Origin of the sequence: Malaciobacter marinus, assembly GCF_003544855.1 — a bacterium.
GTDB lineage: Bacteria > Campylobacterota > Campylobacteria > Campylobacterales > Arcobacteraceae > Malaciobacter > Malaciobacter marinus.
Genome location: NZ_CP032101.1, coordinates 1211102 through 1268772, shown reverse-complemented (window position 1 = coordinate 1268772; position 57671 = coordinate 1211102). Strand labels below are relative to the sequence as shown.

Here is a 57671-nt window from a genome sequence, read left to right as displayed (position 1 = left end):
GAAAATATAAATCTGAATTTTTAGCAAATATGTCACATGAGCTTAGAACTCCACTTAATTCTATTATTCTTCTTTCATCACTACTTCAAAAGAATAGTAAACAAACTTTATCAAATGATGATATAAAAAAAGCAAATACTATTTTTGATTCTGGAAATGAGCTTTTAAGACTTATAAATGATATATTAGATCTTTCAAAAGTTGAATCTGGAAAAATGGAGGTAATTGTAGATAGTTTTAAAAGTATAGATTTATTAGAACAACTAAAAGAAGTCTTTGGTTATACAGCAAAAGAAAAAGGACTTGAGTTTAAGATTGTAGATGAATATAAGGGACTAATTTGTAATGACAAAGATAGAATTTCTCAAATAATTAGAAATCTAGTTTCAAATGCTTTTAAATTTACAAAAGAAGGTTCTATTACTTTAAGTATAACTGCATCAAAAGATTTAACTAAAGATTTTTGTATTAGTGTAATAGATACAGGAATTGGTATTGCAAAAGAGAAACAAAATCTAATTTTTAAAGCATTTACACAAGCTGATGGTGGTACAAGTAGAGAGTATGGAGGAACTGGACTTGGATTATCTATTTCTAAAGAGTTAGCAAAACTTCTTGGAGGTTATATTTCATTGCAATCTAATGAAAATAAAGGAAGTATTTTTAGTGTTAATTTACCAAATTTTTCAAATAATGAGCATTTAGACGATAATCTTTCAAAAATAAATACACAAACACTTATATCTAAACCAGCTTTTATAGAAGAAAAAAAAGATAAAAAGATAAAAAAAGTTGAAGATGATAGAGATATTTTAGATTTAAATAAAGAGGCATTCTTAATAATTGATGATGATGAAATATTTTCACAAGTAGTATATGAAGAGATAAAAAGAGGTGGTAACTTTGGACTTGTAGCATTAAATGCTACAGAAGGATTAAAGTTAATTGAAAAATATAAGATAAAAGGTATTTTATTAGATTTAACACTTCCTGATATGGATGGGGTAGAAGTACTTAAAAAATTAAAAGCAAATCATGAAACAAAAAATATTCCAGTGCATATAATATCTTCAAAAGACAAAAATAGTGAAACTTTGAAACTTGGAGCAATTGGATACTTACAAAAACCAGTAGTTGATGGAGATATAAATGGAATTATTAATTCTTTTGAAAATATAAATAAAAAAGAGATTAAAGACTTACTAATTGTTGAAGATGATGATATTCATAAAGAAGCATTAATTGAACTTATTGGAACAGAAGATATAAATATAAAAGGTGTTAAAACAGCACAAGAAGCAATCAATGAAGTAAAAACTGAACATTATGATACTGTTGTAGTTGATTTAGCTCTTATGGATGGAAGTGGATATGAAGTTTGTGAATATATAAAAAATAGATATCCAAAACTTCCTATTATTATTTATACAGGTAAAGAATTAAATAAACAAGAAAAGATAAAACTTCAAGAATATAGTAATAGCATTATTATTAAAACAGCTAATTCAAATGAAAGAATCTTAAATGAAATAAATCTTTTTTTACATAGAGAAGAAGAAAAAGAAGAGAAAAAAGAGATATTTAAAGATGTAGATTTAAGTCAAAAAAACATACTGATTGTTGATGATGATATTAAAAATATTTTTGTATTAGATGCTGCTTTAAAAGAGTTTAATGCAAATACTTTTACAGCTTTTAATGGTCAAGAAGCTTTAGACTTTTTAAAAGATGAAAAAAATAAAATAGATTTAATCTTAATGGATATAATGATGCCTGTTATGAATGGATATGAAGCAATGGAAAAAATTAGAGAAGATAAAAAAATCAAACATATTCCAATAATTGCAGTTACAGCAAAAGCAATGAAAGATGATAGAGAAAAATGTATTAGTTTAGGAGCAGATGATTATTTGTCAAAACCTATTGAGATTAATATATTAGCAAGTTTAATTGAAAGTTGGAGTACTAAAAAACACAAATGAACAATATAGTTTCACAAGAAGTCAATAATACTTTAAAAATAATTATTCAAAATATCGAAAAAAAAGAAGATATAAAAAAGTTTTTATCATTGTTAGATTATGAGAAAAAAAGCATTGAAATTAATTTTTTAAATATTCAAACTATTGCAAGTGAAATTATATTAGCATTAAATAAAATAAAATCACATTTAAGTATATATTCAAACGAGATTACTTTAAAAAGTTATTTAAACCAATTAGGCTTTGAAGTAAAACTCATCAAAGACTACAATAAAACAAAAAGAAAAAATCTTAATTTAGAATATTTAGCTATTGGAGGAAGTGCTGGAAGTTTAAAAAAATTTATAGATATAATAGAAAAACTTCCCTACTCACAAATGTCTATTTTTATTATTATGCATCATAGATCAGATGAAAAAAGTAGTCTTAGTCAAATCTTACAAACAAAAACAGCTCATTATAAAGTAGTAGAAGCAAAATCTGATATGAAAATTGAAAACTCTACTATTTATACAGCACCACCTGGAAAACATATGATAATTATTGGTGGATTTATTTTTTTAACAAATGAAGAAAAAAGAAATTTTTCAAAGCCATCAATTAGTACAAGCTTTGAAACTCTTTCAAATGAGTATAAAAATAATCTTTTAGCAATACTTGTTTGTGGATATGGTTCAGATGGGAGTGACAGTCTTAGATTATTACAAGAGAATGAAAGTACAGTTATAATAGAAGAACCAAAGGAATGTGAAGCGAAGCCAATGCTTGAAAATGCTATAAAGACAGACTGTTATGACGAAGTTTTATCACTTGAATCCATAAGTGAATATATAAACACTTGCTTAAATGATGAACCATTTAATAATATCCAATTAGAAAGTTTTTTAAATAAAATTTATGAAGAGTATGGATATGATTATAGAGGTTACAATCTTGAACATATAAAAAGAAGAGTTAAACTTTTTTATAGTAATTTAAAACCAAATAATTTTTTAGAGTTTCAAAATAAAATATTAAATAATGAAAATATTTTTAAAGATTTATTTTTAAATATTTCTGTTAATGTTACTACATTTTATAGAAATCCAGAGGTTTTTAAAAAATTAAAAGATGCTCTTTTGCCAAAGCTTGATAGTTTTTTTGATATTAAGGTTTGGTGTGCAGGCTGTAGTACTGGTGAAGAACCTTATTCTATTGCAATTTTTTTAGATGAAATAGGCTTACTAAATAGAAGTTTAATATATGCAACAGACTTAAATGAGATGGTTTTAAAAAATGCAAAAAATGGCTTATATTCAAAACAAAATTATAAACAATTTTTAAAAAATTATTATCAAGCAGGAGGTAGTGAAAGTTTTAGTAAATACTTCTATGACCATGGTGATTTTGTTGAAATAAGTGAAGAGATAAAACAAAAAATTCTATTTTTTAGACATAACTTGGTTGAAGATAAAAAAATCAATGATTTTCAACTTATATTTTGTAGAAATGTACTTATTTATTTTGATAAAGAATTAAAAACAAATATATTTGAACTTTTTAAGCAATCTTTAGACTCTTATGGCTTTTTGGTTTTAGGAGAGAGTGAATCTTTAGACAATCACGAAAAGTTTTTGACAATAGATAAAAAAAATAGAATTTACAAGAGGAAAATATGAAAGATATAAAAATTTTAGCAGTTGATGATATAGAAGCAAATAGAGTATCTTTACAATATCTAATTCAAGAATATTTAGAAAATGTAGAGCTAGTTTTAGCTTCAAGTGGAGAAGAGGCTTTAAAAATCACTTATAAAGAAGAGATTGATATTATTATACTAGATGTACAAATGCCAGGACTTGATGGTTTTGATACGGCAAAATATCTAAAAAGTAATCCAAGAACACAAAATATTCCTATTATATTTTTAACTGCTGCTTTTAAAAAAGAAGAGTTTCAACAAAAAGGTTTTCAAATTGGTGCAATTGATTATCTTACTAAACCTATTGAAAATCACCAATTTATTAATAAATTAAATCTTTATATTGAAGTTATTATAAAAAATAAACAACTTGAAGCTGTAAATGATAATCTATATAAAGCATTACAAAAAGAGATTGAATTAAAAGAACAAGTACAAAAACAACAACTAGAATTAATAGAACAAAGTAAAATGGCTGCATTAGGGGAGATGATTGGAAATATCGCACATCAGTGGAGACAACCTTTATCTTTAATTACTACTTGTGCCTCTGGTGTAAAACTTAATCTTCAACTTGGAATTGATGACAAAAATGAAACTTTAGCATCAATGCAAAAAATAATGAATACATCTCAAGACTTATCTGAAACTATTGATAACTTTAGAGATTTATCATATAAAGAAAAACTTGCAAAATTTAATCTTTCAGAAATTATTAATAAATCTATTAAAGCTAAAGAACATTTAATTAGTGAAAATAATATAAAAGTAGTAACAAACCTAGATGATACAATTGAACTTACAAATTTGCCAAATAGTTTAGTTCAAGCCTTAGTTAACTTAATACATAACTCAAAAGATGCTTTAGAAAAGAGTGATTTACAAAAATATATATTTATTGATTCTTATATAAATAAAGATAATCTTATTGAGATTATTGTTAGAGATAATGCAGGTGGAATAAAAACAGAATATATTAATAAAGTTTTTGAGCCATACTTTACTACAAAACATCAAGCTCATGGAATTGGACTTGGATTAAATATTACATATAAAGTAATAAATGATTCAATGTACGGAAAAATAAAAATAAACAATACTAAATTCACCTATCAAGACAATGAATATGAAGGTGCCCAAGTAAAAATCACCTTACCTTTTAAAATATAATAATTTTTCTAAATTTCATTATATATTAAGATATATAACGATAATATTTTATCGTTATATACTTAAATACATAAGGAATTTGATGCAATTTGATTCATCACTAACACTTTTAAATCTTGATACTCCTTTTTTATTGGAAAAAAGAATTAAACTTTTACAAGCAATTGAAAAAGAGGGTTCTATTAGTAAAGCCGCAAAAACTATACCTATGAGTTATAAAACAGCATGGGAAGCAATTGATAGTATAAATAACCTTTGTCCTAGTATTGTTGTTGAAAAAGAGACTGGTGGAAAAGGTGGTGGTGGAGCTAAACTAACAGATTATGGTAAAAATCTTATTGAAACTTATTCCATATTACAAAAAGAGCATGAAAAGTTTTTAAAAAAGCTTACAAGTCTTACTGACTTTAACACGGGAAGTCTAAAATCACTAAAAAGGGTATCAATGCAAATTAGTGCAAGGAATCAATTAGCTGTTAAAATAGAAAAAATTGTTGAAGACAATGTTAATGCAAGTATTACTTTAAAAACTAAAAGTTCACAAAAGATGGTTTCTAATATTTCAACAAATAGTGTAACGGCACTTGGTTTAAAAGTAGAAGATGAGATTATCGCTATTTTTAAATCAAACAATGTAATGATTGCAACGAGCCAACTTCTAGGATTTAGTGCTAGAAATAAGCTTGAAGGAGTAATAAAGACTTTAAACTTTAGTGAAGTAAGTTGTGAAGTTTCACTTGAAATTTCAACTCATGAAACAATCACTTCTGTTATAACTAAAGAAGCAGCCTTACAACTTGATTTAAAAGTTGGGCAAAAAGTATTTGCCGTGATAAAATCATCAGATATTATGTTAGGAAATTAAGGAGAAAAAATGTTAAAGAAAGTAGTTTTAAGTAGTGCACTTTTAGTAAGTAGCCTATTTTCAGGGGATATAAATATAGCAGTTGCAGCAAATGTATCTTATGCAATTGATGATTTGAAAAAAGAGTTTAATAAGCTTTATCCAAATACAAATGTAAAAGTTACTTTAGGTAGTAGTGGAAAGTTAACTGCACAAATAAAAAATGGAGCGCCATATGATTTGTTTATGGCTGCAAATATGAAGTATCCACAAGCACTTTATAAAGATGACTTGGCAGTAACAAGACCTTTAGTTTATGCACAAGGTTCACTAGCTTACTTAAGCAAAAAAGCTCTTGATTTTTCAAAAGGTATAGAGTTAGTAAAAGATAAAAGTTTTAGAAAAATTGCAATTGCAAATCCAAAAACTGCGCCATATGGAACTGCAAGTGTAGAGGCTATGAAAAATGCAAAAGTTTATAAAGATATAGAAAAAAAACTAATTTATGCAGAATCAATTTCACAAACAGTTACATATGCTTTAACTGCTGCAGATGTTGGTTTTATTGCTAAATCATCTTTATTTTCAGATAAGATGAGTAAATATAAACAAGGTGTTAATTGGTATAGCGTTGATACAAAACTTTATACACCTATTAATCAAGGTATTGTACTTCTTAAAAAAGCACAAAGTAATAATGAAGCAAGTGCATTTTATAGTTTTATTTTAAGTAAAAAAGCAAAAAAAATATTTGAAGAGTTTGGATATTTAGTACCATGAATGAGTTTAAAGCAGTAGTTTCTAAAATTGATAATCTTGATAATTTAAATATTGTTGAGTTTAGTTTTTTTGATATAACCTTATCTATGATGAGTTTAGATTTACATAATATTGAAGTTGGAACAAAAGTTTTACTTACAGTTAAAGCTTCAAATGTAGCTATTGCAAAAGAGTTGCAAGGTCAAATAAGCCTTGCAAACTCTATAAAGTCAGATATCATCAAACTTGATATGGGGAAATTATTAACAAGTATAAAACTACAACATAATGATAGTAGTATTACAAGCATTATTACTACAAAATCAGCAAAGAGGTTAAACCTTAAAGAAAAAGATTGTGTAAATGCAATATTTAAATCAAGTGACTTATCAATAAAAGAGGTAATAAATGATTGAGTTGTTATCAAGTATTGAGTATGGTCCTTTTATTTTATCATTTAAATTAGCTTTTATAACAACACTTATTTTGTTTATTTTAGCAATGCCTCTTAGTTGGTATCTTTCTCAAACAAAATCAAAAATTAAACCAGTTTTAGAAGCAATAACTGCCCTACCTTTAGTTCTTCCACCATCGGTTTTAGGTTTTTACTTACTTTATACACTTTCATATAATTCAAGTTTAGGAAGCTTTTTTGATGAGTATTTAGGAATACAACTTGTATTTAATTTTACGGGATTAGTTATTGCTAGTTGTTTTTACTCTCTACCTTTTATGGTTCAACCTTTACAAAGTGGTTTTGAAAGTATAAATAAGAATATGCTTGAAGCTAGTTATATTAGTGGCAAAAGTAAATTTTATACTATATTTAAAGTAGCACTTCCAAATATAAAACCCTCACTATTAACTGCTCTTATTGTTACTTTTGCTCATACAGTTGGTGAATTTGGAGTTGTATTAATGGTTGGTGGAAGTATTCCTGATGAAACAAAAGTAGCCTCTGTTGCTATATATGAGTTTGTTGAAATTATGGATTATAAAAGTGCACATATTTATAGTGCTATTATGCTAGTAATAAGTTTTTTAGTGCTTTTAAGTGTTTATATTTTTAATCAAAAACAAAAAAAGAGTTTTTTATGATAGATATTGAAGTAAATAAAGAGTTAATTGGTTCAAATGGAAAAATGAATCTAGATATTAAACTTAATATAAATGATGGTGACTTTATTGCTCTTACAGGACTTAGTGGAAGTGGAAAAACTACCCTACTTCGAATACTTGCAGGATTAGAGCAATCAGAAAGTAAAATTAAAGTTGATAATAAAATTTGGCAAGATAATAAAAAGTTTTTGCCACCTCAACAAAGAGAGATTGGTTTTGTATTTCAAGATTATGCACTTTTTACTAATATGAGTGTAAAACAGAATCTTTTATATGTAAATAAAGATGAGAAACTTGCAAATCATCTTTTAGAGTTAACTGAATTATCACAACTTAAAAATAGAAATGTTACATCTTTAAGTGGAGGACAAAAACAAAGAGTTAGTTTATGTAGAGCTTTGATGAACCGTCCTAAACTTCTATTAATGGATGAACCATTATCTGCACTTGATCCATCTATGAGAACTAAGCTTCAAGATGAGATACTCACACTTCATCGTGAGTTTAAAACTACAACAATCATGGTAAGTCATGACCCAAGTGAGATTTATAGATTAAGTAATAGAGTAATAGTTTTAGAAGACGCAAAAATTATAAAAGATGGTAATGCAAAAGATGTATTATTAAAAACAAGTGGTAGTGCAAAGTTTTCTTTTGAGGGAGAGCTTTTAGATATTGTAAAAGTTGATGTTATATATATAGCTATTATATCTATTGGTCAACAACTTGTTGAAGTTGTATTAAGTGAAGATGAAACTATAAATCTTCAAATTGGCTCAAAAGTTAGAGTAAGTACAAAAGCCTTCTCTCCAAATATTTCAAATTAAGGACTATTATGAAAAAAGTATTATTAGCATTGGTTTTATCTATTGTAGTAACTAATGCAAGTGATTTTAAAATTGCAGCAGGGGCAGGATATAAAAAACCTATACAAAAAATTCTGAAACTATATAATAAAAAAATTGATGCTTTCTATGGCAATATGAGACAAGTTAGTACTCAAGCAAAACATACTGATTTAGCTTTAATTATAGGAGATAAAAACTTCTTACAAAATAAAAGTAATATCGATTTTATTCATTATACTTCAATAGGAGAAGGCAAAGCTGTACTTGCTTACTCTAAAAAAACAAAATTAAATACTCTTAATGAAATATTATCAGATAAAATAAAAAGAGTATCAATGCCTCATCCTAAAAAGGCTATTTATGGAATTGCAGCAATGCAAATACTTCATAATTCTAAATTATCTTCTAATATAGATGAAAAACTTTTTATCACTGCTACTGTTCCACAAGTTACAACATACTTAATAACAAATGAAATTGATGCAGGTTTTATAAATTTAACTTCTGCATTAGCAAATAAATCAAAACTTGGTGGTTATATTGAAATTGATAAAAAGCTCTACTCAAAAATTGATATAGTTGCAGCTTCTACTAAAGCATGTAAAAAAGAGTGTAAAGAGTTATTAAAGTTTTTACAAACAGAAGAAGCAAAAGAAATTTTTACTCAATACGGTCTATAAAACATGGATTATTCTACGATTTTCAACCCTTTGTTTTTAAGTGCTAAAACTGTTGGGGTTAATCTAGTTTTATTTCTTACTATAGGTGTATTTTTAGCTTTTTTACTTTCAAAAGAGAATTTTAGATTTAAATGGCTTCTTAATACAATAGTAACTCTTCCTTTAATCTTTCCTCCAATTGCAATAGGTTTTTTCTTGCTTTTACTACTTGGAAGAGATGGTATAATTGGTGGTATCTTTTATAAATTTGATATATCTTTTATATTCTCTTTTTCTAGTTTAGTTATTGCAGGTTTTATAGCGGGTCTACCTCTAATGGTAAAACCTTTGCAATCTGCAATTGAGCAATTTCCAAAAAATATTGTAGAAGCTTCATATTTAAGTGGTAAAAGTAAATTAAGAACATTTTTGTTTATTATCTTACCTTCTATAAAAAAGAGTTTATTAGCATGTTTATTAATAGCTTGTGCAAGGGCGCTAGGAGAAGTAGGAATTACTCTTATGTTAGGAGGAAATATTATAGGTAAAACAGATACTATTTCACTTGCTATATATAATGCAGTATTTGATGGGGATTATAATTTAGCACTTATTTTAAGTGGTATATTAATAGTTATATCACTAATATTTTTTATAATCCTAAATTTTTTACAAACAAAACAAAACCACATTTAAAAGGAAAAAGATGTTTAATTTAACAAATGAAGAACTATACAAATATATAAATGAAGATTTACCTTATTTAGATTTAACTACTTATATTCAAACAAACAAAGATAAAAAAGCCACATTAGAGATATATACAAGAGAAGATATTATAGTTGCTTGTAGTGAAGAAGCAGCAAGTATTGCAAAACTTTTAGGATGTAAAGTAAAAGAGTTTAAACCCTCAAAAACAAAGCTTAAAAAAGGTGAAGTAATTCTAAAAATAAAAGGAACTTACGAAAATATTCAACAAACATTGAAGCTTTCTCAAGTACTTTTAGAATATAGTTGTAAAATTGCTACACAAACAAATAATATGCTAAAAATCATCAAACAACATAATAGTACTTGTGAACTATTAACTACAAGAAAAACTATTCCATTTAGTAAAAAAATGTGCATTAAAGCTATACTTTGTGGAGGTGCATTGCCTCATAGATTAGGTCTTAGTGAATCAATACTATTTTTTGATTACCATAGAAAACTATATAGTTCAAATGAAGAGTTTTATAATCAAATAACTAACTTTAAAAAACAACTTCCAGAAAAGAAAGTAATCATAGAATCAGAAACATTAAAAGATGCAAAAAATCTTATGAAATATAAAGCTGATGTTATACAACTTGACAAAATGCCTTTAGATGAGATAGAAAAACTTGTAAATTATAAAAATAGTAATTATCCCCATATTAAATTACTTGTTGCAGGAGGAATTAATCTATCAAATGTAGAAAACTACGCAAAACTTCAAATTGATGGAATAGTAACAAGTAGTATTTACTCTTGTGGTATGGCAAATATAGGTTGTAATTTAAAAATTAAACACTAAAAACGACCTACAAACTAATTAATAATTACTATAAACTTTCAATATAAAGGATATTTATGTTAAATGGTTTATATGTAATTACTGATGATATACTAACACCAAAAGAGAGTGTATTAGCAAGTATAAAAAATGCACTTGATGGTGGAGCAAAAATCGTTCAACTAAGAGATAAAATAAGTACTGATGAACAAATTGAATCACTAATACTTGATATGCAAAACATTTGTAGAAGTTATAAAGCAAAATTTATATTAAATGATAGAGTAAAACTTGCTATAAAACTTCAATGTGATGGTTTACATGTTGGTAAAAGTGATTATGAGAATATAGAGTTTATAAGAAAAAACTTCAAAGGCATTCTTGGAGTATCTTGTTATGATAATATAGCTCAAGCAAAAAAGATGCAACAACAAGGAGTAGATTATGTAGCCTTTGGTTCTATGTTTAACTCACCTACTAAACCAAAATCAAAAACCATTCCCCTAAAAACATTATCACAAGCCAAAAAAGAGTTAAGTATTCCAATATGTGCTATTGGAGGAATAAATAATAAAAACATTGACACTGTTATGTTACAAAATCCTGATATGATAGGAGTTATTAGTGATATTTGGAAAAGTAATAATATAAAAGAACAATCAAATTTTTATTCAAACTACTTTAAAAGGACTTCAAATGAAATGTAAATGTAAACAAACATTTAAAATATGTCAACAAAAAAGTAATCTTCACTTTATTTCACTTGTACCTGAACTTAGTAGAAAGTTTTCACAATTTTTACAAAAGCTATCATTGGATTTTAAAGTTGAAGAGAATATAGTATCACTTAAAATAGATAACCCAAAAGTATTTTTTGAAGAAAATTTTGATGCATTAAAAACATATTTTAATTCACTTGAGTTAAAAGAGATAAAAGTATATGTAGAAAATGAACAACACAAACTATCTTTTAGTACTATTTTATCTGCAAAACCTTTAGAAAAATTTTTAAATTTTATTGAAGATAAGACATTCTTTGATATATTAGAAAATAAAAGTATTACTTCTCATTTTCAACCTATAATTGACATGAATAATAACTCTATCTTTGGATATGAAGCACTTGTTAGAGGTGTGATGCCAAATGGTGATTTAGTATATCCTGATGTGTTATTTGAAAAATCTGCTAGAAATGATATGGATTTTAACTTTGATAGATTATGTAGAGAAAATGCTTTAAAAACAACAGCTGTTAAAAAAGTTGATGCAAAAGTATTTATTAACTTTATTCCTACAACTATTTATGACCCAAAATTTTGTCTTGCTTCTACTGTAAAATGGGCAAATCAATTAGAGTTTGATCCTAAGAATATTGTTTTTGAAGTAGTTGAAACACAAAAAGTAAAAGATACAGAACATTTAAAAACAATTTTAAACTACTATAGAGAACAAGGCTTTTTAATTGCCCTTGATGATGTAGGAGAGGGATACTCTTCTTTAAATATGATAATTGACTTGAAACCTGATATTATAAAAGTTGATAGAAATATCATAAATAATATTGACAAAGATGAGATGAAGCGTTCAGTTTACAAAGCTTTAAGAAACCTTGCTATGGAAAATGATATTAAGATATTAGCAGAAGGAGTTGAGACACCTTATGAATTAGCTACACTTAAAAACATTGGACTTGATTATGCACAAGGATACTACTTTGCAAAACCAGCAGCGGAGATTATTAGACAAATATGAAACTTTTTTTAATTTATCCTCATCAATTATTTGAAAACATTGAAAACTTAAAAGACAAGAAAGTTATCTTAGTAGAAGAGCCTTTATTTTTTACTCAATATAACTTTCATATTCAAAAATTAGTTTTGCATAGAGCTAGTATGAAGTTTTATGAAAATTACTTACAAAATAACAGTATTGATGTTGAGTATTTTGAAGAAGATAGTTATTTACAAAAGTATAAAAATGAAAAAGTTTATATATATGAACTTTTTGATAATTATTTAGAAAAGAAAATATATGGAAATTTTCAAAATATAAAAACTTTAAAAAACCCTAACTTTTTAAATGTTGATGATAAAAGTAAATTTTTACATAACTTTTATGCAAATAGACGAAAAGAGTTAAATATATTTATGAATGAGGGAAAGCCTTTATATGGGAAATATAGTTTTGATAGTGAAAATAGAAAAAAACTACCAAAAGATATATTTATTCCTGCAACTTTATCTTATGATAATAAATATATAAAAGAGGCTAAACAATATTGTGAAAAATTTGATTCAATTGGACAAATAGATAGCTTTAACTATCCTGTGACTTTCCAAGAAGCTAAGATTCAACTTGAATACTTTTTTAAAGAAAAATTTGACAATTTTGGAAACTACCAAGATGCTATTACTAAAAAAGATGGTTTAGAGTATCTTTTTCATTCAAATATTTCAAGCAGTTTAAATATTGGACTTTTAAATTTAGATGATGTAATACAAGGTGCATTAAAAGCAAAAGCACCTTATAATGCAAAAGAAGGCTTTATTAGACAAATAATTGGCTGGAGAGAGTTTATGTTAAGAATTTATCAAGATGATGGAATAAAGCTTAGAAACTCTAACTTTTTTAACTTTAAAAACTCTATGCCAAAAGCTATAATTGAAGCAAATAGTGGAATAACAATACTTGATGATGTAGTAAAAAAACTAAAACAAACCTCATATGCACATCATATAGAAAGACTTATGGTTTTAGGAAATATTTTTGTTTTATTAGAGATACACCCAGATGAGATATATAAATACTTTATGGAAAATTTTATTGATGCATATGATTGGGTAATGGTAGGAAATGTATATGCTATGAGTGGTTATAGTGATGGGGGAAGTATTACGACAAAACCTTATATTTGTAGTTCTAATTACTTAATTAAAATGAGTGATTACAGTAAAAAAGAGAGTTGGTGTGTCATTTTAGATGCACTTTATTGGAGATTTTTATATAAATATGGACATTTATTTAAAACAAATCCTAGAATGAAAATGCAACTTTCACTTCTTGAAAAAATGTCAAAAGAAAAACTTCAAAATCATTTAAACATTGCACAAGACTATTTACTTAAATTACATTGCAAATTGTAATATTTTTTAACAATTTTTTTTTAATCATATAAAATACTATTATGAGAAAAGATATATATGAAAAGATGCAAATATTAGCCAATAGTGCTAAATATGATGTTAGTTGTAGCTCTAGTGGAAGTGAAAATAATCATAAAACAGGAGAACTTGGAGCAACCCATAATAGCAGTATTTGCCATACTTTTACAGCAGATGGAAGATGTGTATCATTACTTAAAGTACTTCTTACAAACTTTTGTATTTATGATTGTGCTTATTGCATAAATAGAAAAAGCAATGACATAAAAAGAGCTGCATTTTCTCCTAGAGAACTTGCTGATATTACAATCAACTTCTATAAAAGAAATTATATTGAGGGTCTTTTTCTAAGTTCAGGAATAATTGACAATGAAGACCATACAATGGTTTTGATATTAAGAACACTCAAAATATTAAGATATGAGTATCATTTCAATGGTTATATCCATGTGAAATTAATACCTGGAACTGATGATAGACTTATTGATGAAGTAGTAGCATTGGCAAATAGAGTAAGTTCAAATATAGAGCTTCCAAGTGACAAATCACTAAAACTACTTGCACCAAATAAAACCAAAGAAAAAATACTACAACCTCTTAAACATGCAAGAGATAAAAGTTTAGAAAATGATACAAAACCAATAGGTATGAGTACTCAACTAATTATTGGTGCAACACCTGAAAATGACAAAGATATTTTAAAACTAAGCTCAGTTTTATATGATAAGGCTTTATTAAAAAGAGTTTATTATAGTGCTTATATTCCTGTAAATGATGATAGAAATCTTCCAGCAATCGTAAATAAACCTCCTTTACTTAGAGAACATAGATTGTATCAAGCAGATTGGCTTTTAAGATTTTATGATTTTTCTTATGATGAAATAGTAAGTGAAGAGTTCCCAAATCTTGATGAAGAACTTGACCCTAAAACTTCTTGGGCACTGCATAACTTAAGTTATTTTCCAATGGAAATAAATAAAGTAAGTAAAGATGAACTTCTTAGAATTCCAGGTATTGGTGTTCGAGGTGTATTTAAAATACTAAAAGCTAGGAAATTTAAAAGTTTAGATTTTGAAGATTTGAAAAAACTGAAAATATCAATTAAAAGAGCTCAATATTTTATAACTTGTAAGGGTAAATATTGTGCTAAAGTATCCTTTTGTAGTGACACCATAAAACAAGCAATTATAGAACCACCTAAAAAAAGAGTTATTCAACCCTCACTGTTTGACATAGATTATAGTGCAATTACGGGGGAATTATGATTTTAATTTATGATAAAACTTTTGAGGGATTTTTAACTTTAGTTTATGATGTTTATTATGAAAAACTAAAACCAAACTCAATATTTAAACAAAAACCAAATAAGTTGATACTTGAAGAAATAAAGCAAATACAAACCAATGAAATAAAAGCTACAAAAGTTCTTGAAGCTATAAAAAATAAGTTTTCAAAAAAAGCTTTTCAAACTATTTTAAATATTTTCATGTGTGATAATGATGATTTTGAAGTAGACTTATTAAACTTTATAATCATAGGTTTTAAAGATAAAAATGAACTTTTTAATATTAACAATAGTTCAATCTTTTATATACAAAATCTTGAAAAACAACTATTTAGAGCAAATCATAAGATGAGCGGTTTTTTAAGATTTGAAGAACTTGAAGATAATACTTTATATGCAAAACTTGAAAGTAGATTTAACCTTTGTTATTTTTTAGGAAAACACTTTTATAAAAGATTAAACAATCAAAACTATATAATCCATGATATAAATAGAAAACTTGCATTTATTAAAGATGGAACTTCTATAAAAGTAGAAAATATTGCTTCATTTGAAGAACCAAACTTATCAGAAGATGAAGAAAAGTTCAAAAGATTATGGAATAGCTTCTTTGAAGCTGTAAGTATAGAATCAAGAAAAAATGAGAAGCTACAAAGAGATCTTGTTCCTTTACTTTATAGAACTTATATGACAGAATTTGAAAACTAAAGTTTGACTTTAAAATTATATTGATAATCATTATTAACTATATATAAAGTTTATCTTTTATATTATTTTATAGTTTAATAAAATATTTACTAAATTAACTTATTAAGTTACATAAAATGTATACTAATAATTTCAATGTTTTATTAAAATTATAAACAATTAAAAAAAAGGATTAAAAATGCAAAATATGCCACAAATTTTAATGATTATTGGTTCACTTTCAGTAGTGAGTTTAGTTTCTTCACTGTTTTTTTTAAAAAAATAAATAAAGGATAAGCAATGGAAAATTTAATTCAACTTTCAATTTTATCAGTAACTTGGATTGCGGCGCATTTTAATATTTTATTGATTTTACAATAAAGTGTTTACATGATTAGAAATATTTTATTTATTATTGTAGTATTTATTTTTACTGGATGTTTTACAAAGCATCCAGATTTAAAAACTGTAAATAGTGTAAATCTAAACAAGTACTTAGGAACATGGTATGAGATTGCAAGATATGAGCATTTTTTTGAAAAAGGGTGTAAAAATGTTACTGCAAATTATAGTTTAAATGATGATAATACTTTAAAAGTAGTAAATAAGTGTACTAAAATAGATACAAATAAAAAAAGCAGTGCAACTGGCATAGCTTATGCTACAAATGAATCTAATAGTAAATTAAAAGTGAGTTTTTTTAGACCCTTTTATGGTGATTATTGGATTTTGATGCTTGATGATTCTTATAAATATGCAGTCGTAGGAACTCCTTCAAGAGAGTATTTATGGATTTTATCAAGAACATCAAAACTAGACAAAAATACTTTAAATAGAATTTTAGAAAAACTTCCAAAATTAGGTTTTGCTACAAATAAATTAATTTGGACTATACAAGAGTAATTATGAAAAAAAGAAAAATTGACAAAATATTTCTAAGAAAAAAAACTCTTGATAAAAATATGCAAGAGCATGATTTAAATAGACTTGTTGAAATGGCATGGCAAGATAGAACAACCTTTGATGCTATTTATTTACAATATGGATTAACAGAAAACCAAGTAAAAAATAAGATGAGAAAATTAATTAGTAAAAAAGCTTATAATAGATGGAGAAAAAGAGTACAAAATAAAACTACCAAACACAAAAAAAAGCTTTATCATAAGCCAGATAGGTTTCAAGGTCCTTGGTGATTATTTGACAAAATTTTCATACTAATAATTCAAATAAGCTGATATAATAAAATAAAAAGGAAGAAAGATGTTAAAAGAGTTAATTTATACAGGAATTGGAGCTACTGCACTTTTAAAAGATAAAGTTGAAGATGAATTGAAAAAATTAGAGGAAAAAGGTAAGATAGATAAAGGTGATATAAAAGGTTTTATTGAGTCTTTGGAAAAAAAAGGTAAAGAGCATGATGAAGAGTTCAAAGAACAACTTAAAAAGAGTATCAAAGAAGCTATCAGTGAATTAGGCCTTGTTACAAAAGATGATTTAGAACAACTCAAAAAGGAATTAAAATAATAGCTTTTTTTAAAAACATTAATCTTTACTCTCATAAAAGAGTTTATAAAGTCTTTAGATTTTTACTCACAACTTATCTTGTGATTAAGAAAAAAGATAGCTTTTTAGGACTAAAACCTCTTGCTCCTAAAGAGTTTAAACATACTATTATTGACTTGGAAGCAAGTTTTATTAAACTTGCACAAGTTTTAGCTACAAGAGCTGATTTTTTTAGTCAAGAATACCTTCATGAATTAAAAGAGTTACATGATAAACTTCCTTCAATGCCCAAAAAAGATTTTGAAGTAGTTTTTAAAAGAGCCTTTGTAAATGATGATTTTACAGAGTTTAATAATGAGCCTATTGCTTCTGCTTCTATTGGTCAAGTTCATATAGCTTATTTAAAAAGTGGAGAGAAAGTTGCAGTAAAATTAAGAAGAGAAGGAATAAAACAAAGAGTTCTTGCTGATATTAAAATAATTAATTTTTTTAACTTTATATTTAAACCTTTATTTTCACACTATACAAAAAACTCAATTGAATCTGTTATAAAAGAGTTTTCTTCAATGATTGTTCAAGAAGTAAGTCTAAATAATGAACTTCAAAATTTAAAAAAATTTTCAAATACTTATAAAGATAGTAAAATAAAATTTCCAAAACCTTATGAAGAGTTTTCAAGCGATGATGCTTTGGTTATGAGTTTTGAAGAAGGTTTTAGATTTGATGATAAAGAAACTATTTTAAAAAATGATATAAATTTTAATGAAATCATTGCTAATTTAGTTAGTTTTTATACTGAACAGATGCTTATTAAAGGTTATTTTCATGCTGATCCTCACCCTGGAAATTTACTAATAACAAAGGATAGTGAAATAATTCTTTTAGATTTTGGAATGGTAAAAACAGTACCAAATGATACAAGAATTGCTATAATTGAGCTTATAAAAGCTGCAAATGAACAAGATTATGAATTATATATAAGTGCTAGTAAAAGACTTGGAACAATAGCATATGAAGCCCCTACTTCTGAACTTGCAGTATTTACAAGTAAAATGTTTGAAATTTTTTCAAACAATAATTTAGATAGTGAATCTATGCAAAAGTTAGCATTTGAAGTACTTGAGGGTACAAGAGATTTACCTTTTAAACTTCCAAGTGATGCAATTTATATCTTAAGAGTTAGTGCAATTATTGAAGGTTTAGGAACTACATATATTGAAAATTTTAATGGAATAAAAGATATATTGCCAATTTTACAAGAAAATTTACCAAAAGCACTAGGAGCTAAGGATTCCATTGTCGAAACATTAATAGATGAAATTAAAGACATTCCTTTTACTATAAAAGACTTCAAATCTACTTTAAAACAAGCAAGTGAAGGTGAGTTAAAAGTTGAAGTATCAAAAAATCAGCTAGACTTTTTAAAAAAGGAATTACACTCTTACTTTAAGCCTTATATAATATCAATTTCTTTTATGATTACTTCCATTTTCATGCTATTAGTTGACAAAGATTTAAAAGAGATTGCAATAATATTATTTACTCTTTCTTTAATAAGAATTTTATATAAATAGTTAATTTTTTTATGAGTTAAGGATAATTTTATGGTAAGATAATAAAAGTAATTAATTTATTAAGATAATTATTCTAGTTAAATTAATAAAATATCTTTATATTAGTGAAAAGGGTATTATATGAATTCAAACAACAATGAATTAGAAATTGAACTTAATATCAAATCTTTTTTAGTTTCTGAAACTAATGAAGAAGGTGTAATAAAGTTTGCAAATGATGAGTTTTGTAAGTTTTCGGAATACTCCTTGGATGAATTAATAGGACAACATCACAATATTGTACGACATCCAGATATGCCTGAAAAAGCCTTTGATGAGCTTTGGAGCACTGTAAAATCAGGTAAAAGATGGAAAGGTTTTGTAAAAAACAAATCAAAAACTGGTAAATACTATTGGGTATATGCAACAGTATACCCCTTTACTTCATGTGATGGCTCAACTGGTTACATTTCTTGTAGAAGAAAAGCCTCAAAAGATGAAATTGAAAAATACTCAAAAATTTACAAAACTATGAAGTAAAGGATTTTTATGAAATTTAAAGACTTATCTATAAAAACAAAATTAAGTATTCTTGTTTTGATTCCAATGTTTTTTATTATAGTTTTAGGAGCTTCTTTTATTTATCAAGAATATGAATATAAGCAAGAGTACAGCACTTTAAAACAAATAGTCAAAATTGATTCAGATATTTCACTTGTTATTCATGAATTACAAAAAGAAAGAGGCATGTTTGTCTCTTATTTAAGTAGTAAGGGTAAGAATTTCAAAAATGAAATAACAAATCAAATACAAAATAGTGATGAAAAAATAGATATTTTAAAAAATAGTTATCAAACATTAAATAAAGATTCTGTTGACAATAAAAACCTTAATCTATTTGAAGAATTTTTCAATAAACTAACTAATATAAAAAACAAAAGAAATCTTGCAAAAAACATGCAAATATCAACAAAAGAAGTACTTGACTATTATTCAAAGTTAAACTCTATTTTACTTGATTTTATTGCTAGAAGTTCTGCAATATCAAAAAATTCACAAATGACAAGACAAATACTTGCTTATTACAATTTTCTCATGGCTAAAGAAAAAGCAGGAATTGAAAGAGCAGTTGGTTCAAAAACTTTATTAGAAGGTACTTTTAACGAAAGAATGTTTAGTAAATTTACAAGTTTAATCTCTACACAAAATAGTTACATGAATGAATTTGAAATTTACTCAAAAAAAGAAAATCTCTCTTATGTCAAGCAAGCTTTAAATGATTCATCAATAAACAAAGTACAAGATATTAGAGATATTTTAATACATTCACAAGATAAATTAAAATATATTATTTCTATTGAAGAAATAATAGGTTTTGAAGGAATAATTCACAATATTAAAAATTATGAGTTAACTAAAAATATATCTTATAAAAACAAAATAGAAAGTGGGATAAATGATCTTGAAGCTTTAATTAAAGAGTATAAAAATGATTTTGAAATATCAAAAAGAGAGACTAATCTTTTAAATACTATACAAAATAGGTTTTCAAATTACTCTATTTTGTCACAAAACTCTAAAGATAGTAGTTTAGATAATCAAAAAGTTGTTAATGCAATAAAAGAGTTAAAAACAAAACAGTTTGATATTGAAACTACATATTGGTTTGATACAATAACTAAAAAAATAGAAATACTTAAAAATATCGATGACTATTTATCAAATGATTTATTTTTATTTGTAAATAAAAAATATGAAGAAGTATCTTTTGGATTTTATAAAAATCTAATTTTGCTTATTATCGTTATATTATTTATTTCAATTTTAGCTATTTATATTTTCTCAAATATTTCAAAATCATCAAAAAGTATTTATGAAGGTATTGAGCGATTTATGAAATTTATAAATAGAGAAATAAATGAAATAGAAGATATAAAAGTTTATGGAAATGATGAATTTGGGAAAATAGCAATAATGGCAAATAAAAATATGAAACGAATAAATAATGATTTAGAAGAAGATATGCTTTGTGTTGCTGAGGCTGTACTTGTATTAAATAAAATGAGACAAGGATATTTTAACTATAGAATAAAATCAACTGCTGCAAATCCTCAAATTCAAACATTTGTATATTCTGTTAATAAAAGTTTAGATATACAATCTTCAATTTTTGAAGATATATTGCAAACATTAGAAAAATATACACATTATGATTACACTCAAAACTTAAAAGACGTAGATGTAAAAGGCGACTTAGATAAACTTCTAAAAGGAATAAATAGTTTAAAAAATTCTATTACACAAATGCTAGTTAATAATCAAGATATAGGGTGGACTTTAAAAGATAGCTCAGATACACTTTTAATTAATGTAGACAATTTAAACAAGTCATCAAATGATGCAGCTGTAAAACTTGAAGAGACTGTAGCAGCAGTTGATGAAATAAGTGGAAATATCTCTGCTACTAACTCTTATGTGAAAGAGATGTCACAAAATGCCAAAGTTTTATCTAATTCTTCAAATGAAGGAAAAGAACTTGCAAATAAAACAACAAAATCTATGGAAGAGATAAATACTCAAGTTGAAGGTATTAAAGAAGCTATTACTTTAATTGATCAAATATCATTTCAAACAAATATTCTAAGCTTAAACGCAGCAGTAGAAGCTGCAACTGCTGGAGAAGCAGGTAAAGGCTTTGCCATTGTTGCACAAGAAGTTAGAAGCTTAGCAAGTAGAAGTGCTGAGGCTGCAAATAAAATTAAACAAATCGTAGAAACTGCAACTGAAAAATCAATGGAAGGTAAAAAAATAGCCTTTTCTATGATTGAGGGATATAATAGCCTTAATGAAAATGTACAAAAAACTGTATCAATTATAGAAAATATTCAAACTGCATCAGCAGAACAAACTGAAGGAATAAGTCAAATAAATGATGGCTTAAATAGTCTTGATAAGCAAACACAAGAGAATGCTAGTGTTGCAAGTCAAACTCATGATATTGCAATAGAAGCATCTTCTATTGCAAAAGATGTTGTTAAAAACGTAAAAAAGAATAACTTCATTGGTAAAAAATAATAGAACTAAGTTCATTTTAAAACACACAAATTATATACAAAAAACCTTTTTTAAGTGATAAACTTAAATAAAAAGGTTTTTTATGAATATTGCAATAATAGGTGCAGGATTTAGTGGATGTTTGTTATACAATAAACTCATAAAAGAAAATCACAAAATTACTATTTTTGAAAAATCAAGAGGAACAGGTGGAAGGTTAAGTACAAAATATATAAATGATAAATTTTGTGACCATGGAACACCATACTTTGAAGCAAAAAATCAAATTTTTATTGATTTTTGTAATAAATTAGTTAAACAAAAAATATTAAAAAAATATAAAACTGTTTATATACCAACAAATGGAATAAATAAAGTTTGCTCTTCTTTAATAGATAAAAAAGATTTAAAAACAAAAGTAAAAATAACAACTTGTAAATATGAAAATGAAAAATGGACTTTGATTGATAATCAAAATAATGTTTATAAAGATTTTGATATTTTACTTATTACAATTCCTGCTGTTCAAATTTTGGAGTTAAATATAAATTTAAATGAAAAAATAAAACAAGAGTTATCATCTATAAAATATGATAGTATTTTTACTTTGATTTTACATAAGCAAAAAAATTTACCACTTCATAAGGGATTAAAAAATATCAATTTATTTAAAAAAATTATTGATAATTCAAAGAAATATAACTATGATAATTTTAGTAGTTTTGTATTACATACAAATGAATATTTCTCTACAAAACACAATGAAAAAACAAAAGAAGAATTAGAAAAAAAAGTAATTAAAAAACTCAAAAAACTTAATATTGAAATTGATAAAGATTTTATAATTTTGCCTCACTTATGGAAATATGCATTTGCAAAAAATCATCTCAAAAAAGATTTTATTTTTGATAAAAAACAATTCCTTGGTATATGTGGAGATTACTTTTATAGTAAAAATATTGAAGCATCTTTTTTAAGTTCTACAAAATTAGCAGGTAATATATAATATACATTTCTTAAATACAGTTTGTATAATAAGTTTATTTTTATTACACTTTGTAGTTTTCTTAATAGTAATAAAACTATACAAAAGTATAATAAACTTATTATCACGTAAAGTTAGTTATAATATTTTAGTTTTTAAATAAGGTGTGAAATGCTAGAAAAAAGTATTAGGATTCTTGGGGCTTATGGAGGCAAAGGTGTTGATATAAATAACACCAGTATTCAAATAGATAAACACACTACAATTGATGCAGGAAATATATTAAAAGGGATAGGAAAAGATGCTAAATATATTAATAAAATATTTCTAACACACTCCCATCTTGACCATATTGTTGATATTCCTTTTTTAATAGATTCGTTTTTTGAAAATAGAGAAATACCTATTAAAATTTATGCTTTAAAAGAAACAATAATCCATCTAAAAAAACATCTTTTTAATTGGGATATTTGGCCAGACTTTTCACAAATAAATCTTATAAATAAAAAACTTAAAGCAATAGAATTCATTGAAATAAAAGTAAATAAAACAATGAAATTTGATGACTTTTCCATTAAAGCAATTAAGACAAATCATACAATTTCTAGTTGTGGATATGTAATAAAAAAGAAAAATAATGCAATATTCTTTACAGCAGATACGTATAAATGTAATACTATTTGGGAAGAATTAAATCTTAATAAATCTATAAAAACCTTAATAATTGATGTTTCATTTCCCTCACGTCTTTCAAATATTGCTAAAAAAAGTAACCATTTAACATTAAAAGATTTACTAAAAGAATTAGAAAAATTAAAAAGAGATGATGTTTGCATATATATAAATCATCTTAAGCCATCTTATGTAAAAGAGATAAAAAAAGAAGTTGAAGAGTTAAATAGTAAATACAATATTCAATTGTTAAATGATGGTGATATTTTGAATTTGGAAACTACAAAAAAAGAACAAAGTTTAATCTATGAAAATAGTACAAAATATCATTTGAAAAAAATATTTGAAAATATTACTAGTAAAGAAGATTTTGATAAAATAATACAAAAAGTTCAAAAAGAGAAAGAAAAAATAAAATAAAAGAGAAATTCTCTTTTATTTTACGAATTCAACTACTTCATCAAAGCTTAGTCTTAACTGATCAGATTGTTCATTTAATCTATATCCAAAAGGTAAAACCATAGCCACTTGATATTTTGTAGTATCAAGTTCTAATATTTGTTCTAATTTATCTTTTTCGAACCCTTCAATAGGACAAGAATCAATTCCAATAGCAGCAGCTGCTGTCATCATATTTCCCACAGCAATATAAGTCTGTCTTGAAGTCCATTCATAAATATTTTTATCACTACTTAAAGTATCTTTTAGATGATTTGCATAAAGATTTATATAAAAATCTTTTTTCTCTTGTGGCATTGGTCTTCTTCCAAATCTTTTTTCAGGTACACCACTTTCAACTTTAACATCTTCAATTTTTGCTAAGACAATTACTAAATCACTGCATGATGTAATTTGAACTTGATTCCAACAAGTAGGTCTAATTTTTTCTTTTAATTCTTGATTTTGCACAACTAAAAATTTCCAAGGCTCCATTCCAAATGATGAAGGTGATTTTCTAGCCACTTCTAAAATAAAATTTAAATCCTCTTCTGGTATTTTTTTTGTATCATCAAAAACCTTACAAGCATGTCTAAAATCCATTGCTTTAAAAAACTCTTCTTTAATCACTTTATCTCCTTATATTGATAGTTTTTCTAATTTATTAATTTGTACACTTTCAAGTTTACCCTCAATATTTACTAAAAACTCTTTAAAATGAGATTTATTTTCATGTATTTTCAAATCCTCTTTACTTTCCCAAGTTTCTATAAATGTATAAGTATTTTCTTCTTCTATATCTTTATGTAAATCATATTTTATACAACCACTATCATTTGCATGTGTTTGTTTATGAAGCTTTGTAAGTTCATTGAAAACTTCTTTTTCAAACTCTGGTTTTATTTTGATTTTTGCAATTACTATAATATTTTCCATTTTTTGTCCTATAAAAAATTTTTTATTAGTATATCTTCAAATTTCTTTAATTCACTATTTATATCTAAATCCGTTTTAAATATATCATGAATCGCATAAGTCTCAAGTGGTTTTGCACCACAAAACTGAAAAGTTTTATGTACTGCAATATTTGCTTCATCAAGAGATAAACCATCAAAAAAACCATCTTTATTGCTAAATTCACTGCTTGGACAATTGTAAGTTAGTGAAAGCATATATTTTTTATCTGTCATCAATCCACCACTACCATATTTTTTACTACTATCACTTCTACTTCTTCCATCATTTATAAATGTAACTGTTTTATTTCCACCTGAAAACATCTCATCCATGTACTTTTTAGTAAGCCATGGAACACCCATCCAATAAACTGGATATTGAAATAAAATATAATCTGCCCATTTAAACTTCTCTAATTCTTCTTTTATATTATAATCACTCTCTACGATACTATGTTTTACCTCAAAATTATTATTTTCAAAAAAACTTTGTGCTTTATTTATAAAAGTTTGTGTTAATTTTCCCTCAGCAATCTCTTCATATTTTTGATGTCCATTTATAATAAGTACATTTTTCATAAATTCTCCTAATGTATTTTGAAAATTATATATTTTATAAACTTAATTTACTCTTACTTTACTTTAGGTAAGTAAAGATGTTTAATATACTTTATGTTATAATTTCAGTCTTTAAAGGATTAAATAATGTATTTTACAAATAATAAAGAGTACAAATGCTCAATAGCGACTACTCTTAGTATAAAGAAAGTAACTATTATCTGGTACTTACTAGATAATAAAATATTTAAAGACTTAAATGAAGATATTGAAAAAATAACAAAAAAAACTCTAATTTTAAAACTAAAAAAAATAGAAGAAAACATTATAACTAGAGAATTTTTCCAAAAAATTGTTTACTTTTTGACACAAAAAAGAAAACAATTTAAATCCACATTAATAGAGATGTACAAATGGGGTATTAAATATATTGAAAATTATAATAAATTAGCAAAAAAGAATAACTCTCTTGCAAAATTTAAAATCACAAGATAGTAAATAAAATGGAAAATTTCGTTTTAATTATTATTGCTATACTTATTGGATATGCTCTTCAAAAATTTAAAATCTTTTCTCAAGAGACTCCAATAATTTTAAACCAATATATTATATATATCTCATTACCTGCAATAATTTTATTGCAAGTACCAAAATTAAACATCTCAATTGATATTATTATTCCTGCAATTATAGCATGGTTTGTTATGCTTTTAAGTGCAGGATTAGTATTACTTTTTTCTAAATACTTCAAATGGTCTAAAGAAATAACAGGTTCTTTGCTCTTAGTAGCAGTTTTATCAAATAGTTCAATTGCTGGTATTCCTTTATTAAATACCTACATAGGAGAAAAAGCTATTCCTTATGTAATTATTTATGATCAATTAGGAACATTTATAGCACTTGCAACTTATGGAACATTAATTACAGCTTTATATTCAAATAATAAAGGAACAACTCCTAGAATTATTGTTCAAAAAGTAATTACTTTTCCACCTTTTATGTCGCTTATTGTTGCATTTTGTTTTTTAGGTGTAGAGTTTCCACCTTTATTAACTAGTATATTAAAAGACTTCTCTTACACTCTTATTCCAGTTGCTTTAGTAGCAGTTGGGTTACAACTAAAATTTAAAATGCCAAAATCAGATTTACAACCTTTAAGTATTGCACTTTTAATCAAACTAATTATTGGACCAATAATTGCATATTTTGTAGCAGTACTATTTGGTTGGCAACACACTTTAGCTAGTGATGTATCAATATTAGAAGCTGGTATGTCACCTATGATAACAGCAGGTGCAATAGCAGCAATGGTAGGTCTTGCACCAAGACTTAGTACTGCTATTGTTGGTTATGGTATAGTTGTATCTTTTTTAACTACATATGTAATTTCAAGGATACTTTAAATCCAATAAGTTGGATAATGCCTTTTTTCATTTTGCGATAGGTTATTTACAAATAGTGCTACAAGGAGCATTAGTAATGCACCTATTGCAATTGGAGTAAAAGGGTATAACCACCCTAAATCTTGAATTTGGCTACTTCCTATTACATAAATAAGTGCTGTTGCTCCACCTGGAGGATGCATGGTACAACTATAATGCATAAGTAATATAGACAAAGAGACACTAAGAGCACATAATATTTCTAAAGAAAGAACTCCTAAAAAAACTTTTACAATACAAACAGAGACTAATGCAGATAAAATATGCCCACCAATTAAATTTCGTGGTTGTGAAAAAGGTGCTTGTGGTGCGCCATATACAAGTACAGCAGAAGCTCCAAAAGAACCAAGTAGAAAAAAGCTATCTTCAATAGAGAACCATTTTCCAAATATAGCAATAAAATATATTCCTAAAAATGAACCAATAAACGACCATAAGATTTTGCTTATTGGTTTTCTTGATTCTCTTTTTGATTTTGATTTCATTCTATGAAAATATTTTTGAATCATATACAAGCCTCTAAAATTTTTAAGATTTTAAACAAAAAAATGAAATATTTGTATGATTTATATCAAAACTAATTAATTATTCTAATATTTAGCTGGCAACTTAGTTGCATTTAAAGTTTATTTGTTATACTCCAAATTTTAAAATACAAAAAAGGATATTTATGTCTAATCATTGTCCCTACTGTCAAAAGAAAATATCAATAAGTAAAGTCTTTTGTTCAAGAGATTGTAAAGACAATTATTTTCAAATGGTAGCAATTCAAATACCAAAACCTTTTATTAAAAGAATCTTTGTATTTTGCGATAAAGAGCAAAGAGAAAAAGAAATTTCTAATTTTGCAAGAAGACATGGTTGGAAAGAGAGTTTAATAAGAAACAAAATTGAAAAACTTAAAGAAGAGTACGGATACTAGCTTCAAATATATTAACTAATAGAACTCTTCTTTTTAAAATCTTTAGCTCTTAATTTTGTTGTAATGCAACTAATATATACATAATTATTGCCAAATATTTATCATAAATTATTAATTATTCTTATTCTTTTACACAATCTAAACAAACTTTGTGTATCATACACAGATAAATTTTATATAATAGGAACTTATATGACAAAAATCTTAAAATTAAGTTTATTAGTGTTTTCTTTTCTTAGTGTGCTAAATGCTTATGAGCCAAAAGAAGTTACAAAAGAAGAGATAAAACAAATCAATAACTTGAATCTTCTACAAAAAGCAGATATTAAAGTTAGTAAAGCTTTTGATATGGGTAGTATTTATATACTTGATTCAATAATTCAAGGAAAACCTCAAGAATTATTTTTAACAAAAGATAAAAAAGTTCTAATTGCGGGAAATGTAATGGATGTAAATAGTGGTGATGCTATTACTTTACCTGTTGATTTATCAAATACAATTGGGAAAGAAGCTTTAACTTATGGAAGCGGAAAAGATGAGTATGTATTATTTACTGATCCTGAATGTCCATATTGTAAAAAACTTGAATCATTTTTTCCAAAACTTGAAAAACATGTAAAAATTAGAGTATTTTTCTTCCCATTAAGTTTTCATAATAATGCAAGAGATTTATCTATATATTTTATGAGTAAAAAAACAAATGAAGAAAAAATCAAAGCTATGTTAAATACAAATGCTGATTCAAAAGAGTTTAAAAATAGAAAAATCTCAAAAGATGAGTTAGCAAAACTTGAAAAGAGTTTAGAAGAACAGATGATTATTGCTCAAAAATTAAATATAAGAGGAACACCTACTCTTTTTAATAAAGATGGCAAAAAACTTGTTTGGGTAGAATTGTTGAAAAAATACAATATTGACTTACAATAAAATAAACCACATTTTGTGGTTTATTTTATAAGTATTTCATCAAAACTTAATGTCTTGAACCTATATCTTTATCCTCATCTTTTCCTGATAACATTTGTGTTAATTCATCACACTTTACTAATAAATTATTTTTAATTACAAATTGTGCTATAACTTTTACTTTTACTATACTTTCATCTTTTTTAACAGCTGTTACTATGTGATTTGTAAAAACATTTTCACCATCTTGTGCAATAGCCAAAAAATTAACATCTAAAGAATCTATAACTTCTTTTTGCTTTTTCATATGACTTATAAAGCCATCATAATCTAAAGTATTACCATCTACATTTTGTATATAATCAGAAGAGATATATTTTTCTATAATTTTAGTATCTACATTAGAAGCACCTAATACTTCTGAAAATATTTTTTTTATAAGCTCTTTTTTTTCATTTTTTTCCATAAAACTCCTTTTGTTAGATTATTATACCATGTAATAATAATATAAATAAACTTGAAACATAAAATTACTACTTTAATATTTTATAATTTTTTTCATTATCTTTCTAACGAAAGGAATTATAAAAATAACAGAAAAAAAAGCTACTATCCATGCTTTCCACCAAGCATTTAACAAAAGTAATAAAAACTCATTTGTAAATCCTAAGTTTATAATTATTAAAATAGCAGAAATAATAAATGACATAAACATAGTTACTAGAAAACTAAAAATATAAAATTCATATCTTTTATCTATCATTATTAAATATTTCCTTCATTGCAAATAAACCATTTAGAGCACAAGGAAAGCCACCATAAACTGACATTTGTATTATAATCTCAACAATTTCTTCTTTTGTACACCCCACATTTAATCCTGCATGAATATGTACTTTTAATTGTTCTGTAGCGTTACCCATCACAGTAAGTGCAGCAATAGTTGCAATTTCTCTTGATTTTAAATCTAACTTCTCTCTTGAATAAATATCTCCAAAAGGAAACTCAATAAGTAAATCTGCAAACTCTGGAGCAATATCCTTTAATGACTCAATTACTTTTTCCCCTGCACTACCATCTACTTCTTTTAACTTTTCCCAACCTTTGTTATATCTTTCTGATTTCATTTTATCTTCTTCATTTTTATTACATCAGTCTCTTTTTCCTGATAATCTTTTAAATTTGCAATTGCTTTTAAAGTATAATCATAGGTAAAGTGCTTTGTTATAGATAACTCATCTCTCCATTGCTCATATAGATATAATTTTTTCTTTTCAAAATCTTCATATAAATTAAATTCTATACACCCCACTTCTTTTCTTGTATTATCAATAATTGATTTTATTATCTCACTTACTTTTTCAAAACTATCCTTTTTAGGATGTAATGTAGCGAAAATAAATACTATAGTTTTCATATAATCTCCTTTTAGATTTAGAAGATTATAAAAGAATTTAGAAAAATAAGGTATAAGAAAAGTTTCTTTTTTTATAAGTTTTGTTCCCTATAAAGTAAAGGGGTAGTTTTATAATATTTTTTAAATTGTATGATAAACCATGAAACACTTGAATATCCACATGAAGTTGCTATTTGAGATACACTTTTTTGAGTATTTTTAAGAAGTGCTTTAGCAAGAGAAAGTCTTTTTTCATCTAGCCACTCTTTTGGATTTTGATTATATAATCTAATCATCTCTTTTCTTAAGGCTTTTGAATTAAGCCTAGTAAGTTTGCACATATCATCAACACTATTTATAATATCAAGGTTTTCTTCTAAAATATATTTTGTTCTTGAAGATTTTGTTTGTATAATTTTATTTAAAAAAGCACTAAATCTTTCTTTATCTTTCGAAAGAGAATATAAAAACAATTCATCTAGTTTTAGTTTTACTAAATCAAGGCTATTATTTATACTAGTTTGGAAAAATTGATTTACAATATTCACACAATTATTTATGAAATGATCTCTATTTAATACTAAAACATCTTTTTTTTCAATTGTATCTAAGATAATATTATATTTTTTAATAAAATTAAATACATATTCATCATCAAAAAATATCAATATAGATTCAAAATTATTTTTATCTCCAGTTATTTCACTCATGAAATAACTAGATTGTGATAAATAGAGTATATCTGTACTATTAATTGTAATATCACTATTTTTAAGATGTAAAATTTTACTACCATTTACTAGCAAAATAACCAAATGCATACTATTTCTCAAAGACATCATATCTTTTTTGTAAATAGATGATTTTGAGGCAATAACAGAGTCGTCATTTATTATTTGGTATAAGTGCTTATTTTCAAATATATAATTAGGTAAGGTAATAATCATCTATATTAAATTATTGTTTTTTAACAAACTCTTGTTTTAATTTTATTGCACCAACACCTGGTACTTTACAATCAATATTATGACCATCATTTCCATCAACAAGTCTAATACCTTTGATTTTTGTTCCAACTTTTATACCAGAAGAGCTTCCTTTTACTTTTAAATCTTTTATAACTGTTACATCATCTCCATCATTTAAAAGTGTACCATTTGCATCTTTTACAACTAAAATATCTTCATCTTCTTGTGTATCGTTTAAAGACCACTCATGTGCACACTCTGGGCATACAAGTAAGCTTCCATCTTCATAAGTATATTCGCTATTACATTTTGGACAGTTTGGTAATTGCTCCATTTATTTCCTTTAACTTTTATTTGAAAGTGTATTATACAATAAAACGCCTTTTGTAATAAATTTGCCAAAATATTTATTGTGAACATTAATAAAAAGGGAAAGACTCCCTTTTTACTTAACTTTTTATCAAAAGCAATACTGTAGCAAAAGTAGATATCAATATACCAATAATTACCCAATAAGTTAAAACTTGAGATGTAACAATAAACATAAGTATTGCAATTGAAGCAGGAGTTAAATAAGTATAAGCCATGATTTTCTTAGGTCCTAAAACAACTGTACATTTTTGGTATAAATAAGCAGTAATCAAAGTTGCAGCTATACTAATATACCCTAAAGAAACAAAATTATCACTACTGATTCTATTCCATTGTAAAGGTACATTAAATATGAATAAAGCAAGTGACATCCAAATGCAACCGCCAACTAATGTCATAAAAACTAAAACAATTAATTTATCATCCTCTTTATAAAAATATTTTGCACAAATAGAATACATAGATATAAATAAAATAGAAATAAGAAAAAATATATCTCCTTTATTTAAAGTTAGTGACAAAAGAAGTTTTATATCTCCTTTAAATATTACAATACAAGTTCCAATAATTCCAAAAAAATACACTATATATTGTTTTTTGGGAATCTTTTGTTTAAAAAATATTATTGATAATAATGCAGTAAGTAAAGGCACAAGAGTAAATATTGCTCCAGTATTTAAAGCACTTGTGTGTTCTAAAGAGATAAACATTCCTATTAAAAATGATGTGTAAAAAAAACTTATTATAAATGCTCTTTTAAAAGTTGAAATAAGTTTTATTCTATACTCTTTTTTTAAAAATATAAAAGGAATTAAAGTTACTGTTGCTATTAGAAATCTTAATAAATTAATTGATATAGGATTAATTACTCCTGATAACTTTTGAGATACTAAAAATGAACCTCCTGATATAAACGTTGCTAATAAAATTAAAATATGTGCATAAAAAGTTTTTGACATAAAATATCCTTTTTGATATAGATTATCAAAATTATTTAGTTTTGTCATATACATATGTTGATTTTTTAATAAATTTATAATATCCTTTCTAAAATTATAAAGATGGTATATGAACATAAATACAGAACAAATATTTAATTCACTTAAAAAAACTTTAGATTCTTATTATCCTATTTCAGAAAAAACGTGGAAAGAATTTAAAAATATATGCATAATAAAAGAAATAAAGAAAAATGTATATGCATTTGAACTCTATGATAAAGTAGATGTATTTTCATATGTATATAAAGGTTTATTTAGAACATTTTCATTTAATGAAAAAGCAGAAGAATATACAAAGAAATTTTTCTGGGAAACTAAATTTTATGGGCCAATGGTTGCCCTATTATATAAAAAACCAATAAATGCAGTAGTTCAAGCAATAGAGGATTCAATAGTTATAGATATTAAACATAATGAATATAGAAAGCTTTTAGAAAAATATGATGACTTGAAATATTTCCATATATTTTATTTAGAAAAACATTGGGTATTAGAAAGAGATGATATAAGCTCTTCTCTTGTTCTTGATAATGCTAAACAAAGGTATGAAAAATTCAATGAACAATTTAAAAATATTATAAAAAGAGTTCCTAAGTATTATATAGCATCGTATTTAGGTATTTCACCTACTCATTTAAGTCGTATCAGAAAAGAATTAAAAAATAAAATTAATTAAGTAGGATAAACATTAAACTACTATAATAATATAGTAGTTTAATATTATAATTAATAAAACTTCAAAATATCAAACTGCACATACCAAATAGCAATAGATACAAAATAACCAATCAATATCATCCATGCATATTTCATATGGCTATTAAATGTATAAATACCTTTTAATTTACCCATAACCCCTACTCCAGCAGCACTTCCAAAAGAGATCAATGAACCTCCAATTCCAGCTGTTAATGTAACTAATAACCAATTTGCATGATCCATATTTGGATTTGCTTTTAATATTGCTGACATTACAGGAACATTATCAACTATTGCTGATAAAAAACCAACTGCAATATTTGAATATGTTGCTCCTAAATAGTTTGGCTCATAAATTACAGAAGCAAGTGTTAGCCAACCAACAAAATACAATGCACCAACAGCTGCTAAAATACCAAAGAAAAACATAAGTGTATTATTTTCTATTTTTGACATAGATTGAAATATATCAAAATGCTCACTTCCATACTCTTTTTTTAGTTTATATGAATATATTTTCAATAAAACCAATCCACCCATCATTCCCCACATAGCTGGAAAATCTAAAACTTGATGAGAAACTACTGCCATAACAATTGTTAAAATTCCAAGTATTATTATAGCTTTTGCACCCTCTTTCATCTTAGGAATAGGTATATTTGCATCAAATTCTGGTTTTGTATTTGGTACAACAAGAGAGAGTAAAAAAGCAGTAATCAAATACCCTACAATTGAAGCTGGAAATAGATAAATAAAGTCTAAGAAATCACCTTTTCCTGAACTCCATACCATAAGTGTAGTAATATCACCAAAAGGCGACCATGCACCTCCTGCATTTGCAGCAACTACTATATTTATAGCTCCTGGAACTAAAAACTCTTTTTTTTGTTTTTCAATAGTTATTAAAACAGTTGATAAAATAAGCGCTGTTGTTAAATTATCAGCAATTGGAGATAAGAAAAAAGCAATAAAACCTGTTGCCCAAAAAAGTTTTTTATAAGTAAATCCTTTTGATACAAGATTATATTTTAACTTATCAAAAACACCCATATAAATTAAAGATTCAATATATGTCATTGCTACAAATAAAAAGAAAAATATCTCTGCAATTTCAAGAATAACATTTTCAGCTTCTTCATGTACGAGCTTTATATCTAAACCATTTAGTATAAAATAAACTGCAATCAATAAAAATGTAAATATCCCAACAAAAAGTGCAGGAAGTGATTTATCTACATCATATTTTTCTTCATTTGCAATCACATAATATCCAACAATAAAAACACCAAGAGTTGTTATACCAACCCAAGTATCGACTAAATTTATTTGTTCCGTATTAGTTGCATATGCAACATTAAACACACACAATATTAAAATTATAAAAATTTTAAACATAATTCTCCTTGATATTGTAAATAATAGTATTAAAATCAACAGAAATAATATCACATTTTTTGTAAATTTTTTGTATTTAGTAGAAATTAACTTAGAAGTTTAAACTTCTAAGTTAATAAGTTATTTATGTAAGTTCTTTTAAACCCTCAAACTCTTTTGCTGCCATTGAAGGAACAAACTCTGTAATTTCGTAAGTTGCTAAATTTGCTTTATGAAAAGGGTCTTGTCTTAAAACCTTTTTTAAATCTGTTAAAAAATTCATTTTTGAAAGGATAACTCCACCTGTTCTTGGTATTTTTTTACCTGATGCTACAAAGTTTCCTAAGCTATATTGTTCTTCTAAGTATTTAAGGTGTGCATCTAAATACTTATCAACCTCTTCTAATGGTTTTTCATAATTTAAATTAATTATAAACATCTTATTCTCTCCTCATTAATGTGTAATACATATCTCTATTCCCAATCGTAAAAAAGCCGTAAAACAGATGTTATCCTTTGTAAAAGATTTCTGCGTTACTTTTTTTAGTTTATCTAAATTTTTTTTATAATTTACATAAAATTCATATGAAGGTCTAGGTTTATATATTAAATTATCAAGTTCTAAATAATTTATAATATTTTTTGCAGTAGTAGGTTTAATAAAATAATCATTTTTTCTATTCATATAATATGGAATGATAGTTATTAAAGTCCATTTCGCAAGATTATACTTTGATAAAATTTCTACAATACTATCAAATCCTTCTTTCTTGTTTTTATATAAAATATCATACAATGCAATACTAAACATATCTTTTTCATACATTCCCATATTTATAAAAGCATCTTTTAACTTCAATTTATCATAAAAAGAGATTACAACAGATTTTGAAATTATATTTATAAAATTTTGACAAATTAAATCTGGTTGTGAAAAATTCTTTTTATCAAAGGCTTCTTTTGAAATCTTTTCTAACTTATCAGGGTTGAATTTTTTCATTAATTTTAAAAGTCGTTCATCATCAAAACCTTTTGGATATTCATCTAAAAACTCTGCTTCTAAATCTTTTAAATTTTCAATATTCATATATTTCCTATAATTTTATTATTTATATATACTTTAATTACTAAAGCTTTTCATACTGTTCCATATTATAAAGCTTTAGTTTGTAATTTTACCTTAGAATCTATCAATTATAAGGCTAATATCATTGGATTTTAAGCTATTTAGTCCTTTCTTCATATGTTTAAATATAAAAATGCTATATTTTCAAATAGTACTTTTTATATCTGGCATATTGTTAATCATTTGTTTATAACTACTATTAATTTTTAATGCTTTGATAACTATATCTAAAGGATTTGAATAGTAAACTCCTAAATCAAACTCACTTTCATCTAATTCAAAAGCTAGCTTCTCTTTTGGAGGAATAAACTGAGCATCAACTTCTTTTTTATTTCCTCTTGCATCTATTTTTAACCAACCATACTCTTCTAAATAAACAGCATTAAATCCATGCAAGGAAAATAGATTTTCTTTATACTCTTTACATGAAAGTCTTTGATAACAAAAAGCAGTAGGAATATTATTTGCTCTTAAAAGTGCCGCAAGCAAATGAGACTTTGCAAAACACCAACCAGTTTTTGATTCTAAAACTTCACTTGCTTTACAAGTAACTTTATCAATTTTATAATCACCACTATGTTTAATTTCATCCCTTACATACTCAAAACAATTTTTAACTATTTGTTCTTTACTAGAACTATTTAAAAATAGCTCTTTTGCTAACTTTTTAATATTTTCATTTTTAAAATCTATTATTTTACTCTCTTTTAAATAGTTTTTCTTATTCATTATTATTTTTTAATACCTCATATCTTATTTATAATATCTACCCACATAATCAAGAATATCTATTTTAATTACGGCAGTTCCTTTTACCATTTTTTCAGGTAATTCTTTATCTTTTAAGTGTGGAGTAAACTTTTCAACAATTTTTGATAAAGCTCTATATTTTTCATTTAAGTTACTAACAAGACTTGCACTTCCTCTAAGAATAATACTATTAAACTCTGTATTAACATCACAAGGGTCTTCAACTCCTTTATATAATAAAGAAAGCATTTCATCTATTTCAAAACAAACATTAGAATTAAACTTTATATTATCTATTTTCTTACCTTTTGGTAGACCATGCATATATATTTTATTATCAAAATGTACAAAGTGCATAGGTAAAACATAAGGATAACCATCTTGGCTATATGTTCCTAATCGTCCTATTTCTACACGATATAATAAATTATCTATTTGTTCTTGTGTTAATAAATGGGTTTTTGTTCTATGCCTCATATTTTTTCCTTTTATTTTATTTTTATTAAATCTAATTTGATGATTAAAATCTGTGTATTCATTAAGTATGATAAGCTTCAAACTGAGTATCTTTTTCTTTAGCTTGAACTCTTTTATTTAATGAGTTTTGAAAAGCTTTGCCTAAATATTTTGACTCAATAGCTTTCTTTGCTAAACCTATATCTATACTTGGATTTACAATAAGCTTATTTAAAATACTAATATTTAATTTCTCTTCTACTCTTTGTATAAGTTCAAACATATCATTCTTTCTAATTACGCCCTCTTTTATAACCTTTGCATACCAGCCTGTTAAACCACTTTCAAAAATAAACTTTGTCATCTCTTTTTTATTTGTATTAGCACTTAACTTCCAGCATGGTTGTCTTGGTTGAGTTATTTGTATTATTGTCTCTCCTATTTTATAAACATCTCCAATACAAATATCATCTTCATTTATATTTGATAAAACTACATTTTCACCAAAATGTGACACCTCATCTATTTTATAGTTTGTATTGCATTGTTTATTTATTTTTTCATAGCTTGAGCTTGCAAATAAAAATAAAGCTTTATTCTCTCCTCCATGATGATTTAAATCAGCTTGTTCATCTTCTAAAAAACCTGTTCTTTTTAAGTATGCTTTTTGTACTGGATATTTTTTAATTCCTGAGATCAACTCTTTTCTTTTTTGGTTTTCAAGTTTTGTTGTAGTTACTTTTCCTACTTTTATAAAAAGTATTTGTGCCTTATTTTGCATCTTATAATCCTTTAATAAGTTTTAAAAAGTATAATATCAATAAATTGTACTTTTTAAAAGATACAAAATTATATTTTTTGACAAGGTCAGTTATGTATAAATTAAAAAAATCTGCTTTGCCTTTATATATACAGCTATATACACAAATAAAAGAAGATATAATAAATAATATCCTAAAAGCCAATACTAAACTTCCATCTATAAGAAAGATGTCAAGTGATTATAAAATCAGTAAAACAACAGTAGAGTCCGCATATAGTCAGTTATATGCAGAAGGTTATATTGAAAGTCATCCTCAAAGTGGTTATTATGTAAGTAAAGATGTTATACAAAATTTCACAACTTTTCCTATAAAAAATAGTAATCAACAAATAGAAAAAATGTATAAATATGATTTTTATCAGGCAAAGCATAGTGAAGATGTTTTTCCTAAAAAGCTTTGGTCTAAACTTCATAGTAAGGCTATTTCTTCAATAAACTTTGGTTCTTATCCAAATAAACAAGGAGACTTAAGTCTTAGAAAAGAGCTTTCTTCTTATCTTTCAAAATCAAGAGCTGTAATTTGTGATGAAGAACAAATTGTTATATGTAGTGGTTTTTCTGACTCTATGTTTATTATCTCAAACATCTTAAAAGAGTTTTGTTCTTCAATTGCTATTGAGTATCCAGGATATAAGGTTGTACAAGAAGTTTTTTCTCTCCAAAACTATAAAATTACAAATATTCCTATTTTAAGAAATGGTATAGATTTAAAAGCATTAAAACAAACTAAAAGTAAGCTCATTTATGTAACCCCTTCTCATCAATATCCAACAGGAAAAACTATTCCTATTTCAAAAAGAATAGACCTTATAAACTGGGCTTGTGACAATGATGCTTATATTATAGAAGATGATTATGATAGTGAACTTAGTTATAACAATAGACCAATTCCTTCTTTACAAGGAATAAATGACAATCAAAGAGTTATTTACTCTGGAACCTTTTCAAAAGCTTTATCCCCTGCTATTAGAGTAAGTTATATAGTTTTACCTAAAAAGCTTATATCTATGTATAAGAAGATATTTTATTTCTCTTTTTCAGGAGTACCAATTGATATACAAAAGAGTTTAGAGTTATTTATAAAAGAAGGATATTGGGATAAGCATATAAGAAAAATGAGAACTCTAAATAAGAAGAAACATGACCTAATGAAAAAAGCTATAAAAGAGTATTTAGAAGATAGTGTAGAGATTATAAGAGAAGGAAGTGGCTTAACTATACTTATTAAATCAAAGATAAATATAAATTGGGAGAAATTACATCTTTTATTAGAAGAAAAATCAATAAAGGTTTACTCTACTACTTATGATTCAAACTTAAATGATAATACAATTTATCTAGGTTTTGGAGGTTTTAAAGAAGATGAGATTTCTATTGCTGTAAAATCATTTGCAACAGTATGGTTTCAATCTATTAAAAATACTAATTAGTTAATAAAATAACAAAATCAATAAAGAGAAAAAATGAAAAAGAACTCTACTATGAAAGAGATATCTTTCAAAGAACACAAACTTATCTTTAAAAATATAATCAAAAAACATTCATTTGCAAAACATATACATGAAGACACTTATATGATTGGAATTTGTTTACATGGGAAAGGAGTATTTACATTAGAAAATGAAAAAAATGAAGTAAATGAAAAAATGATTTTTATTATACCTCCTAATACTGTACATTCTTGTATATCATATGATATAGATGGTAAATGGAATTTTTTAACTTGTTTTATTCCAAAAGATTTTTTTGAAAATATTGCTAGTAGTATCTGCTCAAAAAGTAATTATACTTTTAAAGAGTATTTTATAAAAGATGATAAATTATTTAGCCACTTAGAAGAATTGATACGTACAACTTTATTATCTGAAAAACTTATTGATGAAGAGATTATTAATTTTATAACTTTGTTTTGTGAAAAATATATGACATATAAAGAAAAGATTAAAACAATAGAAAACGAAAAGTTTGAACTACTATTTAAATATCTAAAAGAAGAAAGCTATGAATTAAAAGAGCTAAACTTTTATAAAATGGCTGAAATTATGAAAATGAATCCTTACTATTTTCATAGAATTTTTTCAAAAACAATAGGTCTTACACCTCAAAGTTTTATAAACTTTTTAAGAGTCTCAAAAGCAACAAAACTTTTGAAAAAATATGATTCCTTGGCTTCTGTTGCACAAGATTGTGGCTTTTATGATCAATCACACTTTACAAAAGAGTTTAAAAAATATCATGGAATTACTCCTAAAAACTTCAAGAATATTCCATGATTGTTCAAGATAATACAATACAATAACTTTTTTACTTGCTAAAATTTTATAAAAAAGGAAAAGTTTTATGATAAAAAATATTGCTTTTATATCTATTCCATTATTTTTATATTTTATTTTAAATAATTTTATTAATGAAACAAAAGATCTGATACTAATCACCTTGATATTTTCTACTATTGCTTATTGGGCAACAAATATTATACCTTTATATTTTTCATCACTGATATTTTTATTTACTTGTTTAGTTTTTACATTAAGCCCTAAAGAAATGATCTTTTCTGGTTTTTCATCTTCTGCTTTTTGGTTAGTTTTTTCTGGTATGCTAATAGCAACTGCTATAAAGAATGTAAACTTAAACAATAGATTTTCTAACTTTTTTTCTATAATTAAGAATATTAGCTATTTAAAACTTTTAATCTATATTTCTATTTTCTGTATAGCATTTAGTTTTTTAATGCCCTCTAGCGTTGTTAGAGTTGTTTTATTAGTACCCTTAGCTATAACAATAGCAAATGCCTTAGGTTTTGAAGAAAAAGACAAAGGTTATATTGGAATACTACTTACTTTTATACTTTGTAGTTCTATTCCAGCATTTACAATTTTGCCTGCAAATGTTCCAAATATGATATTAAGTGGTCTTACAAAAGAGATTTATGATTTTGAGCTTTTATTTTCTCATTATTTATTATCAAACTTCTTTGTTTTAGGTTTTTTAAAAAACATTATAATCGTTGCTTTAATATACCTATTTTTTAAAGATGAAATAAAACAAAACAAAATTAAAAAAGAGAATAGTTCTTTTAGTAAAAACGAAAAGATAGTTATGATAACTCTACTTATCATGTTAAGCTTTTGGTTAACAGACTTTATTCATAAAATCTCACCAAGTGTAATAGCTATGATTGGAGTTTTATTTTTAGCATATCCAAGTATAAATATCATAAAAAATAAAGATATAAATAGTATAAACTTTTCTTCTTTGATTTTTGTAGCTGCCATTATAAGTCTTGGAAGTATTATTGCAAACAATGAGTTTATCAAAGAGAGTTTGCTAAGTGTTATAAATTTATATTCGCCATCAGAATATAAATTGTTTGATTATATAAAAGTCACTACATTGATGTCTTTAAGTGGAATCATTATTACTCAACCAACAATCCCAGCTATTTTTACACCTATGGCAGAACAGTTAAGTAATATAAGTAGCTTTTCATTAAATGAAATTTTCATGATGCAAGTTGCTGCATTTTCTAATGTATATTTTCCTTTTCAAGCACCACCTTTAGCAGTAGGACTTGCCTTGTCAGGTATGAAACAAAAACATATGTTGAAAATTGTACTTGTGTTAGCTATTATTTGCATAGTTTTTTTATATCCTTTAGAATATTTATGGATAAATTTTATAAAATAAATTTTATATTTAGAAGCTTTTAAATATATTTTCAATAAAGTTCAATTTAGTAATGATTTTCAATACTAAAATTAACACTTGGAGTTCTTTTGATAAAAGAGTTTAGTATATATTTTTTAGCAGCATTTTTTGAGATACTTGGTTGTTATAGTTTTTGGATGGTATTTAAACTTCAAAAATCATCTTTTTGGCTTTTTGTTGGAACTATTTCACTTATACTATTTGCATTTTTACTTACGAAAGTAGACTTAGAGTTTGCTGGACGAGCTTATGCTGTTTATGGTGGTGTTTATATTATATCTTCTTTGGCTTGGCTTTTTTTTGTAGAGAAACAAAGCTTTTCAAAATATGATATTATTGGTTCACTTATCATCTTTGTAGGAATTAGTATAATTTTATTTGGAAACCAAAGGCTTTTAAATAATTAAATTATTGTTATAGTTCATTTGCTTTAAAAATTTTATTTAGATAAACTAAAATGATAGCAGACATATCTACGGAACTTACATCTTCGTCCATAAGGTCATACTTACTTATTCAACAAAGGAAATGACAAGATGAATAAATTGAAAATAGGAGTCATTGGAACTTCTAAAAAAGTAGATGAAAAAAGACTTCCAATTCACCCTGAACACTTAATTCGTATTCCAAAAAATTTAAGAGAACAATTAATATTTGAAAAAGGCTATGGTGAACCTTTTGGTTTTTCAGATGAAAAAATTATAGCTTTAAGTGGTGGTGTTGATACAAGACATAATTTATTATCAAAAATAGGAACAGTAATAATAAATAAACCTATTCTTGAAGATTTAAAAGAGCTAAAAATTGGTGGAACACTTTGGGGATATGTACATTGTGTACAACAAGAAGATATAACACAAATTGCAATAGAAAGAAAACTAACACTTATAGCCTTTGAAGATATGTTTATTTGGTCGCCCACAGGTCAAATAGGAAGACACACCTTTTATAAAAATAATGAAATGGCAGGATATTGTGCTGTTTTACATGCTTTACAACTAAAAGGAATAGATGGACATTATGGGAATCAAAGAAAAACTATAATCTTTGGATTTGGTGCAGTTAGTCGTGGGGCAATATATGCTTTAAAAGCACATGGTTTTAGAGATATTACTATTTGCGTTCAACGACCTGACAATGAAGTCAGAGAAGAGATTTTAGATTGTCATTATGTAAGAATACAAGAAGGAAATACAGATGATTCTCGAATGGAAGTTGTAGAACATGATGGCCTTGTAACACCACTTGAAGAACTAATTAGTCAAGCTGATATTATAGTTAATGGAATTTTTCAAGACACTACAAATCCCACTAATTTTCTAATTGAAAAAGAGAGTCAATCTTTAAAGCCAAATAGTCTAATTATAGATATTAGTTGTGATGAAAAAATGGGCTTTTTCTTTGCAAAACCCACCACTTTTAAAAACCCAATGTTTAAATATGATACAACAGACTACTATGCAGTAGATCACACGCCTAGTTACTTGTGGGAAAGTGCTACGCGTTCTATTTCCGCTGCTTTAATTGTATATTTACCAATATTCTTAACAGGCAAAGAAAATTGGCATAAATCTCAAACTATTCAAAAAGCTATCAATATAGATTCTGGAACAATTCTTAATAAATTAGTTTTATCATTTCAAAATAGAGAGAAAATATACCCTCATAAATCAATCAGTTAAATAATACTCAACTGTTGAAACAACTCTTATTTTTTTTATTTGAGGGTTGTTTTTATCTCTTTGTGAGATTGAAAATTGACCTTGTGAAGCTTTTTTTATCTCATGAAAATCTACACTATAAAGAACTACTTTTGCACTATGCAATCCACTAAGTAATCCTATAAGTTTTCATTTTATTCCTTTAAATCTTTACAAAAGACACATCATCACTTTTTATAAATTGAACGTCAAATGTTTCATTTTCAACACAATCTCTTAATTTTGGAACATATGTTTTAACATGTTCTGCTTCAAGGTGTAAATCAAGTAGCTCTTGTGAACTCCATCTCTCAATAGTTAAAAATACATCACCATCAATAAATGATTCATATTGTTCACAACCTTTTTCATTTACTGCATATTCATATTGTAAAATATCAGCTATCTTTCTTAATTCTTCATGTTTATCTTTTTTTATTTTTGCTTTTACTATAGCTATAATCATTATAAATTATTCCTTATTATAAATTTTATTTTATCAATCAGTTAAATAATACTCAACTGTTGAAACAACTCTTATTTTTTTTATTTGAGGGTTGTTTTTATCTCTTTGTGAGATTGAAAATTGACCTTGTGAAGCTTTTTTTATCTTACCTAATTTACTTTTTGAATCTATTGCAAATTTTTGTGCTACTTCTCTTGCTTTTTTTGTCGCTTCTTCTATCATTTTAGGTTTTACTTCATTTAATCTTGTAAAAATATACTCTGTTTTATTGTTATAATTTTCTCCTGAAAAAACAATACCTTGTTTTCCAAGTTTTGATAAAGATTTTTTTACATCTCTTACTTTATCAATATTTTTTGAATATACAGTTATTGTTTGTTTTGCATTATATCTATAGTTTATCTTCTCACTTCCATACTGTTGTGCAACTTTATCTGTAATTATAGGAGCAGAAAAACTTATTTCACTTTTTTCTATATCATTTGAACTCAAAAAATCATCTATTTTTTTATTGTTCTGTTCTACTGTTTTATATAACTCTTCAAGATTGTTACTAACTTGTGTATAAGAGATTGGCCAAATAACAATATCTGCTTTATACTCTTTTTGAGATAAGCCCTTTACCTTTACTGTTCTATCATACTGCTTATACTCAACAACAGCATTTTTAAAAAAATATCCTAAAGTACTTAAACCCAAAAATATAAATACCCCCAAAATAAAAAAGTTTGTTTTACTATTTTGTTCCATTTGTTTTCCTTTTTTTACTTATAAAAATAAATAAATTTCAATTATGCATTACTATAATATCTTTCTAATTAAAAGTCATTAAATAATTAATAAGTAATTGATTATCTCTTTTTATAATATTTCTCTTTACTACTTTAAACCCATACTTTTCAAAAAAAGGTTTTGCAGTAATACTTGCATCAACTCTTAATTTTTTAATCTCATTTTGTCTTGCTTTTTTTAAAATATAAAGTAGAAATGCTTTTCCAAGCCCTTTTCCTTGATACTCATGATGTATATAAAAGCAATCAATATAATCTTCATAAAACTCTGCAAAACCAACTAACTTTTTATCATCTATAGCTAAATATGGTTTTGTTTTATCTAATCTTTTTTCCCAAGCCTCATAATCAATATCTAACTTTGCCCAAGCATTTAACTGCTCTTTTGTATAGTCTTTATTGCATGTTTTGTGAATGCTGTTTGTAAATAGTTCAGGTATTTGCTTTGAATAGTTTTTATTGTATTTTATTATTTGCATTTTATACTAAAATCTACCTTGAGTTATATATTTCTTCTTTTATAACTTTGTTCTATCTATTTTGTTTTACTTTTATATTAAAACTAAGAAATATTTCCTGCACTCTTTTTTCTTGATACATACGGATTATTCAATTTATAGTTACCTTCTCTATCTTTAGTAAAATATTCACTCGTAGCAAAAAATATTTTCCAGCCAGTTTGACTTTTTTCTTTTGTTTTATAATCTATATATGGTTCTAAAATTTCTAAAATTCCAACCCCAGCATGACTAGCTAAATGACTATAAGCTCGCCACATACTAGGCATATCCCAATCAACTCTTGATAATAATTTCTTTCTTTGATTCTTAAATGACAAATTAGTAAAGACAAGTGTAAACTTAGGTATTATTGTTTTATTCTTTATTTCAAATGCTGAGTCTTTATATGTTATCGCTTGCCAAAACATTTCAGAACCTTTTTTAAATAATTCATGAAAAGGATCTAAATATTTTATTTCAATTGCAAAATAATCTTTATCAAAACCACATTCTATTAAGTGCTCCTTAGGATACAACATTAAATCTACTTTCACATTTTTTTTAGTTAAAATATATTTCCCTTTTAATTCTGATCTTATATGAAAATCTCTATCTAAGAATTTAATAAGCCACTCTGTTAACTTTGGTTCATTATTTAGTTTACAAAACTTAGATTCTTCTATAGTTTTAATTTTTGCTTCCGTAGCTAAAGATAGCATTGACTTTAATAATCCATACATCATTTCATCTGAATAATTATTTTTTTCTTTAATTTTTTCATACAATACATAATAAAACTTTTTTTTTCTAAAAGAATCAACTCTTTTTTGTAAAGATTTTTCTATTTCTATATTAATCTTTTCATTAAAAGGTGGAATTTCGTTCAAATTTCTATTTCTAATACTTTTTTCGCCACCTACTTGTCTACCACATATCATACATTGCATTACAATGCCTTGTATGTCATTTTTTTAACCCTTATCTTTTCTTCTAAATAATTTTTACAATTATGTATTTTTATTAAATCATTATCCATAATTAACCCCTAAATCTTATTATAATCATTGTAATCATTGATTTTTTATAAATGATTTAAATAAATTTTACTTTAAATTCACTGCATATTTACACAATATATAGTATTAAAAATTCCTAATCAAATCCACATAAACATCAGTTAAACCCTCTACTTCTTTAACTGTTGTTCTCTCACCCACAGAGTGAATAGTATCGTTTATAACACCAAATTCGATAGCTTCTATGCCAAATGCTCCAAAATATCTAGCGTCACTTGTTCCACCTGCTGTTGAGTGCTTTGTAGTTACTCCAAGTACTTTTGATATTGAAGTTTCCATAGCACGTACAACTTTTGACTCTTTGTTTGTTACAAAAGGAAATGAGCCTTGTGTAGTTCTAAACTCATAGTCTAAGCCCTCTAAGTTTTTATGGATAAACTTTTCAACATCTTCTCTTTTTGTATTTGTTGAGTTTCTTACATTAAACATTAGTTTTAGATTTGGTGGAGTTACATTTGTAACTTGCATACCACCTCTTATATCAGTTATTACCATCTTACTTGGAGCAAAGTATTCATCTCCATCATCAAGATTATGTGCAGCTATTTTTGGTAAAATATGCGCAAAATCATGTACTGGATTTATGCATTTTTCAGGATAAGCTGCGTGTCCTTGCTTTCCTTTTATAGTGATGTATCCATTTATACTTCCTCGTCGCCCTACTTTTATAGCATCTCCAAATACTTCTTCACAAGTTGGTTCTGCTACAACTGCATATTGTGGAATAAAATCAATCTCTTTTAAATGTTCAAGTGCTTTAATAGTTCCATAAGTTCCCTCACCCTCTTCATCACTTGTCATAAGAATTGAAAGTGTACCATCAAAGTTTTTTGCATGTTTACAAGCATAAAGATAAGCTGCAACTCCACTTTTCATATCTTGTGTTCCTCTTGCAGTTATAACACCATCAATAATATCAGCTGCAAAGGGATCAACATCCCAACCCTCACCAGTAGGAACTACATCAATGTGTCCAGCAAAACACAGATGTTGTGGATTGTTATTGAATTTTTTGTAATAAAATCTATTTTTTGTATCTTCTTTATCTATATTTATACAAGTCCACTCATTCCCTAAATACTCTTCAATAAAATCAAATGCTTTGTCATCATCTGGTGTAATTGATTTAAACCTTAATAACTTTTGAAATAACTCTATAACTGTCAATTTCTCTCCTTTTATTAGGTGTGATTGTACCTAAGTTATGTTTATTTTGCTATAATAAATATAGAACATAATAAAGGTTTTGTATGAAAAACAATAAATTTATAAAAATATTAATAGCAGTATTTGCTTTATACTCTTTACTTGGTTTTTTTGTGTTACCTTACTTTTTAAAGCCAAAACTTCAAGAAGTTATTAACCAAAACATCACAAAACAGGCTTTTATTCAAGATTTAAAATTTAACCCTTTTACTTTTGAAACTAATTTAATAGGCTTTGAGATAAAAGACAAAAAGAACACTCTTTTATCATTTGATGAATTTTATATTGATTTTTCTTTATTTAAATCTATTGATAAAAGACATATTAGATTTGAAAAAGTTTTACTTAAAAATGCTTTAGTAAATATAGTAGAAAACAAAGATCAAACTATAAATCTTGCAAAAATTTTAAAAGAAACAAAAACAAATAATAATCAAGAAAAAGAACAATCAAAAGAGAATTTGATAAATTTTTTAATCCGTAAAGCAGTTATTGAAAACGCAGCAATAAACTTTGAAAAGAAAAGTGATATTGAGCCATTTTCAATCACACTAAGTGAATTAAATTATACTTTTTATGATTTAGGAAATTTCAAAAATATCCTTGCTTCTCAAACACTAACAACAAAAATCAACAAAGATACTTTACTTACAATAAAAGGTGGATTTCAAATTGAGCCTTTATCTATGCATGCAAATGTGAAGTTAAAAGGGTTAAAACCATCTGAACTAATTGTATACAAAAAAAGTATGCTAAATTTTGATATATCAGATAAAACATCACTTGATTTAAATTTTGGTTATCAACTAAGCTTTAAAGATAAATTTGATTTATCAATACAAGATTTAAACTTAAATATTAAAGATTTTGAATTAATTCAAGAAAAAAACTCTTTAATTAGTTTTAAAAATTTTACTATAAATAGTCTATTCTTAGACTATTTAAAGCAAGAAATCAATATTGATAGCATAAATTTAGATAAATTAAAAACAAACATCATAAGTTCTAAAGATGAAGTTATAAATCTAACAACATTGATAAATCAAGATAATTCAAAACAAGAAAACAAAAAAACACAAGAAAAACAAAATCCATGGAATATAGACCTAAGAAGTGCAAATATTTCAAATACAAATATTAATTATGAAGATTTAAAAACGACAAATAAACTAAACTTAGAAAATCTAGCTTTAACTTTTGAAAAGTTTAAACTTAAAAATAATAATATCTTTTTAAAAACAGCATCACTAAAAGAGCCAAAAGTAAATTTTGAAAATAAAAAAGAAAAATTAGGTATTAATATAAACAATCTAAATCTTCACATAAAAAACTTATCAAAAGAGAAAGAAAAAATTCAAATTGATACAATAAACTTAGATAAAAAATCACTATTTTTAAGTGATAAATTAAAAAATCAAATAATTACAAAAAATATTGATTTAAGTATAAAAAATTTCAACTTCAATAATAAAACACTAAGTATTGAAAAAAGTATTTTAAAAAATCCTTATATTAGTATAATCCTACCAAAAAAAGATAAAGCAAAAGAAGTAAAAAAAGTAGTTGCTAAAAATAGTAAAAATGTGGAAACTAAAAATAGTTTAAATATGCAAATTGGTCCTTTTAATATAAAAAATGCATCATTGAATTTTGAAGATAAAAACTTACCAATTCCTTTTAAAACTTTAGTCTCAAAATTAAATGGTAAGTTTTCAGAATTTAGTACTACAAGTTCAAAGCCAACAGAACTTAAGCTTGAGGGTAAAGTTGACAAGTATGGATATACAAAGATTACAGGGCTTGTAAACCATCAAAATATAAAAGAACTTACGGATGTAAATTTACTATTTAAAAATATAGCTATTAAAAACTTTACTCCTTATTCTGGAAAATTTATAGGAAAAGAGATTGAAACTGGTAAATTAAATCTTGATTTAAAATACAATATCAAAAAATCAAACCTTGATGCAAAAAATAGCATTATTATTAGTGATATAAAATTTGGTGATGAAGTAAAAAGTGAAGATGCAGTATCATTACCTTTAGACTTAGCCATAGCATTACTTGAGGATGCTGATGGAATAATTGATTTGGATATTCCAATATCTGGAAATGTAGATGATCCAAAGTTTGCAATTGCTCCAATTGTATGGAAAGCGTTTACAAATCTAATAGTAAAAGCAGTTAGCGCTCCATTTAGTTTTTTGGCTTCATTGTTAGGAATTGAAGCAGATGAAATAAAATCAATAGATTTTCATTTTGCAGATGCAAAAATACTTCCATCAGAAAAAGAAGCTTTAGATAATATTGCAAAAATTATGAACAAAAGACCCAATATAGCAATTAAGATAAATCCTAGTTTTACACAAGAAGATATCAATAAACTAAAAGAATTAAAAGCCGAAGAAAATATAGAAAAAACAATGAAAGAGTTTAAAAAAGGAGATAAATATCAACTTGCAATTGAAAAAATATATCTTTCATATAAAAATAGCAAAAAATTAGTAGAGTTAAAAAAAGAGTTTATAATAAAAGAGAAGAAAAAAGAGATTTTTCAAAAAGATGCATATTTAAACTATATAAAAAATATTATCATATCAAAACAAGTTATTTCAGATGATACACTTTTTAATTTAACAAAATTAAGAATAGAGAATATTAATAAGTACCTAATAGATAAAAAACAGATAAAACAAAATAGAGTTATTATTAAAAAAACAGATAAAACAAATACAAACAAAAGCTTTACAAGCTTCGATTTACAAGTAGATGTAGCAAAATAATAAAGAATAGTTATATAATTTTTTATTATATCTATTGACTTTGTATTAGTTTTTTTGATAATATTAATCAATTTACTTTTATTATAATTTTTATAAGGAATATTTATGAATAAAATATTATATGCTTTTATTGGATTGTTTATTATAGCAACTAGTTATGGGATTTATACACAAGTTACAAAAAAACCTTTAAGCACAAAAAGAGTATCTTGTCAAAATAAAACGACTACTTTTGAAAAAATAAATAAAAATGCAAATATTCAAAAGGCAAAAGAACTTTTTCTAACTTCAAACTATGACTTATCAATAATTATTGACTATTCAAAATATATGAAAAGTAATTTAAAATCTATTTTAGATGAACAAAAATTAGAAAAAATGATAAAAGATGTAATAAGTAACTATGAAGATGAAGATAAAAGTGTTAAAAAGAATCTAACTATTCATGCATATCTTTATGAAAATGACAAAGAAGACAAGGGTAAAAAAAGCAAAAAAGCAAAACTTTATGCGGGATATATTCTTATGGAGTTTAAACTAAATAACAAAAGTGTTTATAAAATCCAAACTGATTATATGAATATGGATACAAGTGATTTAAAAGAAAGAATTGATTGTTCAATTAAATCATTTGTTTCTATAAAATAAAAAAGAAAATCTTTTTTAACTGTTATGAATATATACATCTCTTATAGGATAAGGTATTTGAATACTATTTTTCTTTAAGGTTTCAAAAATTGCTAAATTTACTTTATATTGTATTTCAAAATAACTATCTGTTTTAGCCCAATATCTATACTCTATATTCACAGATGAATCAGCAAATTCTTTGATACCAACTTGAGGTTTAGCACTACTTGAAATATACTCTTTAAACTCATCAAATACTTCCAATATCAAAGAATTTGCTTTTTTAATATCACTGTCATAAGCAACACCAATTGTTGATTCAACTATTCTAAAATCAAAAGAGTTGACAATCACTTCACCAATAATATACTTATTTGGAACAGTTATTTTTTCTCCATCTTCTGTAAGTAAAATAGTATGTCCAAGTTTTATCTCTTCTACTATTCCAAATACATCTTGAACTGTTATTGTATTACCTACAATAAAAGGTCTTGTAATTATAATAGAAAGCCCTGCACCATAATTTGATAAAGTTCCTTGTAATGCTAGTCCTGCACCAAGAGAAGCAGCACCAATACCAGCAATAAATGGAGTTAAAGTAATACCTAGTTTTCCAACAGCAATAATTACTGCTCCAATTATAATACTAAATTTTACAATATTTACAATAAACTTTGTAAGAGTAACATCTAGGTTATTTTTATGACAAAGTTTCTCTATTGCTAAAGAAAGCTTTTTACCAATAAAAAATCCCAAAATAAGTATTATTATAGCTCCAAGAATTTGGAAACTATAATTCATAAAAAACTCTATTAAAAGATCATAAACCTTTTGAATTGACTCAATTTCTTGTTGCATTAATTAACCTTTATAGTTTTATTACTTTTGCTCCAAATCCGCCACTACTTGGATGTGCATCTTCATAGCTTCTAATTTTAGGATGTTTATCAAGATATTTTTTTGTTGCTGCTGCTAATTTTCCTGTACCAATTCCATGATAAACTAATACTTCATCAAAACCTGCAATTAAAGCATCAGATAAAAACTTATCTAAATTTTCTAAAGCTTCATCTACTCTTTGTCCATGCAAATCTAACTTCACATCTCCACTATCAGGTTTTGCAACTGTAAGAGTTGTTTTTGGTTTTATAGTAGGTTTTGGCATATTTCCACTTCTTGATAAATCTTTAAGGGGAACTTTCATTTTCATTCCTGAGTCATTTTCAATGAAAGCTTGTTGTCCTTTGATTGAGACAAGAACACCCTTTGAAGTTCTATATTTAACTCTATCTCCAATTTTTAACTCTTCTACTTCTGTTATTTTTTGAGTTTTAATATTAGAGGCTTTTGTATGAGCAACATTTAAGTGTCTATGTCCCTCTTTTGAAATTTTTGCTTTTATAGCTTTTTTTGCTTCTTCTCTTGCATCTTTATACTCTTTATGAAGTTTAGATTTTTCAGAATAAACTAACTCATCAAGATTTTCTTTTTGTTCTTTTAAACCTTTTTTAATTCTTTGAGTATCTTCTAATTCTTTATCTAATTTTTCAATTTTTTGTTTATATTCTCTTTCAAGGTCACTACTTCTTTCAATAAGTTCATTTAACTTATCCTTATCTTCACCATAAACCTTTTTTGCAAGTTTAATTATATTGTGAGGAATTCCATACCTACTTGCAGTTTCAAAAGCATAAGATTTACCTATTGTACCTTGTAAAAACTCATAAGTTGGTCTTTGATTTTTTTCATCATAAAGGGCTGCTACTAATTCTACCTTATCATTTGAAGCAAGTAATGCTGCCAATCTTTTATGATGTGTAGTAATAATAATCTTTATATCTTTTTTTATAAGTTCTTCAATTATTACTTTAAATAAACTAGCAGCTTCATCTGAATCAGTTCCAAGCTCTATCTCATCTACACCAACAATTGCATTTTTCTTTGAAAAAAGAGTTGAGAACTCAACCATTCTTCCTGCAAAAGTTGAAATATCATTTTTTACACTTTGAGGATCATCTAATACTGCTAATATATTTTTAAAACTTCCAATTTGTGAAGACTTATGTGCATTATATGGAAGTAAATATTTAGACAATAAAACAGCAGATAAAATAGATTTTAACATCATAGTTTTACCACCAGCATTTACCCCAGTAATCATAATAACTGATTTTGTAAAATCAATAGTAATAGGTTTTGCACCATGAAGTGCTGGATGTCTAAAGTCTACTAGTTTACAACTGTTATTTTTACTTGGTAATAAAAAGTTTCTATCATTTGCTTTTGCAAAAAATATTCTTGCTTGGTAGTGATCAACTCTATCAAACTCTTTATTTATAAACTTTAAAAACATCAAATGTTTTTCAAACATTGAAGAGATTTGTTTACAAAATTTCAATAGAACCTCTTCTTGTTTATTTATAAGATCACTTCTTCTTTGTTTTAATTCACTAATATTGTGAGGAACCACATAAAAAAATCCAGAATTTGATCTATGTACAACTGTTGCTTTTATTACATGATTAAATCCACCTCTTACTAAAATAGCTTCTTGGTCATTTACTAAATGTACTTGTGAATCAACTAAATATGGTCTTAATTTTGATGAATTTATTACTTTGTATAAAGATTGTCTAATTAAATCTTTATTTTTATAAATAGCATTTTGGATATTGTCATAATCTTCATCAACACCCTCTTTTAAATTACCTTTTGAATCAAAATAATCATCTAACTTTAAAATATCACTTGGAATGATAATTTTATCTATCCACTCTTTTAATTTTCCCTCAAAATTAAATCTTTTTAAATATAAAAAGTATCTAATTATTTTAGTAAATTCATAGATATCATTAAGTTTTAAAACACCTTGTTTTTGTATATAAATTAAGGATTTATCTAAGTTTGCAACCTCTTTTGGTGCATTTATATCAAACTTTGAAAGTTCTTCTATTAGTTTAAAATGTAAATTTATATCACCTTCAAGTATAATTGATTTTTTTCTTGAAAAAAGCTCTTGGAAGGATTCTATATACTCTGTTAAGTCTAGTTTTTTTATTATATCTTTCATTTGCGTATTATAGCCAAAGGGCTATAATACTTTTATAAATAAAACTGCCAATATAATAAAGCGATTGCTGTAATGCAAAGAATTCCTAAAATATTAAATAGTAATCCAAATTTTGCCATGTCTTTAACTTTAACAGCACCACTACTCATAGCAATGGCATTTGGAGGAGTAGCAATAGGAAGCATAAAGGCATATGAAGCACAAATAGTTGATACAAATAAAATAAGAGTCATATTAACATCTGCTACTTGACCAAGAGAATAAATAATTGGTAAAGCAATTGAAATCAATGCAGTATTTGATGTAACTTCTGTTGTAAATGTTATTAATGCAGCAACTAATATTATAAGAAAAATAACAGGAAGATTTATCAAGTCAAGTAAATAGTGTGCAATTTCATTTGCTAAACCTGTTGATGCAAATGCTGCTGCAATAGAAAAACCTGCACCAAATAAGAAAATAATTTCATATGGAATTTTCTTTGTATCTTCCCAAGTTAAAAATCCAATTTTAGGCATAAACATCAATAAACCATATCCAAGTAAAATACCTTTTTCATTTAAACCTAAACCAGAATAAAAAGGTTCGATTTTTGAATTTACAAAAAGTAAAAGAATTAAACTACCAAGAAAATACATAAGCCTTCTTTGATCAGTTGTCAAATGTTCCCTATCTTCCAAATGTGTATCAAATTTTAGATGTTGAACTCCAAGTGATAAGAAAAAAGGAATTAAAGTTAACATTAAAAAGGCCAATGGAGCAGTTAATAAAATCCATTTTATAAAAGGAATAGCCTCAATTGAGTGTTGATCCATAAAACCTAATAAAATCAAGTTTGGAGGTGTCCCAATAGGTGTTACAATTCCACCAATACTAGCCCCATAAGCAATAGCAAGTACAAGTCTTACTTTTAATTTTGTATCATTAGTCAAAAACATTGCAATAGGTATTAAAAGCAAAGCAGTTGTAGTATTTGAAATAAGTGAACTTAAAAAAGCAGAAGTAATCGCTAATGAAAAAATTATTCCTCTTGGGGTATTAGGAAATATGGTCAATAATTTATTTGATAAATATTTATGTAAATTAGTTTTTTGAGTTGCAATTGCAACCATAAAACCACCAAGAAATAAGAAAATAATTGATTTTGAGTAATTTGCAGTAGTAGCACTTGTACTCATAATATCAAATGAGGGAAATAAAAGAATAGGCAAAAGTGACACTACCCCAATTGGTAATCCCTCATTTGTCCATAGTACTACAAGTAAAACTATTATTGCTAATAAAATTGAGTGTTGAGTACTAAAAGCTATGCTTGCTATTAAAAACATAGCAATTGATAAAATCAATGCAGTAAGTAGTCGTTTCAAAATATTCCTTTTGTATAAAAATTTACTGTTGTTATATTTATTGTAATTATAAAAAACTAAATTACTTTTATATTTGAATTTTTTTAATAAATAAAAATAAAAATATTACATAAAGTTACACAAAAAAATTATAAAACATTATTTCTACATTTAAACCACACTCTTTATACATTTTTAAGTAACATATGCTCTTTTGAAATCTATTTTTTCTTTGGTCTAAAAGGTTTAATTACCTCTTCATTACATTCTAAATATGGCCCTTCCATTAAATCAATACAATATGGAATTGCAGGAAAAACTGCATCTAAACACTCTCTAATTGATTTTGGTTTTCCAGGTAAATTTACAATAAGTGAGCTTCCTCTAAGTCCTGCTGTTTGTCTTGAAAGAATTGCAGTTGGAACAAACTTCAATGACTCAGCACGCATTAATTCACCAAATCCTGGCATCATTCTATCACAAACTGCTTCTGTTGCTTCTGGAGTTACATCTCTTTTTGCAGGCCCTGTTCCCCCTGTTGTAACAACTAAACAACAATCTTCTTTATCTACTAACTCTTTTAAAGTATCTTCAATAGTTTTTTGGTCATCTTCTATACATCTATATACAGGTTCCCAAGAAGAAGTAAGATAATCATTCATAGTATCAACTATAGCTTTTCCACTAATATCTTCATATATTCCCTTACTTGCTCTATCACTTGCTGTAATTATTCCTATCTTTGCTGTGTTGCTCATAATAATCCTTTTATATTTATAGTATATGTCCTGCATCATTTATAAAATAAACTGTTGCAAACTCTTTAAAAAACTCTTTTGCTTCATATGATTTTATTATTTTATCTTTTGAACCAAGATAAACTTCTATTTTAGTACCTTTTTTTATAAGTTCTTTAAGCTCTTTTTCTTTCCATTCATAATTTAGTAACTCTTCTAATTGTTCATAAGTTCCAAGTTCAAAATAGTTTGAAGTATCAATACTTTTAGGATAAGAGATATTTTCTAAAAAATTCAAGCAATAAGCTTTTGCATCTTTTTTAAAAAACATTAGTTGCATTCTTTTGTATTTTTTATCATTGATTTGGAAAAAAGCTGGAGAAAAAAGTTGCAGTAAATCAACTCTTTTTTCACTTTTTAAAGCTTGTTTAAAAGCTTTGATTGCACCATAAGAAAAACCACTAATAGTAAAATCATTTTCAACTAAATATTGATTAAATAGCTCTTTTTCATCCTTTAAACAAAATCCATTATAATACTTAGAAATCATTTTCTAAAATCACCTCATTTTTTAACATAATCTCTTTTAGTCTATTAATTTCAATTGCATTATGTGAAAGCTCTGCTCTTAACTCATTTTTGACTCTATTTATAAGTTCATTTGCATCATTTGCCATCTTATATTTTTCAACCATATTTAAAGCAATCTTCATAGCATGCTTTAAATCATCACTATTAACTGCATGTTGTTCTTTTTTAATAACTTCAACACCAATGCTACCAGCTAAATATCTTTTGATATTTTCTATAAGTTCATTATATGAGGGATAAGTCGATTCTAATTTAGGTACATCTTCATCAAAAAGTGAAACTTTACTTTTACAAACAAAAGCTTTACTTGCTTGATAAATAGATAAAATCTCTTTTTGTTTCTCATTTAAGATTTTTGTTTGTTTTTTTCCAAACTGCAATTTATTTTTTGCTATTTCAATATCTTCATCTTCTAAAACTTTTGATTCTCTTTTTATCATATTTAATAAAGCTTCATTTACCAAAGTAGCAAGTGCAGCAGAAGAGAAACCAGCTGTTGTATCTGCAAGTTTTTCTACATTAAATTCAATATTTTTACCTTTTAAATAAAGCTCTAAGATATGTTTTCTATCTTCTATATTTGGTAAATTTAAAAATACCCTTCTATCAAATCTTCCTGCTCTTAATAAGGCATCATCTAACACATCAATTTTATTTGTTGCAGCTATTACAATAACTCCACTATCTCCCTCAAAACCATCCATTTGAGTTAAAAGTTCATTTAGTGTTGCTTCTCTTTCATCATTTGATGTACCAGTTCTTTTTTTACCAATTGCATCAATCTCATCAATAAATACAATAGCAGGAGCACTAGCTTTTGCTTTTATAAATAACTCTCTTACTTTTTTTGCTCCCATACCAACATATATTTGAACAAAACTAGCTCCACTTTGATAGAAAAATGGGACATCAGCTTCTCCTGCAACAGCTCTTGCAATAAGCGTTTTACCAACACCTGGAGGACCTACTAAAAGTACACCTTTTGGAAGTTTGACTCCATGAGAAATATATTTTTTAGGAGAGTTTAAAAAGTCAACTATTTCTTCAAGTTCAGCTTTAATCTCCGAAATACCAGCAACATCTTTAAATGAAAGGTTTGATGTAACAGCTTTGATATTACTTGAAGAGTCTACATCTTCTTTAGATATTGAATGCTCTTTTTGTTTACTAAGTTCTTTTTCAAAAGCACTAGTTTTAATACCTTTTTTATCAAAAAACTCTTTAATTTTATTTTGCTTGAGTTTTAAAAATATTGCAAATATTAACAATAAAAATAAAAAAAGAAGCCCTACATAGTAAGAACTCCCTTCAATTTGAGTACTACTTTTATACATAGTATAAATAAATAAAACCAGCAATATGGTTGCTGATAAAATCATAAGTT

At 25.6% G+C, this 57671-nt stretch carries 64 protein-coding genes and 1 pseudogene (2 of these 65 running past the window's edge); 36 read left to right on the top strand and 29 right to left on the bottom strand.

Annotation, left to right across the window (positions count from 1 at the left end):
* From AMRN_RS06310 to AMRN_RS06200, 24 genes are all read left to right on the top strand, one after another.
* A protein-coding gene (locus AMRN_RS06310; protein WP_099312457.1) for a response regulator crosses the window boundary here: on the top strand, window positions 1–1982 show its 3' portion. The gene continues 2008 nt to the left of window position 1, outside the view; only the last 1982 of its 3990 coding nucleotides appear in the window; its start codon lies off the left edge, out of view; it ends in the stop codon at window positions 1980–1982.
* Window positions 1979–3640, top strand: coding sequence for a CheR family methyltransferase (locus AMRN_RS06305; protein WP_099312459.1), 1662 nt, complete (start codon window positions 1979–1981; stop codon window positions 3638–3640). The genes AMRN_RS06310 and AMRN_RS06305 overlap by 4 nt, the downstream gene beginning before the upstream one ends.
* Window positions 3637–4833 carry a hybrid sensor histidine kinase/response regulator gene (locus AMRN_RS06300; protein WP_099312461.1) on the top strand — a complete coding sequence of 399 codons (1197 nt, stop codon included), beginning with the start codon at window positions 3637–3639 and terminating at the stop codon, window positions 4831–4833. The genes AMRN_RS06305 and AMRN_RS06300 overlap by 4 nt, the downstream gene beginning before the upstream one ends.
* Before the next feature lie 82 nt (window positions 4834–4915).
* Window positions 4916–5698, top strand: a complete 783-nt coding sequence (locus AMRN_RS06295) for a molybdenum-dependent transcriptional regulator (protein WP_099312463.1) — start codon at window positions 4916–4918, stop codon at window positions 5696–5698.
* A gap of 9 nt (window positions 5699–5707) precedes the next feature.
* Window positions 5708–6457 (top strand): molybdate ABC transporter substrate-binding protein, encoded by a 750-nt coding sequence (gene modA / locus AMRN_RS06290; protein ID WP_099312465.1) that lies wholly within the window; start codon window positions 5708–5710, stop codon window positions 6455–6457.
* Window positions 6454–6852 (top strand): TOBE domain-containing protein, encoded by a 399-nt coding sequence (locus tag AMRN_RS06285; protein ID WP_099312466.1) that lies wholly within the window; start codon window positions 6454–6456, stop codon window positions 6850–6852. Before modA (AMRN_RS06290) ends, AMRN_RS06285 begins: the two co-directional genes overlap by 4 nt.
* Complete coding sequence (gene modB / locus AMRN_RS06280) at window positions 6845–7534, top strand: molybdate ABC transporter permease subunit (protein ID WP_099312467.1); 690 nt, start codon at window positions 6845–6847, stop codon at window positions 7532–7534. Before AMRN_RS06285 ends, modB (AMRN_RS06280) begins: the two co-directional genes overlap by 8 nt.
* Window positions 7531–8382, top strand: coding sequence for an ABC transporter ATP-binding protein (locus AMRN_RS06275; RefSeq protein ID WP_118897382.1), 852 nt, complete (start codon window positions 7531–7533; stop codon window positions 8380–8382). The genes modB (AMRN_RS06280) and AMRN_RS06275 overlap by 4 nt, the downstream gene beginning before the upstream one ends.
* An 8-nt stretch (window positions 8383–8390) precedes the next feature.
* The gene (modA, locus tag AMRN_RS14205; RefSeq protein WP_191282177.1) at window positions 8391–9083 is read left to right on the top strand and encodes a molybdate ABC transporter substrate-binding protein; all 693 of its coding nucleotides are present in this window, start codon (window positions 8391–8393) and stop codon (window positions 9081–9083) included.
* Between the two features lie 3 nt (window positions 9084–9086).
* Window positions 9087–9758 (top strand): molybdate ABC transporter permease subunit, encoded by a 672-nt coding sequence (modB, locus tag AMRN_RS14200; RefSeq protein WP_099312470.1) that lies wholly within the window; start codon window positions 9087–9089, stop codon window positions 9756–9758.
* Between the two features lie 10 nt (window positions 9759–9768).
* Entirely contained in the window at window positions 9769–10617 is an 849-nt protein-coding gene (gene modD / locus AMRN_RS06265; RefSeq protein ID WP_099312471.1) for a ModD protein, read from the top strand.
* A gap of 56 nt (window positions 10618–10673) precedes the next feature.
* Complete coding sequence (thiE, locus tag AMRN_RS06260; RefSeq protein WP_099312472.1) at window positions 10674–11303, top strand: thiamine phosphate synthase; 630 nt, start codon at window positions 10674–10676, stop codon at window positions 11301–11303.
* Entirely contained in the window at window positions 11293–12348 is a 1056-nt protein-coding gene (locus AMRN_RS06255) for an EAL domain-containing protein (protein WP_099312473.1), read from the top strand. The genes thiE and AMRN_RS06255 overlap by 11 nt, the downstream gene beginning before the upstream one ends.
* Window positions 12345–13739, top strand: a complete 1395-nt coding sequence (locus AMRN_RS06250) for a cryptochrome/photolyase family protein (protein WP_099312474.1) — start codon at window positions 12345–12347, stop codon at window positions 13737–13739. The genes AMRN_RS06255 and AMRN_RS06250 overlap by 4 nt, the downstream gene beginning before the upstream one ends.
* Window positions 13740–13780: 41 nt before the next feature.
* Entirely contained in the window at window positions 13781–15022 is a 1242-nt protein-coding gene (locus AMRN_RS06245; protein ID WP_099312475.1) for a putative DNA modification/repair radical SAM protein, read from the top strand.
* Window positions 15019–15750: a TIGR03915 family putative DNA repair protein gene (locus tag AMRN_RS06240; protein ID WP_099312476.1), complete on the top strand. Its 732-nt coding sequence runs from the start codon at window positions 15019–15021 to the stop codon at window positions 15748–15750. Before AMRN_RS06245 ends, AMRN_RS06240 begins: the two co-directional genes overlap by 4 nt.
* 369 nt (window positions 15751–16119) lie before the next feature.
* Entirely contained in the window at window positions 16120–16632 is a 513-nt protein-coding gene (locus AMRN_RS06235) for a lipocalin family protein (RefSeq protein ID WP_099312477.1), read from the top strand.
* 2 nt (window positions 16633–16634) lie between these two features.
* Window positions 16635–16922 carry a TIGR03643 family protein gene (locus AMRN_RS06230; RefSeq protein ID WP_099312478.1) on the top strand — a complete coding sequence of 96 codons (288 nt, stop codon included), beginning with the start codon at window positions 16635–16637 and terminating at the stop codon, window positions 16920–16922.
* 67 nt (window positions 16923–16989) lie between these two features.
* Entirely contained in the window at window positions 16990–17253 is a 264-nt protein-coding gene (locus AMRN_RS06225) for an Hsp70 family protein (RefSeq protein WP_079578925.1), read from the top strand.
* Between the two features lie 263 nt (window positions 17254–17516).
* The gene (locus AMRN_RS06220; protein ID WP_237673294.1) at window positions 17517–18806 is read left to right on the top strand and encodes an ABC1 kinase family protein; all 1290 of its coding nucleotides are present in this window, start codon (window positions 17517–17519) and stop codon (window positions 18804–18806) included.
* Window positions 18807–18926: 120 nt separating this feature from the next.
* Window positions 18927–19325, top strand: coding sequence for a PAS domain-containing protein (locus tag AMRN_RS06215; protein WP_099312482.1), 399 nt, complete (start codon window positions 18927–18929; stop codon window positions 19323–19325).
* Between the two features lie 9 nt (window positions 19326–19334).
* Entirely contained in the window at window positions 19335–21860 is a 2526-nt protein-coding gene (locus tag AMRN_RS06210) for a methyl-accepting chemotaxis protein (RefSeq protein ID WP_099312484.1), read from the top strand.
* A gap of 82 nt (window positions 21861–21942) precedes the next feature.
* A complete protein-coding gene (locus AMRN_RS06205) occupies window positions 21943–22845 on the top strand; it encodes an NAD(P)-binding protein (protein WP_099312486.1) in 903 nt (300 codons plus the stop codon).
* Window positions 22846–22995: 150 nt separating this feature from the next.
* Window positions 22996–23916, top strand: coding sequence for a 3',5'-cyclic-nucleotide phosphodiesterase (locus AMRN_RS06200; protein WP_099312488.1), 921 nt, complete (start codon window positions 22996–22998; stop codon window positions 23914–23916).
* 15 nt (window positions 23917–23931) lie between these two features.
* Here the strand turns inward: AMRN_RS06200 and AMRN_RS06195 are convergent, their stop codons facing one another.
* Genes AMRN_RS06195 through AMRN_RS06185 form a run of 3 tightly spaced genes read right to left on the bottom strand, consistent with a single transcriptional unit; the run spans window position 23932 to window position 25469 of the window.
* Window positions 23932–24537 carry an NAD(P)H-dependent oxidoreductase gene (locus tag AMRN_RS06195; RefSeq protein ID WP_409454864.1) on the bottom strand — a complete coding sequence of 202 codons (606 nt, stop codon included), beginning with the start codon at window positions 24535–24537 and terminating at the stop codon, window positions 23932–23934.
* A gap of 36 nt (window positions 24538–24573) precedes the next feature.
* Complete coding sequence (locus AMRN_RS06190) at window positions 24574–24870, bottom strand: putative quinol monooxygenase (protein WP_099312490.1); 297 nt, start codon at window positions 24868–24870, stop codon at window positions 24574–24576.
* Between the two features lie 8 nt (window positions 24871–24878).
* Entirely contained in the window at window positions 24879–25469 is a 591-nt protein-coding gene (locus AMRN_RS06185; RefSeq protein WP_099312492.1) for an NAD(P)H-dependent oxidoreductase, read from the bottom strand.
* A 126-nt stretch (window positions 25470–25595) separates the two neighbouring features.
* Between AMRN_RS06185 and AMRN_RS06180 the strand changes: the two genes are divergently transcribed.
* A complete protein-coding gene (locus AMRN_RS06180; RefSeq protein ID WP_099344664.1) occupies window positions 25596–25943 on the top strand; it encodes a winged helix-turn-helix transcriptional regulator in 348 nt (115 codons plus the stop codon).
* An 8-nt stretch (window positions 25944–25951) separates the two neighbouring features.
* Window positions 25952–26851 (top strand): AEC family transporter, encoded by a 900-nt coding sequence (locus AMRN_RS06175; RefSeq protein ID WP_118897380.1) that lies wholly within the window; start codon window positions 25952–25954, stop codon window positions 26849–26851.
* Here the strand turns inward: AMRN_RS06175 and AMRN_RS06170 are convergent.
* A complete protein-coding gene (locus tag AMRN_RS06170; protein ID WP_196777503.1) occupies window positions 26848–27399 on the bottom strand; it encodes an HPP family protein in 552 nt (183 codons plus the stop codon). The two genes, AMRN_RS06175 and AMRN_RS06170, sit on opposite strands and share 4 nt — an antisense overlap.
* A 161-nt stretch (window positions 27400–27560) precedes the next feature.
* Here AMRN_RS06170 and AMRN_RS06165 point away from each other — a divergent pair, with 161 nt between their 5' ends.
* Together AMRN_RS06165 and AMRN_RS06160 are read left to right on the top strand one after the other, a co-directional pair.
* On the top strand, window positions 27561–27812 hold the full coding sequence (locus AMRN_RS06165; RefSeq protein WP_099312658.1) for a DUF2116 family Zn-ribbon domain-containing protein: 252 nt from the start codon (window positions 27561–27563) through the stop codon (window positions 27810–27812).
* Between the two features lie 192 nt (window positions 27813–28004).
* Window positions 28005–28739: a thioredoxin fold domain-containing protein gene (locus AMRN_RS06160; protein ID WP_099312656.1), complete on the top strand. Its 735-nt coding sequence runs from the start codon at window positions 28005–28007 to the stop codon at window positions 28737–28739.
* Window positions 28740–28785: 46 nt separating this feature from the next.
* On the opposite strand, the gene AMRN_RS06155 is transcribed toward AMRN_RS06160, so the two are convergent.
* From AMRN_RS06155 to AMRN_RS06125, 7 genes are all read right to left on the bottom strand, one after another.
* A complete protein-coding gene (locus AMRN_RS06155; protein WP_099312654.1) occupies window positions 28786–29184 on the bottom strand; it encodes a hypothetical protein in 399 nt (132 codons plus the stop codon).
* Between the two features lie 72 nt (window positions 29185–29256).
* Window positions 29257–29481 (bottom strand): DUF2798 domain-containing protein, encoded by a 225-nt coding sequence (locus tag AMRN_RS06150; RefSeq protein ID WP_099312652.1) that lies wholly within the window; start codon window positions 29479–29481, stop codon window positions 29257–29259.
* Window positions 29471–29845 (bottom strand): carboxymuconolactone decarboxylase family protein, encoded by a 375-nt coding sequence (locus tag AMRN_RS06145; RefSeq protein WP_099312650.1) that lies wholly within the window; start codon window positions 29843–29845, stop codon window positions 29471–29473. The genes AMRN_RS06150 and AMRN_RS06145 overlap by 11 nt, the downstream gene beginning before the upstream one ends.
* Entirely contained in the window at window positions 29842–30135 is a 294-nt protein-coding gene (locus tag AMRN_RS06140) for a putative quinol monooxygenase (RefSeq protein ID WP_099312648.1), read from the bottom strand. The genes AMRN_RS06145 and AMRN_RS06140 overlap by 4 nt, the downstream gene beginning before the upstream one ends.
* 71 nt (window positions 30136–30206) lie before the next feature.
* Window positions 30207–31061: a helix-turn-helix domain-containing protein gene (locus AMRN_RS06135; RefSeq protein ID WP_099312646.1), complete on the bottom strand. Its 855-nt coding sequence runs from the start codon at window positions 31059–31061 to the stop codon at window positions 30207–30209.
* A 10-nt stretch (window positions 31062–31071) separates the two neighbouring features.
* Complete coding sequence (locus tag AMRN_RS06130) at window positions 31072–31416, bottom strand: zinc ribbon domain-containing protein YjdM (protein WP_079578894.1); 345 nt, start codon at window positions 31414–31416, stop codon at window positions 31072–31074.
* A gap of 115 nt (window positions 31417–31531) precedes the next feature.
* Window positions 31532–32413, bottom strand: a complete 882-nt coding sequence (locus tag AMRN_RS06125) for a DMT family transporter (protein ID WP_099312668.1) — start codon at window positions 32411–32413, stop codon at window positions 31532–31534.
* Window positions 32414–32522: 109 nt separating this feature from the next.
* Between AMRN_RS06125 and AMRN_RS06120 the strand changes: the two genes are divergently transcribed.
* Window positions 32523–33131 carry a Crp/Fnr family transcriptional regulator gene (locus tag AMRN_RS06120; RefSeq protein ID WP_099312645.1) on the top strand — a complete coding sequence of 203 codons (609 nt, stop codon included), beginning with the start codon at window positions 32523–32525 and terminating at the stop codon, window positions 33129–33131.
* A 50-nt stretch (window positions 33132–33181) separates the two neighbouring features.
* Here AMRN_RS06120 and nhaD read toward each other — a convergent pair whose 3' ends face one another.
* From nhaD to AMRN_RS06090, 6 genes are all read right to left on the bottom strand, one after another.
* Window positions 33182–34549, bottom strand: coding sequence for a sodium:proton antiporter NhaD (gene nhaD, locus AMRN_RS06115; RefSeq protein WP_099312644.1), 1368 nt, complete (start codon window positions 34547–34549; stop codon window positions 33182–33184).
* Window positions 34550–34673: 124 nt separating this feature from the next.
* On the bottom strand, window positions 34674–34967 hold the full coding sequence (locus tag AMRN_RS06110) for a YciI family protein (RefSeq protein WP_099312643.1): 294 nt from the start codon (window positions 34965–34967) through the stop codon (window positions 34674–34676).
* A 15-nt stretch (window positions 34968–34982) separates the two neighbouring features.
* Window positions 34983–35615 carry a hypothetical protein gene (locus tag AMRN_RS06105; protein ID WP_099312642.1) on the bottom strand — a complete coding sequence of 211 codons (633 nt, stop codon included), beginning with the start codon at window positions 35613–35615 and terminating at the stop codon, window positions 34983–34985.
* 183 nt (window positions 35616–35798) lie between these two features.
* The gene (locus tag AMRN_RS06100; protein WP_099312641.1) at window positions 35799–36383 is read right to left on the bottom strand and encodes a transglutaminase-like domain-containing protein; all 585 of its coding nucleotides are present in this window, start codon (window positions 36381–36383) and stop codon (window positions 35799–35801) included.
* A 24-nt stretch (window positions 36384–36407) separates the two neighbouring features.
* Window positions 36408–36881: a pyridoxamine 5'-phosphate oxidase family protein gene (locus AMRN_RS06095; protein WP_099312666.1), complete on the bottom strand. Its 474-nt coding sequence runs from the start codon at window positions 36879–36881 to the stop codon at window positions 36408–36410.
* A gap of 61 nt (window positions 36882–36942) precedes the next feature.
* Window positions 36943–37641, bottom strand: coding sequence for an MOSC domain-containing protein (locus AMRN_RS06090; protein WP_099312640.1), 699 nt, complete (start codon window positions 37639–37641; stop codon window positions 36943–36945).
* Between the two features lie 92 nt (window positions 37642–37733).
* Between AMRN_RS06090 and pdxR the strand changes: the two genes are divergently transcribed.
* The 5 genes from pdxR (at window position 37734) to AMRN_RS06065 (ending at window position 43073) form a co-directional block, all read left to right on the top strand.
* Window positions 37734–39113 (top strand): MocR-like pyridoxine biosynthesis transcription factor PdxR, encoded by a 1380-nt coding sequence (gene pdxR, locus AMRN_RS06085; RefSeq protein WP_099312664.1) that lies wholly within the window; start codon window positions 37734–37736, stop codon window positions 39111–39113.
* A gap of 33 nt (window positions 39114–39146) precedes the next feature.
* Window positions 39147–39956: an AraC family transcriptional regulator gene (locus AMRN_RS06080; RefSeq protein WP_099312639.1), complete on the top strand. Its 810-nt coding sequence runs from the start codon at window positions 39147–39149 to the stop codon at window positions 39954–39956.
* 67 nt (window positions 39957–40023) lie between these two features.
* Window positions 40024–41370, top strand: a complete 1347-nt coding sequence (locus tag AMRN_RS06075; protein ID WP_099312638.1) for an SLC13 family permease — start codon at window positions 40024–40026, stop codon at window positions 41368–41370.
* 89 nt (window positions 41371–41459) lie between these two features.
* Window positions 41460–41798, top strand: coding sequence for a YnfA family protein (locus AMRN_RS06070; RefSeq protein WP_196777504.1), 339 nt, complete (start codon window positions 41460–41462; stop codon window positions 41796–41798).
* 129 nt (window positions 41799–41927) lie between these two features.
* Window positions 41928–43073: a N(5)-(carboxyethyl)ornithine synthase gene (locus AMRN_RS06065; RefSeq protein ID WP_099312637.1), complete on the top strand. Its 1146-nt coding sequence runs from the start codon at window positions 41928–41930 to the stop codon at window positions 43071–43073.
* On the opposite strand, the pseudogene AMRN_RS14195 reads toward AMRN_RS06065, so the two are convergent.
* The 6 genes and pseudogenes from AMRN_RS14195 to dapE form a co-directional block, all read right to left on the bottom strand.
* Window positions 43062–43175 (bottom strand): annotated as a pseudogene (locus AMRN_RS14195) (SIMPL domain-containing protein); the annotation flags it as partial. The gene AMRN_RS06065 and the pseudogene AMRN_RS14195 sit on opposite strands and share 12 nt — an antisense overlap.
* Window positions 43176–43254: 79 nt before the next feature.
* Window positions 43255–43557 (bottom strand): putative quinol monooxygenase, encoded by a 303-nt coding sequence (locus AMRN_RS06060; RefSeq protein ID WP_191282173.1) that lies wholly within the window; start codon window positions 43555–43557, stop codon window positions 43255–43257.
* A gap of 33 nt (window positions 43558–43590) precedes the next feature.
* The gene (locus tag AMRN_RS06055) at window positions 43591–44307 is read right to left on the bottom strand and encodes an SIMPL domain-containing protein (protein WP_099344676.1); all 717 of its coding nucleotides are present in this window, start codon (window positions 44305–44307) and stop codon (window positions 43591–43593) included.
* 64 nt (window positions 44308–44371) lie between these two features.
* Window positions 44372–44827: a GNAT family N-acetyltransferase gene (locus AMRN_RS06050; RefSeq protein WP_099312760.1), complete on the bottom strand. Its 456-nt coding sequence runs from the start codon at window positions 44825–44827 to the stop codon at window positions 44372–44374.
* 83 nt (window positions 44828–44910) lie between these two features.
* Complete coding sequence (locus AMRN_RS06045) at window positions 44911–45795, bottom strand: hypothetical protein (protein WP_099312762.1); 885 nt, start codon at window positions 45793–45795, stop codon at window positions 44911–44913.
* Window positions 45796–45990: 195 nt separating this feature from the next.
* Window positions 45991–47091 carry a succinyl-diaminopimelate desuccinylase gene (gene dapE / locus AMRN_RS06040; protein WP_099312764.1) on the bottom strand — a complete coding sequence of 367 codons (1101 nt, stop codon included), beginning with the start codon at window positions 47089–47091 and terminating at the stop codon, window positions 45991–45993.
* A gap of 83 nt (window positions 47092–47174) precedes the next feature.
* Here dapE and AMRN_RS06035 point away from each other — a divergent pair, with 83 nt between their 5' ends.
* Together AMRN_RS06035 and AMRN_RS06030 are read left to right on the top strand one after the other, a co-directional pair.
* Window positions 47175–49913, top strand: a complete 2739-nt coding sequence (locus AMRN_RS06035) for a DUF748 domain-containing protein (RefSeq protein ID WP_118897378.1) — start codon at window positions 47175–47177, stop codon at window positions 49911–49913.
* A 105-nt stretch (window positions 49914–50018) separates the two neighbouring features.
* Complete coding sequence (locus AMRN_RS06030) at window positions 50019–50561, top strand: hypothetical protein (RefSeq protein WP_099310636.1); 543 nt, start codon at window positions 50019–50021, stop codon at window positions 50559–50561.
* Between the two features lie 15 nt (window positions 50562–50576).
* Here AMRN_RS06030 and AMRN_RS06025 read toward each other — a convergent pair whose 3' ends face one another.
* From AMRN_RS06025 to AMRN_RS06000, 6 genes are all read right to left on the bottom strand, one after another.
* Window positions 50577–51401, bottom strand: a complete 825-nt coding sequence (locus AMRN_RS06025; protein WP_099310635.1) for a mechanosensitive ion channel family protein — start codon at window positions 51399–51401, stop codon at window positions 50577–50579.
* Between the two features lie 10 nt (window positions 51402–51411).
* Complete coding sequence (locus tag AMRN_RS06020; RefSeq protein ID WP_099310634.1) at window positions 51412–53613, bottom strand: endonuclease MutS2; 2202 nt, start codon at window positions 53611–53613, stop codon at window positions 51412–51414.
* 32 nt (window positions 53614–53645) lie between these two features.
* Window positions 53646–54980 carry an SLC13 family permease gene (locus AMRN_RS06015; RefSeq protein WP_099310633.1) on the bottom strand — a complete coding sequence of 445 codons (1335 nt, stop codon included), beginning with the start codon at window positions 54978–54980 and terminating at the stop codon, window positions 53646–53648.
* A 200-nt stretch (window positions 54981–55180) separates the two neighbouring features.
* On the bottom strand, window positions 55181–55717 hold the full coding sequence (gene mog, locus AMRN_RS06010) for a molybdopterin adenylyltransferase (protein ID WP_099310632.1): 537 nt from the start codon (window positions 55715–55717) through the stop codon (window positions 55181–55183).
* 16 nt (window positions 55718–55733) lie between these two features.
* Complete coding sequence (bioV, locus tag AMRN_RS06005; protein ID WP_099310631.1) at window positions 55734–56246, bottom strand: pimelyl-ACP methyl ester esterase BioV; 513 nt, start codon at window positions 56244–56246, stop codon at window positions 55734–55736.
* Window positions 56236–57671: the 3' portion of an AAA family ATPase gene (locus AMRN_RS06000; RefSeq protein ID WP_099310639.1), read on the bottom strand. Its footprint extends 40 nt past the window's final position; the window shows 1436 of its 1476 coding nt (coding positions 41–1476); its start codon lies off the right edge, out of view; its stop codon occupies window positions 56236–56238. The genes bioV and AMRN_RS06000 overlap by 11 nt, the downstream gene beginning before the upstream one ends.

Bases quoted from the DNA above. Each gene is read 5' to 3' on its own strand.
- AMRN_RS06305 (WP_099312459.1), top strand. From the start codon at position 1,979: ATGAACAATATAGTTTCACAAGAAGTCAATAATACTTTAAAAATAATT.
- AMRN_RS06300 (WP_099312461.1), top strand. From the start codon at position 3,637: ATGAAAGATATAAAAATTTTAGCAGTTGATGATATAGAAGCAAATAGA.
- AMRN_RS06295 (WP_099312463.1), top strand. From the start codon at position 4,916: ATGCAATTTGATTCATCACTAACACTTTTAAATCTTGATACTCCTTTT.
- modA (WP_099312465.1), top strand. From the start codon at position 5,708: ATGTTAAAGAAAGTAGTTTTAAGTAGTGCACTTTTAGTAAGTAGCCTA.
- AMRN_RS06285 (WP_099312466.1), top strand. From the start codon at position 6,454: ATGAATGAGTTTAAAGCAGTAGTTTCTAAAATTGATAATCTTGATAAT.
- modB (WP_099312467.1), top strand. From the start codon at position 6,845: ATGATTGAGTTGTTATCAAGTATTGAGTATGGTCCTTTTATTTTATCA.
- AMRN_RS06275 (WP_118897382.1), top strand. From the start codon at position 7,531: ATGATAGATATTGAAGTAAATAAAGAGTTAATTGGTTCAAATGGAAAA.
- modA (WP_191282177.1), top strand. From the start codon at position 8,391: ATGAAAAAAGTATTATTAGCATTGGTTTTATCTATTGTAGTAACTAAT.
- modB (WP_099312470.1), top strand. From the start codon at position 9,087: ATGGATTATTCTACGATTTTCAACCCTTTGTTTTTAAGTGCTAAAACT.
- modD (WP_099312471.1), top strand. From the start codon at position 9,769: ATGTTTAATTTAACAAATGAAGAACTATACAAATATATAAATGAAGAT.
- thiE (WP_099312472.1), top strand. From the start codon at position 10,674: ATGTTAAATGGTTTATATGTAATTACTGATGATATACTAACACCAAAA.
- AMRN_RS06255 (WP_099312473.1), top strand. From the start codon at position 11,293: ATGAAATGTAAATGTAAACAAACATTTAAAATATGTCAACAAAAAAGT.
- AMRN_RS06250 (WP_099312474.1), top strand. From the start codon at position 12,345: ATGAAACTTTTTTTAATTTATCCTCATCAATTATTTGAAAACATTGAA.
- AMRN_RS06245 (WP_099312475.1), top strand. From the start codon at position 13,781: ATGAGAAAAGATATATATGAAAAGATGCAAATATTAGCCAATAGTGCT.
- AMRN_RS06240 (WP_099312476.1), top strand. From the start codon at position 15,019: ATGATTTTAATTTATGATAAAACTTTTGAGGGATTTTTAACTTTAGTT.
- AMRN_RS06235 (WP_099312477.1), top strand. From the start codon at position 16,120: ATGATTAGAAATATTTTATTTATTATTGTAGTATTTATTTTTACTGGA.
- AMRN_RS06230 (WP_099312478.1), top strand. From the start codon at position 16,635: ATGAAAAAAAGAAAAATTGACAAAATATTTCTAAGAAAAAAAACTCTT.
- AMRN_RS06225 (WP_079578925.1), top strand. From the start codon at position 16,990: ATGTTAAAAGAGTTAATTTATACAGGAATTGGAGCTACTGCACTTTTA.
- AMRN_RS06220 (WP_237673294.1), top strand. From the start codon at position 17,517: ATGCCCAAAAAAGATTTTGAAGTAGTTTTTAAAAGAGCCTTTGTAAAT.
- AMRN_RS06215 (WP_099312482.1), top strand. From the start codon at position 18,927: ATGAATTCAAACAACAATGAATTAGAAATTGAACTTAATATCAAATCT.
- AMRN_RS06210 (WP_099312484.1), top strand. From the start codon at position 19,335: ATGAAATTTAAAGACTTATCTATAAAAACAAAATTAAGTATTCTTGTT.
- AMRN_RS06205 (WP_099312486.1), top strand. From the start codon at position 21,943: ATGAATATTGCAATAATAGGTGCAGGATTTAGTGGATGTTTGTTATAC.
- AMRN_RS06200 (WP_099312488.1), top strand. From the start codon at position 22,996: ATGCTAGAAAAAAGTATTAGGATTCTTGGGGCTTATGGAGGCAAAGGT.
- AMRN_RS06195 (WP_409454864.1), bottom strand. From the start codon at position 24,537: ATGGATTTTAGACATGCTTGTAAGGTTTTTGATGATACAAAAAAAATA.
- AMRN_RS06190 (WP_099312490.1), bottom strand. From the start codon at position 24,870: ATGGAAAATATTATAGTAATTGCAAAAATCAAAATAAAACCAGAGTTT.
- AMRN_RS06185 (WP_099312492.1), bottom strand. From the start codon at position 25,469: ATGAAAAATGTACTTATTATAAATGGACATCAAAAATATGAAGAGATT.
- AMRN_RS06180 (WP_099344664.1), top strand. From the start codon at position 25,596: ATGTATTTTACAAATAATAAAGAGTACAAATGCTCAATAGCGACTACT.
- AMRN_RS06175 (WP_118897380.1), top strand. From the start codon at position 25,952: ATGGAAAATTTCGTTTTAATTATTATTGCTATACTTATTGGATATGCT.
- AMRN_RS06170 (WP_196777503.1), bottom strand. From the start codon at position 27,399: ATGATTCAAAAATATTTTCATAGAATGAAATCAAAATCAAAAAGAGAA.
- AMRN_RS06165 (WP_099312658.1), top strand. From the start codon at position 27,561: ATGTCTAATCATTGTCCCTACTGTCAAAAGAAAATATCAATAAGTAAA.
- AMRN_RS06160 (WP_099312656.1), top strand. From the start codon at position 28,005: ATGACAAAAATCTTAAAATTAAGTTTATTAGTGTTTTCTTTTCTTAGT.
- AMRN_RS06155 (WP_099312654.1), bottom strand. From the start codon at position 29,184: ATGGAAAAAAATGAAAAAAAAGAGCTTATAAAAAAAATATTTTCAGAA.
- AMRN_RS06150 (WP_099312652.1), bottom strand. From the start codon at position 29,481: ATGATAGATAAAAGATATGAATTTTATATTTTTAGTTTTCTAGTAACT.
- AMRN_RS06145 (WP_099312650.1), bottom strand. From the start codon at position 29,845: ATGAAATCAGAAAGATATAACAAAGGTTGGGAAAAGTTAAAAGAAGTA.
- AMRN_RS06140 (WP_099312648.1), bottom strand. From the start codon at position 30,135: ATGAAAACTATAGTATTTATTTTCGCTACATTACATCCTAAAAAGGAT.
- AMRN_RS06135 (WP_099312646.1), bottom strand. From the start codon at position 31,061: ATGATTATTACCTTACCTAATTATATATTTGAAAATAAGCACTTATAC.
- AMRN_RS06130 (WP_079578894.1), bottom strand. From the start codon at position 31,416: ATGGAGCAATTACCAAACTGTCCAAAATGTAATAGCGAATATACTTAT.
- AMRN_RS06125 (WP_099312668.1), bottom strand. From the start codon at position 32,413: ATGTCAAAAACTTTTTATGCACATATTTTAATTTTATTAGCAACGTTT.
- AMRN_RS06120 (WP_099312645.1), top strand. From the start codon at position 32,523: ATGAACATAAATACAGAACAAATATTTAATTCACTTAAAAAAACTTTA.
- nhaD (WP_099312644.1), bottom strand. From the start codon at position 34,549: ATGTTTAAAATTTTTATAATTTTAATATTGTGTGTGTTTAATGTTGCA.
- AMRN_RS06110 (WP_099312643.1), bottom strand. From the start codon at position 34,967: ATGTTTATAATTAATTTAAATTATGAAAAACCATTAGAAGAGGTTGAT.
- AMRN_RS06105 (WP_099312642.1), bottom strand. From the start codon at position 35,615: ATGAATATTGAAAATTTAAAAGATTTAGAAGCAGAGTTTTTAGATGAA.
- AMRN_RS06100 (WP_099312641.1), bottom strand. From the start codon at position 36,383: ATGAATAAGAAAAACTATTTAAAAGAGAGTAAAATAATAGATTTTAAA.
- AMRN_RS06095 (WP_099312666.1), bottom strand. From the start codon at position 36,881: ATGAGGCATAGAACAAAAACCCATTTATTAACACAAGAACAAATAGAT.
- AMRN_RS06090 (WP_099312640.1), bottom strand. From the start codon at position 37,641: ATGCAAAATAAGGCACAAATACTTTTTATAAAAGTAGGAAAAGTAACT.
- pdxR (WP_099312664.1), top strand. From the start codon at position 37,734: ATGTATAAATTAAAAAAATCTGCTTTGCCTTTATATATACAGCTATAT.
- AMRN_RS06080 (WP_099312639.1), top strand. From the start codon at position 39,147: ATGAAAAAGAACTCTACTATGAAAGAGATATCTTTCAAAGAACACAAA.
- AMRN_RS06075 (WP_099312638.1), top strand. From the start codon at position 40,024: ATGATAAAAAATATTGCTTTTATATCTATTCCATTATTTTTATATTTT.
- AMRN_RS06065 (WP_099312637.1), top strand. From the start codon at position 41,928: ATGAATAAATTGAAAATAGGAGTCATTGGAACTTCTAAAAAAGTAGAT.
- AMRN_RS06060 (WP_191282173.1), bottom strand. From the start codon at position 43,557: ATGATTATAGCTATAGTAAAAGCAAAAATAAAAAAAGATAAACATGAA.
- AMRN_RS06055 (WP_099344676.1), bottom strand. From the start codon at position 44,307: ATGGAACAAAATAGTAAAACAAACTTTTTTATTTTGGGGGTATTTATA.
- AMRN_RS06050 (WP_099312760.1), bottom strand. From the start codon at position 44,827: ATGCAAATAATAAAATACAATAAAAACTATTCAAAGCAAATACCTGAA.
- AMRN_RS06045 (WP_099312762.1), bottom strand. From the start codon at position 45,795: ATGCAATGTATGATATGTGGTAGACAAGTAGGTGGCGAAAAAAGTATT.
- AMRN_RS06035 (WP_118897378.1), top strand. From the start codon at position 47,175: ATGAAAAACAATAAATTTATAAAAATATTAATAGCAGTATTTGCTTTA.
- AMRN_RS06030 (WP_099310636.1), top strand. From the start codon at position 50,019: ATGAATAAAATATTATATGCTTTTATTGGATTGTTTATTATAGCAACT.
- AMRN_RS06025 (WP_099310635.1), bottom strand. From the start codon at position 51,401: ATGCAACAAGAAATTGAGTCAATTCAAAAGGTTTATGATCTTTTAATA.
- AMRN_RS06020 (WP_099310634.1), bottom strand. From the start codon at position 53,613: ATGAAAGATATAATAAAAAAACTAGACTTAACAGAGTATATAGAATCC.
- mog (WP_099310632.1), bottom strand. From the start codon at position 55,717: ATGAGCAACACAGCAAAGATAGGAATAATTACAGCAAGTGATAGAGCA.
- bioV (WP_099310631.1), bottom strand. From the start codon at position 56,246: ATGATTTCTAAGTATTATAATGGATTTTGTTTAAAGGATGAAAAAGAG.